The organism is Photobacterium proteolyticum (assembly GCF_001939735.1).
In the GTDB taxonomy this organism is placed as follows: domain Bacteria; phylum Pseudomonadota; class Gammaproteobacteria; order Enterobacterales; family Vibrionaceae; genus Photobacterium; species Photobacterium proteolyticum.
On the sequence record NZ_MJIL01000052.1, the window covers coordinates 1 to 57671 of the forward strand.

General features: G+C 49.8%; 46 protein-coding genes, 2 tRNA genes and 1 pseudogene (1 of these 49 running past the window's edge). 22 read left to right on the forward strand and 27 right to left on the reverse strand.

Features of this window, described 5'->3' with window-relative positions; genetic code table 11:
• The 3 genes from BIT28_RS06555 to BIT28_RS06565 form a co-directional block, all read left to right on the forward strand.
• Positions 1-2632, forward strand: a 2632-nt coding sequence (locus BIT28_RS06555) for an Ig-like domain-containing protein (protein WP_175577497.1), incomplete at its 5' end; no start/stop codon positions are given.
• A 126-nt stretch (positions 2633-2758) separates the two neighbouring features.
• Positions 2759-2849 (forward strand) — tRNA-Ser (locus tag BIT28_RS06560).
• A 41-nt stretch (positions 2850-2890) separates the two neighbouring features.
• Positions 2891-2967, forward strand: a tRNA-Asp gene (locus BIT28_RS06565).
• A 368-nt stretch (positions 2968-3335) separates the two neighbouring features.
• Here the strand turns inward: BIT28_RS06565 and BIT28_RS06570 are convergent.
• The gene (locus BIT28_RS06570) at positions 3336-4241 is read right to left on the reverse strand and encodes a DMT family transporter (RefSeq protein WP_075762842.1); all 906 of its coding nucleotides are present in this window, start codon (positions 4239-4241) and stop codon (positions 3336-3338) included.
• 233 nt (positions 4242-4474) lie between these two features.
• On the opposite strand from BIT28_RS06570, the gene BIT28_RS06575 reads away from it, so the two are divergent.
• From BIT28_RS06575 to BIT28_RS06585, 3 genes are all read left to right on the forward strand, one after another.
• The gene (locus BIT28_RS06575) at positions 4475-5194 is read left to right on the forward strand and encodes a winged helix-turn-helix domain-containing protein (protein WP_075762843.1); all 720 of its coding nucleotides are present in this window, start codon (positions 4475-4477) and stop codon (positions 5192-5194) included.
• 30 nt (positions 5195-5224) lie between these two features.
• Positions 5225-8086, forward strand: a complete 2862-nt coding sequence (locus BIT28_RS06580; protein ID WP_075762844.1) for a PD40 domain-containing protein — start codon at positions 5225-5227, stop codon at positions 8084-8086.
• A gap of 145 nt (positions 8087-8231) precedes the next feature.
• The gene (locus BIT28_RS06585; RefSeq protein ID WP_075762845.1) at positions 8232-9392 is read left to right on the forward strand and encodes a glycosyltransferase; all 1161 of its coding nucleotides are present in this window, start codon (positions 8232-8234) and stop codon (positions 9390-9392) included.
• Positions 9393-9483: 91 nt separating this feature from the next.
• Here the strand turns inward: BIT28_RS06585 and BIT28_RS06590 are convergent, their stop codons facing one another.
• From BIT28_RS06590 to BIT28_RS06615, 6 genes are all read right to left on the reverse strand, one after another.
• On the reverse strand, positions 9484-10950 hold the full coding sequence (locus BIT28_RS06590) for an efflux transporter outer membrane subunit (protein WP_075762846.1): 1467 nt from the start codon (positions 10948-10950) through the stop codon (positions 9484-9486).
• Complete coding sequence (locus BIT28_RS06595; RefSeq protein WP_075762847.1) at positions 10937-13999, reverse strand: efflux RND transporter permease subunit; 3063 nt, start codon at positions 13997-13999, stop codon at positions 10937-10939. The genes BIT28_RS06590 and BIT28_RS06595 overlap by 14 nt, the downstream gene beginning before the upstream one ends.
• Positions 14000-14010: 11 nt before the next feature.
• Entirely contained in the window at positions 14011-15096 is a 1086-nt protein-coding gene (locus tag BIT28_RS06600) for an efflux RND transporter periplasmic adaptor subunit (RefSeq protein ID WP_075762848.1), read from the reverse strand.
• Positions 15097-15259: 163 nt separating this feature from the next.
• Positions 15260-16141 carry a LysR family transcriptional regulator gene (locus BIT28_RS06605; protein ID WP_075762849.1) on the reverse strand — a complete coding sequence of 294 codons (882 nt, stop codon included), beginning with the start codon at positions 16139-16141 and terminating at the stop codon, positions 15260-15262.
• Positions 16142-16251: 110 nt separating this feature from the next.
• Positions 16252-16890, reverse strand: a complete 639-nt coding sequence (locus BIT28_RS06610; protein ID WP_075762850.1) for a GNAT family N-acetyltransferase — start codon at positions 16888-16890, stop codon at positions 16252-16254.
• Between the two features lie 78 nt (positions 16891-16968).
• The gene (locus BIT28_RS06615; protein ID WP_075762851.1) at positions 16969-17814 is read right to left on the reverse strand and encodes a helix-turn-helix domain-containing protein; all 846 of its coding nucleotides are present in this window, start codon (positions 17812-17814) and stop codon (positions 16969-16971) included.
• 245 nt (positions 17815-18059) lie between these two features.
• On the opposite strand from BIT28_RS06615, the gene BIT28_RS06620 reads away from it, so the two are divergent.
• Positions 18060-18287 carry a hypothetical protein gene (locus tag BIT28_RS06620; protein WP_075762852.1) on the forward strand — a complete coding sequence of 76 codons (228 nt, stop codon included), beginning with the start codon at positions 18060-18062 and terminating at the stop codon, positions 18285-18287.
• A gap of 77 nt (positions 18288-18364) precedes the next feature.
• On the opposite strand, the gene BIT28_RS06625 is transcribed toward BIT28_RS06620, so the two are convergent.
• From BIT28_RS06625 to BIT28_RS06685, 12 genes are all read right to left on the reverse strand, one after another.
• On the reverse strand, positions 18365-19000 hold the full coding sequence (locus BIT28_RS06625) for a hypothetical protein (RefSeq protein ID WP_075762853.1): 636 nt from the start codon (positions 18998-19000) through the stop codon (positions 18365-18367).
• 258 nt (positions 19001-19258) lie between these two features.
• Complete coding sequence (locus tag BIT28_RS06635) at positions 19259-19756, reverse strand: copper chaperone PCu(A)C (protein ID WP_075762855.1); 498 nt, start codon at positions 19754-19756, stop codon at positions 19259-19261.
• Positions 19757-19885: 129 nt separating this feature from the next.
• Entirely contained in the window at positions 19886-20335 is a 450-nt protein-coding gene (locus BIT28_RS06640; RefSeq protein ID WP_083651758.1) for a DUF2946 family protein, read from the reverse strand.
• Between the two features lie 416 nt (positions 20336-20751).
• Positions 20752-21264: a hypothetical protein gene (locus BIT28_RS06645; protein WP_245823663.1), complete on the reverse strand. Its 513-nt coding sequence runs from the start codon at positions 21262-21264 to the stop codon at positions 20752-20754.
• Between the two features lie 234 nt (positions 21265-21498).
• Entirely contained in the window at positions 21499-21846 is a 348-nt protein-coding gene (locus BIT28_RS06650) for a DMT family transporter (protein WP_075762857.1), read from the reverse strand.
• 171 nt (positions 21847-22017) lie between these two features.
• Positions 22018-22671: an NAD-dependent epimerase/dehydratase family protein gene (locus BIT28_RS06655; protein ID WP_075762858.1), complete on the reverse strand. Its 654-nt coding sequence runs from the start codon at positions 22669-22671 to the stop codon at positions 22018-22020.
• Between the two features lie 3 nt (positions 22672-22674).
• Positions 22675-23853, reverse strand: a complete 1179-nt coding sequence (locus BIT28_RS06660) for an alpha/beta hydrolase (protein ID WP_075762859.1) — start codon at positions 23851-23853, stop codon at positions 22675-22677.
• Positions 23854-23888: 35 nt separating this feature from the next.
• On the reverse strand, positions 23889-24755 hold the full coding sequence (locus BIT28_RS06665; RefSeq protein ID WP_075762860.1) for a helix-turn-helix domain-containing protein: 867 nt from the start codon (positions 24753-24755) through the stop codon (positions 23889-23891).
• A 79-nt stretch (positions 24756-24834) separates the two neighbouring features.
• Complete coding sequence (locus BIT28_RS06670) at positions 24835-25740, reverse strand: oxidoreductase (RefSeq protein ID WP_075762861.1); 906 nt, start codon at positions 25738-25740, stop codon at positions 24835-24837.
• A gap of 225 nt (positions 25741-25965) precedes the next feature.
• The gene (locus BIT28_RS06675; RefSeq protein ID WP_075762862.1) at positions 25966-26829 is read right to left on the reverse strand and encodes a glycosyl hydrolase family 18 protein; all 864 of its coding nucleotides are present in this window, start codon (positions 26827-26829) and stop codon (positions 25966-25968) included.
• 325 nt (positions 26830-27154) lie between these two features.
• Positions 27155-27853, reverse strand: coding sequence for a response regulator (locus BIT28_RS06680; protein ID WP_075762863.1), 699 nt, complete (start codon positions 27851-27853; stop codon positions 27155-27157).
• A 2-nt stretch (positions 27854-27855) separates the two neighbouring features.
• On the reverse strand, positions 27856-29505 hold the full coding sequence (locus BIT28_RS06685; RefSeq protein ID WP_075762864.1) for an ATP-binding protein: 1650 nt from the start codon (positions 29503-29505) through the stop codon (positions 27856-27858).
• Positions 29506-29702: 197 nt separating this feature from the next.
• Here BIT28_RS06685 and BIT28_RS06690 point away from each other — a divergent pair, with 197 nt between their 5' ends.
• The 5 genes from BIT28_RS06690 (at position 29703) to BIT28_RS06710 (ending at position 34958) form a co-directional block, all read left to right on the forward strand.
• Positions 29703-30686 carry a tripartite tricarboxylate transporter substrate binding protein gene (locus tag BIT28_RS06690; protein WP_075762865.1) on the forward strand — a complete coding sequence of 328 codons (984 nt, stop codon included), beginning with the start codon at positions 29703-29705 and terminating at the stop codon, positions 30684-30686.
• 88 nt (positions 30687-30774) lie between these two features.
• Positions 30775-31248 carry a tripartite tricarboxylate transporter TctB family protein gene (locus BIT28_RS06695; RefSeq protein WP_075762866.1) on the forward strand — a complete coding sequence of 158 codons (474 nt, stop codon included), beginning with the start codon at positions 30775-30777 and terminating at the stop codon, positions 31246-31248.
• A 4-nt stretch (positions 31249-31252) separates the two neighbouring features.
• A complete protein-coding gene (locus BIT28_RS06700) occupies positions 31253-32809 on the forward strand; it encodes a tripartite tricarboxylate transporter permease (protein WP_075762867.1) in 1557 nt (518 codons plus the stop codon).
• A gap of 116 nt (positions 32810-32925) precedes the next feature.
• Entirely contained in the window at positions 32926-34128 is a 1203-nt protein-coding gene (locus BIT28_RS06705; protein WP_075762868.1) for a CaiB/BaiF CoA transferase family protein, read from the forward strand.
• Entirely contained in the window at positions 34125-34958 is an 834-nt protein-coding gene (locus BIT28_RS06710) for a citryl-CoA lyase (RefSeq protein WP_075762869.1), read from the forward strand. The genes BIT28_RS06705 and BIT28_RS06710 overlap by 4 nt, the downstream gene beginning before the upstream one ends.
• A gap of 33 nt (positions 34959-34991) precedes the next feature.
• On the opposite strand, the gene BIT28_RS06715 is transcribed toward BIT28_RS06710, so the two are convergent.
• Both BIT28_RS06715 and BIT28_RS06720 read right to left on the reverse strand, forming a co-directional pair.
• Positions 34992-36200 (reverse strand): OmpP1/FadL family transporter, encoded by a 1209-nt coding sequence (locus BIT28_RS06715; protein ID WP_075762870.1) that lies wholly within the window; start codon positions 36198-36200, stop codon positions 34992-34994.
• A gap of 1 nt (position 36201) precedes the next feature.
• A complete protein-coding gene (locus tag BIT28_RS06720; protein WP_075762871.1) occupies positions 36202-37362 on the reverse strand; it encodes a DUF3179 domain-containing (seleno)protein in 1161 nt (386 codons plus the stop codon).
• 231 nt (positions 37363-37593) lie between these two features.
• Here BIT28_RS06720 and BIT28_RS06725 point away from each other — a divergent pair.
• Both BIT28_RS06725 and BIT28_RS06730 read left to right on the forward strand, forming a co-directional pair.
• Positions 37594-38604 (forward strand): annotated as a pseudogene (locus BIT28_RS06725) (DUF2860 domain-containing protein).
• A 182-nt stretch (positions 38605-38786) separates the two neighbouring features.
• Positions 38787-39818 carry a S66 family peptidase gene (locus tag BIT28_RS06730; RefSeq protein WP_075762872.1) on the forward strand — a complete coding sequence of 344 codons (1032 nt, stop codon included), beginning with the start codon at positions 38787-38789 and terminating at the stop codon, positions 39816-39818.
• Between the two features lie 24 nt (positions 39819-39842).
• Here BIT28_RS06730 and BIT28_RS06735 read toward each other — a convergent pair whose 3' ends face one another.
• Positions 39843-40271 carry a MarR family winged helix-turn-helix transcriptional regulator gene (locus tag BIT28_RS06735; RefSeq protein WP_075762873.1) on the reverse strand — a complete coding sequence of 143 codons (429 nt, stop codon included), beginning with the start codon at positions 40269-40271 and terminating at the stop codon, positions 39843-39845.
• A 10-nt stretch (positions 40272-40281) separates the two neighbouring features.
• A complete protein-coding gene (locus BIT28_RS06740; protein ID WP_075762874.1) occupies positions 40282-40905 on the reverse strand; it encodes a cytochrome b/b6 domain-containing protein in 624 nt (207 codons plus the stop codon).
• Positions 40906-41041: 136 nt separating this feature from the next.
• Between BIT28_RS06740 and BIT28_RS06745 the strand changes: the two genes are divergently transcribed.
• Positions 41042-41473, forward strand: coding sequence for a c-type cytochrome (locus BIT28_RS06745; protein ID WP_075762875.1), 432 nt, complete (start codon positions 41042-41044; stop codon positions 41471-41473).
• 67 nt (positions 41474-41540) lie between these two features.
• Positions 41541-42209, forward strand: a complete 669-nt coding sequence (locus BIT28_RS06750; protein WP_075762876.1) for a hypothetical protein — start codon at positions 41541-41543, stop codon at positions 42207-42209.
• 92 nt (positions 42210-42301) lie between these two features.
• Here the strand turns inward: BIT28_RS06750 and BIT28_RS06755 are convergent, their stop codons facing one another.
• Both BIT28_RS06755 and BIT28_RS06760 read right to left on the reverse strand, forming a co-directional pair.
• Complete coding sequence (locus BIT28_RS06755) at positions 42302-43939, reverse strand: tetratricopeptide repeat protein (RefSeq protein WP_075762877.1); 1638 nt, start codon at positions 43937-43939, stop codon at positions 42302-42304.
• Between the two features lie 168 nt (positions 43940-44107).
• Entirely contained in the window at positions 44108-45433 is a 1326-nt protein-coding gene (locus BIT28_RS06760) for an FAD-dependent oxidoreductase (protein WP_075762878.1), read from the reverse strand.
• 147 nt (positions 45434-45580) lie between these two features.
• Here BIT28_RS06760 and BIT28_RS06765 point away from each other — a divergent pair, with 147 nt between their 5' ends.
• Both BIT28_RS06765 and BIT28_RS06770 read left to right on the forward strand, forming a co-directional pair.
• Positions 45581-46528 (forward strand): LysR family transcriptional regulator, encoded by a 948-nt coding sequence (locus BIT28_RS06765; protein WP_075762879.1) that lies wholly within the window; start codon positions 45581-45583, stop codon positions 46526-46528.
• A 239-nt stretch (positions 46529-46767) separates the two neighbouring features.
• Positions 46768-47973, forward strand: coding sequence for a NupC/NupG family nucleoside CNT transporter (locus tag BIT28_RS06770; protein ID WP_075762880.1), 1206 nt, complete (start codon positions 46768-46770; stop codon positions 47971-47973).
• Positions 47974-48061: 88 nt separating this feature from the next.
• Here the strand turns inward: BIT28_RS06770 and BIT28_RS06775 are convergent, their stop codons facing one another.
• On the reverse strand, positions 48062-49426 hold the full coding sequence (locus BIT28_RS06775) for an MATE family efflux transporter (protein WP_075762890.1): 1365 nt from the start codon (positions 49424-49426) through the stop codon (positions 48062-48064).
• 166 nt (positions 49427-49592) lie between these two features.
• Here BIT28_RS06775 and BIT28_RS06780 point away from each other — a divergent pair, with 166 nt between their 5' ends.
• Together BIT28_RS06780 and BIT28_RS06785 are read left to right on the forward strand one after the other, a co-directional pair.
• On the forward strand, positions 49593-50477 hold the full coding sequence (locus BIT28_RS06780) for a LysR family transcriptional regulator (RefSeq protein ID WP_075762881.1): 885 nt from the start codon (positions 49593-49595) through the stop codon (positions 50475-50477).
• Positions 50478-50585: 108 nt separating this feature from the next.
• Complete coding sequence (locus tag BIT28_RS06785; protein ID WP_075762882.1) at positions 50586-52517, forward strand: alkaline phosphatase D family protein; 1932 nt, start codon at positions 50586-50588, stop codon at positions 52515-52517.
• Positions 52518-52583: 66 nt separating this feature from the next.
• Here BIT28_RS06785 and BIT28_RS06790 read toward each other — a convergent pair whose 3' ends face one another.
• A complete protein-coding gene (locus BIT28_RS06790; RefSeq protein ID WP_075762883.1) occupies positions 52584-53573 on the reverse strand; it encodes a phospholipase A in 990 nt (329 codons plus the stop codon).
• A gap of 218 nt (positions 53574-53791) precedes the next feature.
• Between BIT28_RS06790 and BIT28_RS06795 the strand changes: the two genes are divergently transcribed.
• Positions 53792-56029: a patatin-like phospholipase family protein gene (locus tag BIT28_RS06795; protein WP_139310448.1), complete on the forward strand. Its 2238-nt coding sequence runs from the start codon at positions 53792-53794 to the stop codon at positions 56027-56029.
• 231 nt (positions 56030-56260) lie between these two features.
• On the forward strand, positions 56261-57671 hold the 5' portion of the coding sequence (locus BIT28_RS06800; protein ID WP_075762885.1) for a long-chain-fatty-acid--CoA ligase. It continues 143 nt past the right edge of the window; the window shows 1411 of its 1554 coding nt (coding positions 1-1411); it begins with the start codon at positions 56261-56263; its stop codon lies off the right edge, out of view.

Consider the following 57671-nt stretch of genomic DNA (forward strand, 5'->3'; position numbering starts at 1 on the left):
GGTTGCCTTTGACAGTACGGGTAAACCACTGCCTGTTTCGCTGGTCGATAACACGACGTTCTTCCGTCCAGGCGTGAATACCGTGTACTGGCAGACGGAAGACTCACAAGGCAATGTGGCCGAAGCGAGTCAGACGGTAACGGTTCATCCGTTGGTGAGTATCGAGAAAGATGGGGAAACGTCAGAAGGCACTTCTTCCCATACAGTGAAAGTCTACCTTAACGGCTTGGCTCCGTCGTATCCGGTGACGATTCCGTATACGGTGTCCGGCACCAGTGATAGCGCTGATCATGATTTGGTGGATGGCGAGGTGGTGATCACCGAAGGTACCGTCGGGGAGATCACTTTTGATGTGAACTCTGATGAGGTAGCTGAAGGCGCTGAAACCCTTACCATTGCATTGGATTCATCTCTGAATCTGGGCAGTAAGAACCAGTATACGCTGAGCATCTATGAGCAGAATGTGGCGCCGAAAGTGAGCGTAACCGTGAAGCAGAGTGATGAGCAACGTAGCAAGGTGGAAAATAGCGATCAGGCAGTGACGGTTACCGCTACGGTAGCAGATCCGAATGTCGGAGATACCCATACCTATGCCTGGGTAGCTGATGATGACAACCTGGCAGCAGCTATTGCAGGTCAGACGCAGGAAGCTAGCTTGATTTTCTTGCCATCCGAGTTGAGCTCGGCGATTTATCACTTGCAGCTGACGGTGACCGATAACGGCTCCTTGTCGGTGAAAGAGGATGTCTACCTTGAGGTTGTAGAAGCTCTGGCGGTACTGGGTGATGCAGATAGTGATGGTGACTTGATCCCGGATAACCAGGAGGGCCATACCGATAGTGATAACGACGGTATTCCGGACTACCAGGATGCGATCAGTGACTGTAACGTTATCCAGGAAGCGGTCTCTGATCCGTCGAGTTATCTGGTCGAAGGCGAGCCGGGTGTCTGCCTGCGCAAAGGGGTGACAGTCGCCGGCAATGAAACCGGCGGGACCCAATTGCTCGATACTGAGGTGACCACTCAATTGGGTGAGGACGGAGCCGCGGATAATATCGGCGGGATCTTTGACTTCGTTGCGACAGGCCTGCCGCAAGTGGGACAAAGCTATCGCGTGGTCTTCCCACAGCGTCGTCCGATCCCGGCCAATGCCGTGTACCGTAAGTACAAGGATGGCTTGGGCTGGGTCGACTTTGTGGAAGATGCCGATAACTCACTGGCCTCGGCACAAGGTGAAGCCGGTTATTGTCCTCCTCCGGGAGATGCGAGTTGGACGCAGGGGCTGATAGAAGGGTACTGGTGTGTGCAGCTGACGATTCAGGATGGTGGTCCGAACGATGATGATGGTGTCGCCAACGGCAGCGTGGTGGATCCGGGCGGTGTCGCCGCGAAAGCGACCAGTAACACGATACCGAAAGCACTGGGGGATACTGTCTCCGTTAGCCGTAATGGCCATATTATGATTGATGCTCTTGCCAATGACAGTGATGCCGATGGCCATACGCTGACCATTGCCAATGCCACGGCGGACTTCGGCTCTGTAGCTGTGGTCAATAACTGGCTGAGTTATACCGCTAAGGATCAGTTCTATGGCGTGGCGACGATTAACTACAGCGTGACGGATAATAATGGCGGAACTGACTTTGCGGATGTCACGGTGAAAGTCGTAAACAGCCAGACACCGGTGGCGGTGGATGATGAAGTGGAAACTGATGATCGGACATCCTTGGTTATTCGGGTACTGAGTAATGACAGTGATCCGGATGCTGACACATTGACTATTGTTTCCGCGGTGGCACAAAACGGGGTTGTATCGATTAACAGCGATCAGACCTTGGCGTACACACCGAAAGTCGGATTTGAAGGTGTGGACACCATCACCTATGTGATCCGCGACTCGAATGGCTTGGAGGATACGGGCTTGGTGAAAGTCACAACAAAACTGACCCAGTCAGTAACCGTTGAAAATGAAGCGGGCGGTAGCCTTGGCGGGCTGACTCTGGCCTTGCTGGCGCTGTTTGGTCTCACTCGACGCGTTGGCAAGCGTGGATGGTTGATGCTGTTGGCGTTGCTGAGTTTTAACAGTCAGGCCAGCTGGTTTGTCGAATCCGATCTGGGTATGAGCAATGTCCATGAACGTTCCGGGCTTGAAGCGGGAACTGTTGTTGACAGTGATGATACTGATTTCTACTGGACCGTTGGCGTCGGATATGAGTTCGACTCGGACTGGGCGCTGACAGCACGTTATATCGATCAGGGGCAGGGCAGTGCCACGATCCGCAATAATACGGCTACGCCGGAGGAGTACCACCAAAGTGTGGCAAAGTTCTCCCCTGTGCTGGCAAGCGGAATCGGGCTTGATGTGCGTTACTCGCTCTGGCAGTCAGAGTCAGTCTATCTGAATGTGAGTGCCGGAGGCATGTACTGGGAGGTGGACTTTGATAGCTTCTATCAAGGAAATACTATCAGCAGCAGTGACGATGGTATCGATCCGTACCTGGGATTAGAGCTTGGTTATGAGATCAATGATAACTGGGCTGTTGGCCTGGGTGTGACCCGGTACTTTATTGATGCCAACGATGTCGACGGCTTTGCCTTGAGGTTGAAGTATCGCTTTAGCGAAGAGGAGTAACGCGTTGTATTGGTGGTATTAAGAGCGGGGTTGGGTGTGATAGTTTAAGCTTTAAGCGATTGTTTGAAATGTTTAAAATAACGCTTTACAAGCTTGGCGATGGCCCGTATTATTCGCCGCACTTACGGAGAGATGGCTGAGTGGTTGAAAGCACCGGTCTTGAAAACCGGCATACGTTTGTAGCGTATCTAGGGTTCAAATCCCTATCTCTCCGCCACATTCTAGAAACTGGGCAATAGTCGGGTTTCGTACAGAATTGGAGCGGTAGTTCAGTTGGTTAGAATACCGGCCTGTCACGCCGGGGGTCGCGGGTTCGAGTCCCGTCCGCTCCGCCACTGATTTAAGCCTGATGCGAAAGCGTCAGGCTTTTTTCGTTTAACGCTCCCGAAAATGCTGCGCATTTTTTCGCGCAACTAGGCGTCCCCGCCGGAATGCCGGACCATCGAGCCCCCGTCCGCTCCGCCACTACACTGAAGCCTCGTCAGAAATGACGAGGCTTTTTTGTATGCGTTGNGGCTTTTTTCGTTTAACGCTCCCGAAAATGCTGCGCATTTTTTCGCGCAACTAGGCGTCCCCGCCGGAATGCCGGACCATCGAGCCCCCGTCCGCTCCGCCACTACACTGAAGCCTCGTCAGAAATGACGAGGCTTTTTTGTATGCGTTGAGTTAGGGTTCGCCCTACGGTCGAAATTCATTAAATACTTTAACTTGCTTCGATTGGTTTTGATTGTGGCTTTTGTATCGCGATAGCCTGCATAACGCCAGAGGCCATGATTACCATACAACCTGCCAGTTGGAGTGGGCTGAGAGCTTGGCCGAAGAGCAGCCAGGCCAGCGAAACGACAGCAATGGGCTCGAGATAAGACAGGGTGCCGAAAGTGGCTGAAGGTAGTTCTCGAAGAGCGATGACGGCAAACAGGATGGCCAGGAAGCCGGGGATCAGCCCCGCTATTGCCAGCCAGGCCCACTGAGTCAGTGCTATCGATTCATCTTGCGCCAGCATAAACGGCAATATGCAGGCGGCACCGACCATCAGTTGATACCAGCTGCGGGTAAAGACATGAACGTGCGGCGGAATAGAGCGATTGATCAAGATAAAGCCGCTATAACACACCATTGCAAGAACGGCGTACAGCATACCGAGTGCATCTTGCGAGCCTGTCCCGAACTCAAGCTTAAATTCCATCATCATGGCAAAGCCCAATAAGGCAAGCAGGATCAGACCAACAGACTGCATATTTAACTTTTCTGAAAACAAAAAATGGGCCGAGACCGAAGCGACGACGGGAGCCAGGTAAATCGTCATGATAGCATTGGCCATGCTGGTATAGCTCATGGCCTGAATGTAAAAAACGATGAAGCCGGCAAGTAAGCCACCGTTGATTATGACTTGCCAGGAAGGCCAGCAGTTAAGGAGCGCGAGTTTTTTATCAATCGCTAAATAGCCCAGCATGATGAGTCCGCCGAGAAAGAGACGAAAGAAGGTCACTGTTTCTGAGCTGAGGTTCGCATAAACGGCAATGGTACCGATAGTGCCCATAAATACGGCTGACAAAGCAGCTAGCACTAGATAGGGGGCTGTGTTGTTAGTCGATTTATCAAAGCTCATTCTGCATCCTTCTCCTGCAATGGTGTTATACCCAAGTCATTATTCTTGCGCGTCTGGTGCTGCTTGGGGATATGTCCTGTTCAGATGGCTATCATACGGTCAATTATTAAAATTGCTATTGAAGCGCACGTCTAGTTACTGTTTTTTGCTCTTACGATTTACAACTCAATGATTTTAAGTAAGATATGCATTAATATTGAACATTGTACAATTGATGCCAGATGTAAGATCGAATGATGAAAATAGTATTAGTGGAAGATGACTTCAGCTTTAGGACCCAGCAAGAAAGCTACTTCACTCAGCACGGGTACGAAGTGGTTCCTTCGACCGAGTCATCGGCAGCCGAGTTAGTCAAAGCATTGCAACCAGAGATTGTTATCATTGGTCTTGCCAACCCCGGATGTGACAGTTTGGGCCTATGTCGTCAGATCAGGCCGCATGTATCGAGTAAAATTTTGTTGTTAACCCCTTTTGAAGATGACATCGAACATGTGGCAGCCCTGGAAATCGGTGCTGATGACTTTATTCAAAAGCCAGTGTCACTTCGGGTTCTGCTGGCCCGGATCCGGGCCCTGCTACGCCGTAAGCAGTTTGATAAACCAGAGAAAAGCGCAACGGGGCGAAAGAAAGTTGACATTTGTAATGATCAGCTTGTTTGTGGATCTCTGAAGCTAAACAATGCACGCAAATGTTGTATGTTGGGAACCGAGATGGTGGCATTGACCGGATCTGAGTTTGATTTGCTGTGGTTGTTGGCCTCGCGATCAGATGAGGTGTTATCTCGCGATTTTTTGGTCAAGACGATTCGGGGCATAGATTACGACGGTGTAGATCGCACCATTGATAACAAGATAGTGACCTTGCGCAAAAAGCTTGGTGATACGCCGTCGTTCCCAAGGAAAATCATCACCGTCAGAAGCAAAGGGTACTTATTTACGCCAGACAGTTGGTAGTGTGCCGAAAAACAATCAAGGTTGAAGAAGATGTTAGGGAAAATATTGAAACGCACGCTATTAGGGATAATGGTTAGCGCGGGCCTGTCGATGACAGCTGTCGCGGCACCCGTCGGGTGGGATGAAGCTGGAAAAGAGTGGTTAAGCCAGCAATCTGCGCATTTTTCGGTGCATTTTGTTGAAGGTCATGAACAAAGCGCCGCCAGAGTACTCGATATTGCCGAGCGGGTGCGCCGTGAGCAATTGCCATTTTTTCAGTCAGCACCGCAAACCAGAACTGAAATTGTATTGGTTGATGATTTCGATTTTTCTAATGGCTGGGCTACCCCGTTACCTTTTGCCCAGATCCGTTTGTTTATGAGCCCGCCTGAGGACGGCGGTGATCTGGCGACCAGTGATGACTGGCTCCATCTGTTGATCCGCCATGAATACGCTCACATTATGCATATGGAGCTAGCCACTGGGGCACCTAAGGTGCTGCAGAATGTATTCGGGCGCCAGGCTTTTTTCTTTCCCCATGCCTTAACCCCTTCTTTGTTGCTAGAAGGCCTGGCGGTGTATTTGGAAACCAATGAGGAGTTGGGTTACGGACGGCTTCAGAGCAGCCAATATGCCATGAAGATGCGTATGGAGGTGGCCAGCGGTGAACTTAAAGATTTGGAACAGGTTGCGGTGGCTAACAGAGAGTGGCCGCTGGGATACCAATATCTTTATGGTGCTTACTTTATTCAATACCTGTCAGAGACTTATGGCGAACAGAAGGTTCAGGCCTTTCTGACAGGCTATAGTCGCCGGATCATCCCGTATTTCTTGCTCAACCGCACGGCCAGACAGTCATTTGGCAAAGACTTTAACGCGTTATGGCTAGATTTTCAGGCCTACCTGGAGAAGGAGTTTGCCCCTCAACTGGCCCAGCTAAAGCAGCATTCCGTGTCTGGTAAAGAAGTTGGTAAAGAAACAGGTAAGGAGCTGCAGCCAACGCCGTATCTTCAGGTGGTGGCACATAGCCAAAGCGGCCTGCTGGTCAATCACAACAATGGGGAGGACCGTCCGGAGATAGCAACGCTTGATCCGGAAAATGGTGAGTGGACATCGTTAACGGCCAGCAAGGATATTACCGCAATGTCATCGCATCCTCAGTCTGGGCTGGCTGCTTCACGTCTTGTTCATTATGCCGATGGCAGAAGCTACAACGATTTGTTCCTATATCGTGATGGCCAGTGGCAGCAACTGACCGAGCGCCAGCGTTTTCGTCATGTACGCTGGATGCCTGATGGCAAACAGCTTATCGCCAGTCGTAAGGTAGCGGGTGTCAGCGAACTATGGTTGGTGGATGCCCAGTCTATTGATCAGGCCCAGGCGCCAGTTCGTATTTGGCGCGGTGATTCGGAAACGGTGCTAGGGACTTTCGACATCTCGCCGACAGGCAATGATCTGGTGGCGGCGGTGAAACGACCTCGGCAAGGCTGGAACCTAGAGATGCTGAGCCTTGATAGCAAGACATGGCAACCGATAACAGATACCAAAGCGGCTGAAAGCAGTCCGAGCTATCTCCCTGATGGCCGTATTCTGTATAGCGCCGATTATGAAGGTGTGTTTGATGTTTATGTGCTTGATCAAAGCCGTGGTGAAGTTGAACAGTGGACGCGTGAGCTCGGCGGTGCGCTACGGCCTGTCTGGCAGCCTGGCACCGGGCTGGTTTATCAGGCCTATGAGATAGAAGGATACCAGTTGCGTTATTTGCCGACCCCTCGCGTACTCTCGACTCAGCCTATTGAAACTCTGCAGGGCCGCTATGACTACCCGCCGGTCGTTGAGCAGGTGGTCGAAAAGAGCGAGCCTGAAGCCTATAGCCCATGGTCAACACTCAGACCACATAATTGGTTGCCGCTTGTATACATAGATGACGCCAGAACCCAGATTGGCGCACTGACCTTTGGCTCAGATGCCCTGGGACGCCATAACTACCAGCTGGCGGCAACATGGGATTTCGATAACGAGCTGGTTGATGCCAATCTTGTGTATCAGTATGACAACCGCTGGATGGCCGTATTAAGCAGTAGTCATGATTACGACAAGATGACCTTTGAGGGCCGCAGTGACTACCGGATTACCCGTGATGACTATTTTGTGTTGCAACGTAATCACATCGTAACGGCTTTTGAAGATCAGCTCAGCCTGCATGCCGGCGGGGTGCTTGATAAAGAGAGCCTTGTATCCCAACCTGACTTTGCCAGCATGATTGCGTTCAGGGAAACCAACGAAACGCTGGCGGGGCTGGCAGTAACATTTGATAACCGCGAAGCATACCTCAATGTTCCGGGTATCGGCTGGGGGCATTACCTGGATGTGGTGGCTGAAACTAACGCCTTGTTTGACAGCGACTATGATGGTCAGAAGTATCAGGCCCAATGGAAGGGAACCTGGGACCTGCCGGGAAGAACGACCCTGACGGCAAGGTTGGGGGGCGGCTATGCTGACGATGATGCCAAGCGTTTCCGTCTTGGCGGGAAAGACTTATTCGAGGAATCCCGCCTGTTTGGCCGCGATACGCAAGCATTGCGGGGGTACGATGATTCCGTCCAGCGAGGTCAACGCTATGCGACTCAAAGGTTGGAGCTGGAAACCTGGCTTGGACGAATTGAGCGTAACTGGTCGTTGTATCCGGTGGGTGTCGGTGATGTGTCAGGCTCGGTTTTTGTCGATTCTGGGGCTGCCTGGGATTCCGGGGACGATCACAAGCAGCTAACCGGTGTCGGCGCGCAAATTACGATTGAGGTTGAGCTAGGCTACAACCTGACATTGCCGATGACGCTGGGTTATGCCCATGGACTTGATAGCAATCTGGGTAAAGACGAAGTGTATTTCACGGTATCAGGCAGCTTGTGGTAAACGTCTAATTTCAGAGAATGGCTCGCTACAAGTCATTGGCATAAGCCTAATATCACTATACTGATAACAGTTTCCATTGCGTGAGCCGTAGAATGAAAACGGTCTGTCAGGTTTGTGACATTGGGTTAGTCCAAGGTTGCCGAGGATGAAAATCCTGTATCTGAGCTATTTCTCGCCACCGCATTTGCATGCCAGTGCAAATCGAAGCTTGTGTTTTGCTCAATATCTCGCCCGGGCGGGTTGTGAGATCCAGCTGGTGAGAGAGCAAGACACACTACGATATGGGAAAAGGGAAAAGCAGAACTGTTGGCAGCATGACACTCTGATTACTAACCAGGCCGTGGCTTCATGGAACATTGAGTGGTTATGGCGTCGGGAGCAGGATATGCGCTGGGGCTGGATCATTCCGAGCTTATTGCAATGCTGCCGGCAAATTATATCTAATCGGCCAGATGTCATTATGGTGAGTTGTCCGCCGTTTAGCAGTGCAATGGTTGGTTACTATCTGTCGCGATGGTTCGACTTGCCACTGGTGCTGGATTTTCGAGATGGCTGGTCGCGTGCCAGTTATTTTGCCAAAGGATGCATATCGCGCTGGGAAAAGTCTGCATTGAGGCAGGCAACCAGGCTGGTTGTCACCTCGCAATCAGACTGGATCGCCTATCAACGTCTGGCCGGGAAAGACAAGGTTGTCTGGATACCTCATAGTTATGATTTTACTCTTGATCATGCTTCCGAAAAACATGCGTCGTTTACTCTCGGTTACTGCGGAACCTGGGATAGCTTCCGTCGCTCGGCAAAAGGGATTTTGAGCCAGCTGGCTAAGGTTTCGTTTCCAGTTCGGTTTATCAATATTGGTCATTACCAGCCGGGATTTTCCAGACTGGTCGACGATTATGGCCTTACTGAATCAGTAGTCATGACTGGACCGGTAGATAAAGAGCAGGTCAGAGGGGCGCTGAGTCAGTGTGATGCCTTGTTTATTCAAAATGGCCCGCCGGATCGCGGTAAGAAAGATACTCACCTGGCTGCCAAGGCGATAGATTATGTTGCCAGTGGTAGGCCAATACTGGCCGAACTGCCAGAGGGAGAAACACTGAGCTTTCTGCGACGATATGCCGGACAACTCTATGAAGTGAGTACCGGGGATCCGGCAGCCTATCAGCAGCAGCTACATGCAATGTACCAACAATGGCAGCAACACCCGCAACAGGTGTATCGCTCCAGTGACGAGTTCTATCAGGCTTTTGATGCCCGGGTACTAGCCAGCCGGTTATACAGGATTTTAGATGAAGCACGAGCATAAAAAATACGGCCATTCAGCCAACAGAGAGTGTGGGAGTCTTTCTGCTGTTAGCGGCTGAAGGCCGTATGGAGTAATGTGATGTGGCTGAAAGTTACTGCAGTTCCCAGTCGCCTCCCAATGCCTTGCTCAGACCGGTAGCCAGATTGGCGGTCTGCAGTTTCGCAGCAATGACCCGATCAGCCATCATATGCTGCTGGCGTTGGGCATCCAGTACCGTCAGGTAGTCAACCAAACCGGCAGCATACAGCGACTTGGCTTTCTTGACGGCTTTATCCGTTTCGGCTTTGGATTCCAGAACCAAGGCCTGGTATTGCTGGCTGTTACCGTAGCCGTATAGCAGGGTTTCTACCTCGCCAATGGCCCCGTTTACGGTATGTTGATAAGACAGGGCACTGCTTTTAAAGCGCGCCTCCTGAATGTCGATGAGGGCCTCGTTGCGACCGCCGTCAAACAGGTTCCAGCTCACGCCGATATTGGCAATCCAGGCTGCCGAATCACTGCTGAACAGGTCGTCAAAATCCTTGGCTAGCACGCCCGGAGCACCGGTGAGGTAGAATTTCGGATACTGGTTGGCGATGGCCGCACCGAGCTCGGCGTTGACTGCAGCCATTTCCCGTTCGGCTATGCGAATATCAGGTCTGCGCTGGAGCAAATCGGAAGGCAGGCCGGTTGGAATGATCCCGCTAAGCTCAGGAACTGGCTGAGAAGCTGAAAGCAACTGGCTTTGGCTGAGACGGGCCTTCATCCCTGCAGGTGTTTCGCCCAATAAGATAGCCAACCTTTGCTGGTGGACACTCTCGGCGGTTTGCAACTGGGGGATCACAGACTTTGTTGCTGCCAGCATCGCTTTGGCCCGGGCAAGATCCAGCTCGGAGCCGTAACCGCTTCTGAGCATCTTCTCGATCAGCGTAAGCGTTTCTTCCTGATCGCGTACCATGCCTGCGGCAATTGCCTTTCGTGCCTGAGCACCGCGCATCTGCAGGTAGTTATGGATCACGTCTGAGGTGATCATCGTCGTCAATCCCTCGCGGAATATATCAGCCTGTTCTTTGCGGATAGCGGCCGCCTGGGCCTGTTTGTCGATGCGACCGAACAGATCCATTTCCCAGGCGATGGTAGCACCGGCATGAAAGGCTTCCTGGCTGGAGTCGATCAGCGCAGTGCCAAGCGGGTTGTTGGTTGATACGACCGGCCCGAGCAGGGGATCATTCTCACTCAATCCAAATGATGAGTAACCGGCGCCCAGGCTGATTGTCGGTACCTTGAATGACTCCACTACATTTTGGTAGGCCTGAGCCGCTTTAATACGCTCGGCAGCAATTTGCAGCGGAATGTTCTGATGCTGGGCATCGGCGACCAGCTGGTTCAGCATGGTGTCATTGAACTGATACCACCAAGGGCTGGTATTTGCCAATACCGCCTGCTGGCTGGTGCCGGCCGTTTGCTGGTACAGGTACTCAGTGTCTAGTGTCTGCTTCGGCGGCTGGTAGTCCGGCCCGGCGGCACAGCCTGATAGTATAAGAGCAGCAGCGATGAGGGAGAGTTTATGCAGTTTCATTGCTTAGCTCCTTAATGTGTTGGGTGGACTCAGAACGGTAGAACAGCCGATACAGCGCCGGCATGACAAACAGTGACAGCACAGTTGCTGCCGCCAGGCCGCCGATGATGGTGGCTGCCATCTGGTCGAACAAACGGTCGGAAAGCAGCGGGATCATCCCCAGTGCCGTGGTCAGCGCTCCCATTGAAATGGCCATGGTACGGTTGAGGGTGGCCTGGGTGATCGCTTCCTCCAGCGGTCGGCCATTGGCACGCTCCAGCTCTATCTGATCCATCAGGACGATACCGTTTTTGATGATCATGCCTGACAACGCAATCGCACCGATCAGGGCCATGAAGCCGAATGGTTTGTCAACCAGTAGCAGGAACCAGCTGGCACCGGTAGCAGCCAGTGGGACGGTCGTCATAATAATGATCGGCTGTTTGAACCCGTTGAATAGGGCAACCAGAATGATCACCATGATCAGAACAGCTTTCGGTAGCTGCATGAAGGTGTCGACGACCGAGCGATGTTCGTCGTAGTATTCGCCGCCCCATTCGAACTGGTAACCATATGGCAGCTCGATGGCTTCGATTGCCTCGGCAACCTGCAGGCGTACTTCTGAGGCCGTCTCACCATGGACATCGGCCTGAACCGTAATCGCTGGCAGGCGGTTACGACGCCAGATCATGCTTTCTTCGGTTTTCAGCTCGAAGCCATCGACAACCTGACCGAGCGGAACACTGTGCAGTCCAAGCAAGGAACGTACAGGCAGGGTCTCCAGAGAATCAATATCTGCCGCTGCGCTACGCAGTTTTATCGGGATCAGCTCGTCACCCTGATGAAGCTGGCTTAGCGTAACGCCATCGGTAGCGCGCTTGATGGCCAGGGCAACATCGGTACGGTTGATACCGGCACGGCGAGCCTGCTCCTGGTTCATAACAGGAACCAGTACCTTGCTCTGCTGGCGCCAGTCATCACGGATGTACTTGGTATGCGGGTTAGCAGCCAGTACCTCCTGCGCTTGCTGTGATAGCTGGTGCAGCACATCAGGATCCGGTCCGATGAAGCGCGCCTCGATGCTGTACTTATCCTTGGTGGCCAGCTTCAACGGACGGAAGCGTGGTTCGGCATGCGGAAACTCAGTCTTCAGCCACTGGTCGCCACGTTCGACCAGATCGACAATTGAGTCATAGTCCCGGGTGTTGATCAGAATTTGTCCGTAGCTAGCATCAAAAGGCTCCGGCTCGACAGTCACCGAGAAGCGCGGGGCGCTGGCACCGACAAAGGTCGAGATGTTCGAGACTTCTGGCTGTGTCAGTAGCCATTTTTCAATTTTCTTCATGTCTTCGGAGGTTTGCTCAATCTGGGCACCGTTTGGCAGCCAGTAGTCAAGGAAGACCATGGCCCGGTCTGAGCTTGGCATAAAGTTGACCGATATTTTGGGCACAACAAAGGCAGTAATAGCCAGCAGTGGGATCAGAAGGGTGAGAGTTTTGAGCGGATTACTCACTGTAAAACTTACTGCACGGAAGTAAAGCGATGGTTTAGTGTCTGTTTCAGCACCTGTGTTTGATTGTTTCGGTTTGATCCAAAGCCAGCACATCAGCGGGGTGATGGTCATGGCGACGAGCCACGAAAGCAATAGTGACGAACACATAACCCAGAAGACTGAAATGGCAAATTCAGCGGAGTCTGTTTGTGAGAACAGTACCGGGGTTGCCCCCATGATAGCGATTACGGTCGCACCCAGCAGCGGAATGGCGGTTTCCTGAATGGTATCCCGGCAGGCATTAAAGCGTTCAATGCCCTTGTTCAGCTTGGCAATGATCATGTCGGTCACTACGATGGCGTTATCAACCAGCATACCTAGCGCCAGGATGAAGGTGCCCAGTGAGACACGCTGAAGATCGATGGCGGTAAGCTTCATGTAGATCAGCGTCAGCAGGATGGTCAGCAACAGGCTGCTACCGACAATCAGAGCGCTTTTGAACCCCATGAACAACCATAGGATCACGACCACAATTGCGACACTTTCGAGCAGGTTGGTGACGAAGTTGTTGATGGATTTCTCGACTTCCTCCGGCTGAAAGGCAATGTTGCTGATGTCAACGCCGATAGGCAACTCTTGCTGGTAGTCGGCGATAATCGCGTTAAGCGAGTCGCCCAGTGATACAACGTTGATGCCATTAACCGGGCTAACTGCCAAAGTTATGGCATCCAGTCCGTTGAAGCGGCTTTCAGAGAGCGCCGGAGTTTGGTAGCCCATTGAAATTTCGGCAATATCACCCAGTCGGATAAGACCGCTGCCAAGATTGCCGACACCACCTTTGATGGTCAGGTTACGAATATCATCCAATGACGTAAACGCGCTGCCCTGATCAATACGGATCCGCTCTATACCGGCCTTGAAGCTGCCTGCATCATAGGTCATGTTCTGGCTGGCCAGTTGGTTGAGTACTTGCGCCGAGGACAGGCCGTATTCAGCTAGTCGCTCGTCCGGCAAATCAATATTGACGACCTGATTGCGTACGCCGTGAAGCTCAATTTTCTTGATCCCTTCAACGGTTTTCAGTCGTCTTTGCAGCTCTTTGGCATAAAGGCGAAGTTGGCTGGGCTCGATACCGTCACCAGAGACGGCAAACAGCATGCCGTAGACTTCAGAAAACTCATCCTGAATGATACTGATCTGGGCCGTCGCCGGCAGGGTTAGCTTGCTATCTGCCACTTTGCGGCGTAGCAAATCCCACTGCTGGGGGAGCTCTTTAGAGTTGGTGGCTTCCTGCAGATCGACGAAAATCATCGAACTGCCCGGACGGGAGAGCGAACGCAGTTTCCACAGCGACCCCATTTCCTGCAGCTTGGTTTCAATTTTGTCGGTTACCTGTTCTTCAACCTCGGCAGCCGAAGCTCCCGGGTACAAGGTTACGATAACAGCACTTTTTACCGTGAACGACGGATCTTCAAGCTTACCCAGCTTGAAGTAGGAGAGGGTACCGGCAATGATGCACAGCACGCAGAAGAACGAGACGAAGGTCCGTTGCTTGATAGCAAATTCAGCTAGATTCATTGTCACGACCTCTATTGAACCGCGGAAACGATTTGGGTCGAACCGACTAACTGGTTGGGTTCGAGGTAATGGGCACCGGCCGTAACCAGCTTGTCTCCGGGCTGAACACTGCCGGTAATACAGGCTTGATCGCGGTGAGCAGACTGGATATCGACAGGGCTAAGAACCGCTTTGCCATTTTTCACCACGAACACGCCGGTGCCATTATCGGAGCTGATAACGGCAGAATAAGGCACGCAGTAATTGTCCTTGGTTTGTTCATAGGTAATGTTCAGCTCTATTGCCTTTCCGGGCAGTAGGCTGATGTTATCGCCCTCAAGTACATAGGTGAGGGTGTAAGTTTGCTTGATTGGATCAGGTAAAGTACTGGTTTCTGTTAGCCGGGCGGGTATCGTTTGCTCAGCACCATACCAGCTTACCGTGGCTGTGGTGGCGTGACTGACCTGCGAGGCCAGGCTCTCCGGAACATCAATTACAGCCTGTAGTTGTTCTGGTTGATGTAGCGTGAACATCGGAATACCGGGGGCTGCCTGCTCAAACTGCTCGTTGAATCGCTTGCCGATAATGCCGTCAAAAGGGGCTTTGAGCTCGGTATAACTCAGGGCATCCCTGGCTTTTTGCAGGTTCTGCTGCACCACTTTTACCATTGCGTTACTGCGCTTGTATCCGCTTTGCGCCCGGTCAAGGTTGACTGCAGCGATGGCGTTGTCGCCAGTGGCCTGCTTTACCCGCTTGAGCTCAATGGCTGCCAGTGCCTGGGCAGCCTTGGCTTCTTCCAGGCGAGCTTCCAGTTCCATGACTGTTACCTGATAGTCATGAGGATCCAGTCGGGCGATAACCTGCCCTTTGGAAACAGCGTCACCGGTACCGACCAGCACTTGCTCAATCGTACCGGGAACCTTGAAGGCCAGGTTGGCACTGTCTACAGCTTCAAGCACACCGGAGAAGCGTTTGATCCCCTGTTGGCTGTTTGCTCCCAGTTCGATAACTTGCACCGGGCGAGGAGATTTGTCGGCCATTTCGGCCGGGGCTTCTGTGCAGCCGGTTAGCACCAGAGCGGCTAACGGGGCCAGAATAAAGAGTGATGAATGTTTCATAATTGACTCCCACTGTCATTTGGGAGCCATTGTAGGGATTAGTGTGCTAGCGATATGCATGCAACTGTGCGAAATACTGTCACGAAAATCGTGACAATAAGTCACTATATTTGCAGCTGGTCGCAATAGTTAGGCAAGGATTAGGTTATTAGTTGTGACAAACCTATAAGATCTTGGGGATCTCGTTAAGCAAATGATCGATGAGCAGTCGGGTCGCCCGGCTAACGCCGTGGCGGTCCGGGTAGAGCAACCACAACTCTTCAAGTTTAGATTGATAGTCAGGCAATACCCGAACAAGCTCACCGCTTTCCAATGCGCTGACAGCCAGTAGCAAGGGTAAAAAGCCCAGCCCCTGACCTGCGATCATAGAGCGACGGATAAAGTTGGTGCTGTTGCTACTGAGTTTAGGGAATACCTTGATGTTGCTATCGGTAAAATGCCAGGTATCTTCAAGGCTGCCGTCTGGCCAGCGATAACAGATACAGCGATGATTGGCGATATCATCAACACTTTCCGGCATACCGTGCTGGGCGATATAGCTCGGGCTGGCGAGCAGAAAGCGGCTGAGGGCAGTAATTCGCCGGGCGATATAGCTTGAGTCCTGAAGCTGGCCGATATGAAAGGCCAGATCTAACCCTTGCTCATAGATGTCATGGTAGCTATTGCTGCTGAAACGTACATCCAGCTCAATATCAGGATATTGTTGCTGAAAGGCTGCCAGGATCGGCTGGATGGCTTCGTCACTGTCGGGCAGGATCCCCATCTTTACCTTGCCGACAGGCTTATCATCCAGCTTGTCAATGGCTTCCTGGGCCCGCTCGATCCCTTCTACGACTTTCAGTAATTCCTGATAGTACACTTCCCCATGCTGGGTGAGGCGTAGCTTACGGGTAGTGCGGAAAAACAGTTGGGCATTCAGGTGCTTTTCAAGTTCGCCGATCCGTCTGCTCACATTGGCCCGGGGAAGATCCAACGCATTTGCCGCTGCGGTGAAGCTGCCAAGTTGGACGACGGATGTGAAGAGTTTTAGATCGTCGAGACGCATAACAAGATTGCCTAACAGAATAAGAAACTTGAGCTAGTGTGGCGCAACCAGAAGCAGCAATCAATGTTTGAATATGCTGCTTGTGGCAATATTTAGCTCCTGCCTGTGTATTATTTAGGGCCTTGTTCAGAGCCTTGTTCAGGGCAGTTTTCAGGGCGTTGCTCTGTAAATTGCTCAAGGGTCATGCCAAACCACAGCCGGTCGTCAAACCCGTTCTCAAGGCGGTAGTAGTCTTGCTGGCGTCCTTCCAGAATGAAGCCTGTTTTTTCAAGTACCCGTGCCGAACCAATGTTACCGGCGTAGCAGTCTGCGCAGACTTTATGTGCCCCGAGCTGCTCAAAGGCCAGCGCGGTTGCAAACTGACAACCGAGCGTGCCAACCCCCTGTCCCCATGCGTGCTCTGGTAGCTGGTGACCTACCTCGAAATTGCCTGCCAGCATCATAACCGGGGTTATACCGAGCATTCCCATGTAAGTTCCTTCGGCATCCCGAATGACCAATGTCGGACTGTCTGGCCATTCTTTATTCGCAATGGCTTGCCGGGTGTTTTCAATAATCGGTGTGAAAAACGCCTCATAGACTTCAATCGGAGAGGGGGCAAAATACAGGTACTGGTTTACAGCCGGGTTTCCTAGCATTTTAACGATATCGTCAAAATCACTCTGTTGAATCAGCCGAACCGACAATGTGTTGTTAAGCGGGCATGAATGACCTTGCTTAAGTGATTGGTATTTATCTTTATTTTGCATCTTTAAGTGCTTTCTTTGCTGTTGATAGCAGTATCTTAGCGCTGGTCCGGCAGCAATGATTGAACAAAAACGACAATTTTAAGATGATTCAAAGTCACCATAGATATCGATGATGAGGTTCCTCGTATTGAGGTAACTGCCGGGTGTTTCACCGATTGACTTTTTGAGCATTCGGATCAGATGCGGCTGATCACTGAAACCAAACTGCGCGGCGATACTGGCCCAATCCAGTTGTTCTTCGGGCTGCTGATAGATAAAAAGCAATAACTTGTCGAGTCGCAGCATCAGTTCGTATTGCTTTAAGGTAAGCCCGGTGACTTTGGTAAATGATCGCTCCAGGGTTCTTCTTGAACACGCCAACTTATGCTCGATGCCATGGGCTGGTTGGTGTGCCATGATTTGCCGGGCCTGGTTTACGAGCAGGCTGTGGCGATCTTCGCTTGTCTGCCCGATGATGGCAGCAATACGGTTATCTAATGCTTCTATAACTCGGCGTTGTTCTGTTTTAAACGGCAAAAGCGCTTCGAGATCTTTGGGTTGCAGCAGCGAATGAATGGCAGGTAAATCATTGCATGTCTGGTTTATTGTTGTTTTACCGTCTAGGCCAAAGAGCTGGTATTGTGCGCCGGGAAGGAATTTTACCCCAAGCCTCAGCACCTGCTTGTCATCCAGCAGTGTCAGGGCCCGTGTCGACGGCATAATGATATGCGAACCGGTTAGCTGCACAAGCTTGCTTCGATCTTTATCTGCATACTGATAACGATGAATGGCCTCAGGCGGTGTTATTACCAGGTGACAGCTTGGATTAGGGATCAGGACAGGGGATGGCCTTTCCGTCTCTCCATAGTTGATTTCGAGTAACCAGTAACATTCTACGAACTGGGCGACGGTTGGATCTAAAGGAGCCTGTTTCCAAGTATTCATTATTGCACTAGTGCTAAAGAGATTAATTCATTCTAACAGCCAAGATTGATGATTGGAGGTGATTTCTGTGTGTTAGTCAGAATAACTTAACTTTGGCGATATTTGTAAGCTTAGTTGGCAGGCTTCGCTAACTGGGTAAATGCAAGCAATAAAAACAAGTGTAAGTGCTTGATTTTATTTGTCATCATCTTGGTGTAAAGTTTGCTAATCATTGATGTAATAGAAAACTATCAGAGGGCAAGGAAATGGAATTTACCGGTGTTGCAATTGTGGCGATTGTTTTTACCTCTATTGGTCTACAACGTTACTTCAAGCATAGAACTGAGATGAAAAAACTCGAAAGCGAAGGCAGTAGCAGTGAGGTTCAGCAGTTGCGCGATGAACTGCATACCTTGCAGCAGCGTGTTGGTGTACTTGAGAAAATAGTGACAGATAAAGGCTATCAGTTAAAAGAAGAGATCAAGAGCTTATAACTGCTTTCAAAAGCCCAAGTTAAGTGATGACACGACTAGCAGATGGCCAGTCGTGTCCAGTTGACGCCGGTACCACGTTAGCTTCCAATTCTCGGAACCACTGACGTCACGTAATCTTTGCTTGAGAAACGGGTTGTGTAAGCCACAACAAGCTGGCTGGAGATATTAAGCCCGACATTTGGTGTAACCCCGCTCTCACCTAATGATCCGCTTACACTTAGCCCAATGGTTGGAGATACCGTGGTACTGGATACTGAAACATCAGCCGTCTCATTTTGGGGCGAACAGTCATCGCCAAAGATTGGGGTGCCACCTGCCTGATAAATGCCGTAACTGAAATTAACCGGATAGGTCTGGGTAAATCTTGCCCGCAGAGGAGAGTCATAGGTCTGTCTTACGCCCGATTTGCCCGGAACGAAGCCATTGGCTAAAGTGATCATCCGGGCTGCTTTCTTGCCGTTGTTTTTATTGTGGAACAATTTAACCCGGAGTTTCATCTGGATCTTGCTGCCACGGAAAGCATAGGGTTGGTGATAGAGCTGATCGTTATTTTCCAGAACGACCTGGTAGCTTTTTTTGCTGTATCCCTCAAGGCGAATATCGTCAATGATAGTTTGTTCAATAATCGTATTGAGCTCGTCAGCAATAACAGGTGCTGTAGAAAATAGCACCGAACCGACAACGAATAATGGTGCTTTTACTGCTTTTTTCATAAAGGCCTTATTGTAATAGTTCGTATTATTAATTGTTATGTTGCGAGCAAAAACTTACATTCACTACATGAGAGATGAAATAAAATTCAATAAAATCAATGCTATAAATGCATTTTTGAGTTTAAGGGGGATTTTCCTGTATTTAGGTATACCAGAGCAGTGTAGAGCCGGCATTGTTGAGAAAATAATGATGTTCAAAAAAAGCCGCTTGGAATCTCAAGCGGCTTTTTGTTGGCTAATCTCTAAAATTCATTCTGATTAGTGGTGGGCATGCGCACTTTTCATATCGTCTTCTTGCTGGCCAGCAGGCTTATAGGTTGCTTCTTCGACGGCAACGTCGACTATAATGGTACCCGCCTTGGCAAAGTGAAGCGTAAGCGGGAAGCGGTCGCCAAGAGCTGGTACTTTTTGCAAATCGAAGAACATAATGTGGTAGCTACCAGGTTTTAGGGTACGTGTGCCATTGGCTGGAATATCAATTTTCTCAACTTCACGCATTTTCATCATGCCATCTTCATGGATATGAGCGTGGAGTTCTGTTTTGCCAGCAATAGGCGATTCGGCATGAAGCAGGGTATCGCCTTCATCACCATGGTTCATGATATTGAAGAAAGCAGCTGCCACAGCTGACGTTGGTGGAACCTGTTTCGACCAAGGGTGGTCAATATGCAGGTTACCGCCTTTGTAGTCGTGCGCATTGGCAAAGCCGCTCAATAGTAATGCGCTACCCAAAATGATGTTGATGATTTTTTTCATGACTTTCTCCGTGATCATTATTATGTCGAGGCATTGTTCCAATTCATTTGCCGTCGGACATTTTATTCATTTTTCGATTGCCGGGTGGTGGATCGGCAAAACGGTTTAACGGCATCTGTTGGCCGTATGCTAATTAAACGAGCCAAGGCTGGGCGGAGAATGTTTGGGTGCGTACATGAAGTAAATACGTTGCGAGAATGATTTACGGTTGTGTAATCGGAATTTCTGATGCAAAGAGAGCAATGCAAGCAGAAAAAACAGCGCTGCGGCAGGAAAAGTGCCGATTGACTGATGGTGTTTTAGGAGCGGACAGTGGAATTTGATATCACTATGTTCAGCCTGACTATCATGCTGCGACAAAGTCGAGTTTTGTTGCTTGAGTGAATCAACACTAATCCATTTGAGTCCTTCACTGGTGCAGATCAGCACTTTCTCGCCAGTTAGCCAGTTCCCGTTTCCCTGATAGTGGGACGGGTTCAGAATGATAACCGAAGAGAGAAAATTCATAAGCAGGATTGCAAAGATGGTAATGCTAATTACCCATCTGTCACTTTGATGCTTCCTGCTGCTGATATTCATTGGGTCTTTATCTACCGCCTAAAAGAGTACCGCATAATATCAAACTTAGTACAACTCTGTAACTATTCATGTAAATGGTTTGTTTCCAGCATGAGAGGTCGGTACTGAAAAGATGTATGAAGATAGCATTATATAAGCTACTGAGTATTAAGCATTACTACTAAGGTTTGTATTTTGAGCATATACTGAACAAATATGCTTGCGACGAATTAATATGAAGAAAACGGCTGTTTGTAATGGTTTGCTTTCATTATTGTTAAGGGGTTTGATGCTGATTTCTTTGTGAGGGCTTAAAGCTGGCTGTTTATATTTCGCTTTACCAGTTGTGATGACAAAAAGTTAAAGTAAAAAAGCGTTATACCGCCCTGAGCCTTAGACGATATAACGCAAGAAGTGTTACTGGAGAGTGGAACGAGTTATGACTTGGTGAATCGGTAAGTCTGGATTTTTTCTTCTTTGCCATTTACTTGGGCATAGGTATCAAGTATCCAGACATTCTGACCAGCAAAGGCTAATTCAAGACGGATAGTTGATGAGTCGACACCTTTGATGACACTGACATCATTTGATGTCGGATAATAGTTGTAGCGGTTCATGGCGGCCTGGTATTCGCCCGCAAACTGAACCGGAACACTGCTGATATTGCTGTTTACCGCTAGCGTGTAGCCCGCTTCAGGGGTGTAGGCAAAATTGGCCGTTAATTGAAGAGGCTGTTTATTGCTGTCGATAGCAAGATCTTGAATTTGGATCTGGGCTTCGGTGGTTTTTGCCAGTGAGCCATTGGCTTTTGCTGTCGCCGTTACTGGCTGATCTGTTGCGCCGCTCCAGATACTGACATTCCAATCACCGGTAAAGTTATTTAGCTGCTCCCAGTTTTGCGCTTTGCCCTGTGGAGGCGCCGCCAGCAGCCCCTTGTTTGGTCGATGCATTAGGATCATCTTCACCTGGATTAACACAGCCAGTGAGTAATGCGAGCCCTAAAACGGAAGCGATAGAAGTCTGTATGCAAGTATTCATTGCCGTGCCCTTTTATCAAACTGAGTAGGTGTTGTTCTTTTATGGGGCCAAGATTAGCAATCGTTTTCTGAACAGATCCTGTACAAATTGAACGGTGTTTTTAATGTAAGCAAGTATGTCAAATCGTTAGGAAACAGGCATAGGTTTTAATGGCTGTGGGAAGCACCAGATAAGTTAATGATGGCGATGCCAACTGCAATAATAGCCATCCCCAACCATACTTTTGCATCGAGATGCTCTTTGTAAATCAGGTTGGACATGGCAGTCACAACGACAATGGCCAGTCCAGCCCAGGAAGCATGGACAATACCGACAGGTAAGTTTTTCATGGCCTGGCCGAGAAAGAGGAAGGCGACCAGGTGCCCCAGAATAACAATGGCACTGGGTAATAGATTGGTGAAACCATTGGTTGCTTTTAATGCGACATGTGAAGTGGCTTCTGCCATTACGCCACATAGTAAGAATATCCAGCCCACGTAAAACCTTTGGAAAATAAATGATTGATAGGACGTATTTTATTTATTTCTCATTCAATGATAATGGTGGTAAATGGCAAATTACTTTTACCTAAAGGTAATAATTAAGCAGCCAGCGTGGAACCTATCCTGGCTGGACTGCAGCTTTACTTAAGACAACGTACTGAAGATCAACACATACTGCTTCGCTTAGAATTTCGTAATGTCTTTGGCTTCAAGCACAGGGCGGTCGTAACCATGCCGGGCAACTTGAATCATGGCATTGCCCAGTTGGGTTGTCGTGGTGGCATAGTTGGGAAACACTTTTATCAGTAACGGGCTTATTACCTTTAGCACTGAATACATGGCGTTATAGATCGCCGTTCTTGAGCGGATCCCCCTTAGGGGCTGAATGAACGCCGGGCGGAACATGTAGCTGCCTTTGAAAGGAAGTGCCTGCAGCGCGGCTTCGGCTTCTCCCTTCACTTTTGACCACATGGTTTTACTGTTGATATCTGTACCTGAGCCGCTGACAAAACAGAATGTCATTGCCTGGTTCGGTTCGAGAACAGCATGTGCAAAGGCCAGGGTCAGATCATATGTGGCAGCCCGGTAATCCTGCTCGCTCATGCCAACCGATGAGACCCCCAGGCAAAACAGGGTTGCATCGTAGCCTGCAAGTTGGTCGGCAACATTGGCTATCTTCATAAAGCCGTCGATAAGCAACTCCCGCAGCTTGGGATGGCGAATGTCACAAGGGCGTCTGCTAACCACGAGTACATCACTGACATCGTTGGAGTCCAGAGCTTCCAGCAATGCTCCCTTGCCGACCATACCCGTTGCGCCGGTAATAATTAGTTTCATTTATTAACCTTCTTTCGATGCTGAAGACTGAATCAGTCGGGAAATGTTGTTTTCTAGCTCGTTGTAGTAAGGGTTCCATGTCAGTCGTGCATGGATTTTTCCACTTTCTGTGTAGCCCCATGCTGAAAACCATACAGGCTCGCCCTGGTTGCAGCGGTCGGTATCATCACGGCTAAAGCTGTTTTCACACATGATCTTCTCTGCCTTGTCCCCATAGTAGGGGTTAGACGGGGCGAAAATCGGACTCATGTGAGAACCGGTGCTGATCTTGTATTGGTCAAGGTGCATGCTTTTCTGAACGAGCCGGCGATTTGGTTGCTGTTGCTCTCCATACCAGATCAACTGATTGGAAGTGTTCTCAAACCGGGTCTCAAACAGATTTTTGACTACATCGGGGTCGATGATGCTATCGGCCTCGCTGATCGCAATCAGCGTCGGTATCGTCAGTGTATGCTGCTTGAGCTTGTTTCTGAGCACCGTTGCACTGTCCGAATAGGCGATAGCGCCGTTAAGTGGTGCCGAGTTATAGCGGGCAAGGTTGTTTTCTTCCGTCTGGTAGCCATCCCAGAATGCTGCCACAAGCGGGGTTAGCTTCTCCAGATAGGGAGTCTGGGTCTGAAAGCCCGGCGAGAACAACAGCAGCCCGTCGATATCGCCCTGATCAATGGCATGGATGGTGACGAGATTAGCTCCGGTTGAAAAGCCACCGAGCCAGACTTCATCATATTCTTGCTTTAGCTGGTTGGCATAGTGATCGACCATCGTCTGCCAATCCTGATAGCTTGGCAGCATCAAGTCCTGCGGTTTACTGCCATGGCCTGGCAGCAACAATGTCTGAACATAGAAACCCTGCTTAGCCATGGTATTGGCAAGATCGGAAAAGCTGTAGGGAGAGTCACCCAGGCCGTGAACAAACAGAACGGCCTTGTTGGTAGGCTGCTCGGGTGTCAGTTCAAACGGCATATTCATTGTCAGCTCTTTATCGTGGTTGCTGGTGATGAACTGGCGGTTTTGCCGCAGCCAGTTTTCCGTTTCTTCCAGATATTGGTCAAAACTGGGCTGGATATAGTTGTAATAGTCGCCAGATAAATTCAGCGGTGTCGAGCGTGACAGATGTGAGGTGCAACCGGCTATGACCATCATCGACAGTACGATGGCCATAAGAGACGCATATTTTTTCATGCTGGATAACCTGTGTTTGCAGCGAAATAACAGTGTTAGTTAAGAACCCTGAACTGGGACGGACTGACGCCGGTATTTTTCTTGAACAACTTGGTAAAGTGCGCCGGATAGTCAAAGCCCAGCCCGTAGGCAATCTGGCTTATTGGCTGGTTGGTGCCCAGCAACTGGGTTTTTGCGCGATCAATAATGAAAAAGTGAATATGATCCCGGGCACTTCTGCCGGTTTCTTTTTTCAACAAGTCGCTCAGGTAATTGGGCGATATACCAAGCTGCTGGCCGCAGTAGGCGACAGTCGGAATACCCGATTCCAGGGCCTTATCCTGGTTGTAATACTGGATTAACAGGTGCTCGAAGGCTGAGACAATGTCCTCGCTGGCATTCGTTCGGGTATAAAACTGACGATCGTAATAGCGGGTACAATAATCCAGAAGTAGCTCAATATTGCCGGCAATAAGGTGCTGAGTATGTCTGTCAATGTTTTGGTTGATCTCTTTTCTTATTTTATCGGCCAGCTCATTGAGGGTTTGCTTCTCGTCCTCTGAGAGGTGCAGTGCTTCGTTGACATCGTAGGAGAAGAAGGAGTATTGGCCGATTTTTCTTCCCAGCTGTGACTTACGGATCAAGTCGGGATGAAAAATCAGCGTCCAACCGGCGTAGCTGCCGCTATCCCCGGTACTTTCTGCCTCTGCAGGTGTCATGACCTGACCCGGAGACATGAACACCATGGTGCCTTCTTCAAAGTCATAGGAACTTCTGCCGTATGACATCTTGCCCGTCACGCCTTCTTTCATCGAAATGATGTACAGATCCGAGCTGTAGCAGGCATCGCTCAGGTCCATATTCAGACAGTCGTTATTGAAGACTGAAACCAGTGGGTGCCTGGGTTTCCCGATCCCTAGCATCTGGTGGGTGTCTCGGACACACTTTTAATGTTGATGATACTGTTCATAGGCTTCTTTCACTATACGCTGTTATGTCACATCATATTGAAAATTCAATGCCGGTCATTCTTTCTGACTGCCGCCACAGCTCGCTGGCCTGCAGGGTGTCATGGGCTTTCTTGTTGGACTTTACAGTGACAGGATAGCCGCGTGTCTCGAACAATGCAGCAGGGCCGAAATAGTCGCCGGGTTTAACACTATCATCGAAGCCTGCACGTAATGTCGGTAATGCCCCCATACTGGTATCTTGCGCAAAGAAATGGTTGAGGAACATAAACAGCCCTGTGTGGCGCTGTAGTTCTGTGGCCGTCCATCCCGGGTGTGCTGCCGTAACAATCGGTGCATCTTTAATGCCTTCAAGCTTACGGCTCAGCTCGTAGGCAAAGTAGAGGTTGGCCAGCTTGCTGTCGCCATAGGCTTTGTTAGTATTATACGCTCTGTTATCCCAGTTGATATCCGACAGGTCAATGTTGCCAAATCGGTGGGCGATACTTGAAAGCACTACGATTCTCGCGTTTTTGGTGTTCATCAGCAGCGGTATCAGGCGGCCTGTTAACGCGAAGTGGCCGAGGTGGTTGGTGCCCATCTGGACTTCAAACCCATCTGACGTTTTGGAATACGGACACATCATGATCCCGGCATTGTTGATAAGAACATCTAGCTGCTTATAGTCACGCAGGATTGAATCAGAGAACGTTTTAATTGAATCAAGGCTGGTAAGATCAAGCTCGCGTACCGAGATATCTGCCTTTGGGTGCTGCTTGAGGATTTCATCGACGACCTTTTGCCCTTTCACCATGTTGCGTGCAGCAATGATGACAGAGGCATTTTTTCCGGCCAGCGTCAGCGCGGTTTCTTTGCCGATTCCGCTGGTGGCTCCGGTAATAATGACCAGCCGACCTTGCTGATCTTGAATATTCTGGGTGCTCCAGTTTGACGCTGCCATAATTTCACCTCTGTACTAGGATTGAACTTGTTTGATAGCGCCATTATAGGGAGCGGGGCTTTTATCGACTTATACCTATCACAGAGATGCTTATACATTTTACTGGTGAGGGTTTAACTGTTTGATTTTTAGCGGAATATAGTGAAAATCAGGATAGGGGAGACCTATCCTGATGACTATTCTTGCTTGGTTTTTCGATAGTTTGTAAGGGCGTTTATTAATTTGTTATGAACCTAGCAGTCCCTTTAGGGCATTGACAAACGGGTAGTCATTTTGCGCATCGAGGTTAATACTCCATACCATGGCTCCGCCAAATTGCGGGTTGGCATAAATTGTTTCGTATTGGTCGTGAATAAGCTGGTAAATGTTGTCAGGGACGTCAGAAACGGTAAAGATACTGGTGCCTGCTGCCTGCCTGTCGGCAGGCTCCCCAATCACAACCTTGGTACTGTTAGGAATCGTATTGGTCAGGTTAATAAAGCTATTGGAGATAAATTCGACATCTGTTTCCTTAGTATTGTTTATAACAGGCCAGGGGTTGTTATAGGCCTGAATGAACAGGTAATCGAAGCGGTGGTTGTTGACGGCCTGATCATACATACGGCAATTGCCGCTTGAAACCAGAATAAGATCCGTTTCGTGTGCGCCCTGGTTAAGCTGCGGGGCAGCGGTAATGATCAATGCGGGCTCAATACTTTTAAGCGTCTGGCACAATTCGTCGAGGTAAGCGCCGTCGCCCTCTATTTCAAGATCGAAGTCGATTCCGGTAAAGCCATATTCATTGAGGAAGCTGACGATATTGCCTGCCAGTTCGCTTATGGGGGCTCCTCCCGGGTTATAGGTATTGTTGGCGCCACCGACGGATAACAGAATTTGCTTTGCGCCTTTTTCCTTGGCGTTACTGATGTCCTGTTTCAGTAGTTCCGGGGTGTGTGCTGCTGCAAAAAAGCCATCGTAAATATTGACGGTCGAACCGTCTATTTCTCCGAATGCCAACACAATCGCATTGTAGCCACTTTCTGCTGCCTGAGTAAAAGTGACATTAGAAGACCAGCTCTGAAGGTAGCCAACCATGAGTGAGTTATTCATTATTTGTCCTTTTTATGTGTATCAACCTAACCAACCCGGTGCTCGCTGAGTGATTCGACTCAGGGCTCCGATACATTTTGTAATGAGGGTGCATAAAAAGTTGCCGAGTCAATTGCTTTTCTAATTGCTAAATTTCATTGCTGAATAAGAAGCGCTCACAACTTTATCTATCAAGCTAGTAAAGTTTGTGGGGCGCTTCCAAATGGCTGGGTGGGGTGAGACCAGTTTGCAATTGGTTGCATTTGTGGTTGTGACTTGGCTAAAAATATTCCAGCAGTGAATAATCGGATTCTGTATCAATGTCGGCTTGGGAATGGCTCAGAAATCAGCATTGTTTGCGGTATTTTCGTTCGGGTCTGCCGACTGTGCCGTAGGAAACCTCGGCACAGAGTTCGTCGGTGCTGACCATATATTCGAGATAGCGACGGGCGGTGGTCCGGCTGGCTCCTATTTCCTGGCCTACCTGTTCGGCATTGAGGGTGGTGGCTGGCGAAACTAGCACCGCTCTGATCTTATTCAGGGTGATGGCATCAATTCCTTTTGGCAGACGGCTAGGAGGGGCTTGGGGCGTTGCGGGCTTGGAGGCCGAGGAGGTGAACAGGCCATCGAGATCACTTTGTTCCAGAGAGCCTATTTCTGCGAGCTTGCCGAGGTGTGTGCTGTAGTTGCCCAGAGATGCCTGCAGGCGCTCAAAGACCAATGGCTTGAGAATGTAGTCGAAGATGCCGCTGTGCATGGCAGTGCGCAGGGTGTCGACCTCCTTGGCTGCGGTCACCAGTATGACATCGGTGCTGCTGCCGCTGGCTCGTAATTCGCGGAGCAGTTCCAAACCGGTTCCTGTCGGAAACTGGTTATCAAGCAACAGCAACTGAGGCTTGAGGACCTCGACCAGATCACGGGCCTCATCCAGTCCGTGAGCAATGCCGATAATTTCGAATCCCTCGATTTTTTCAACAAATCGCCGTTGGATCTCGGCAATTTGCTGGTCATCTTCAGCAATAACGACGGTGATCGGTGCTCCCATTATCAATCCTCTTTTTCATGTTCAGTTGCCGGTTTTCGAAATGCTTTTGGCAAGTAGACGGTAAATCGGCTGCCGTCTGTTTCAGCTGGCTCGACTGTGATCATACCGCCCAGGTGATCGACGAGGTTTCTCACCAGATCGAGGCCAATCCCGTGGCCTTGCGTACTTTTGGTGGTATAACCGCGGGTAAATATTTTGTCAGCCTCGTCAGCCGTCAGTCCTGCTCCCTGATCATTGACTTCGAAAATCAGCTCTTTGCCAAAATCAGACAGGCTCAGGCTGACGGTGCCGCCCTTGCCATGGTGCGCCAGCGTTGCCTCAAGGGCGTTGTCTATCAGGTTGCCTAAAATACTGACCAACTGCTCGCGGGGTAATTGCTTGGGCAGGGCCGACATCTGGCTGTCTTCATCAATATATAGCTCAAGTCCCAGCTCTTTGGCCCGGTTGTATTTGCCGAGCAGGCAACCGGCAAGAATACTGTCTGACGTTACGTTCATTAGATGTTGAATAAAGGCCTGATGGCTGGAGGTTTCCTGGCCGATCACTGCCAGCGCTTCGTCTTTGGCATCTATCTGGATCAGTCCGGCAATCGTGTGAAGTTTGTTATTGTACTCGTGTGACTGGCTGCGCAGGCTCTCGGCATATTGCTGAATACGGGTGAGCTTGCGGCTGACCATATCTAGCTCATTCTTAAGGCGAAAGCTCGATACGACGCCGGTCACCACGCCATCCTGCAGCAGGGGGATCCTGTTGGCGATAAGGTTGTGGTCATGAAGCCACACTTCCTGATCGAACTGCGGCTCACCGTTTTCCAGCACATCCAGCATGCCGCTGTCCGGCAGTACATCCTGGATATGGCGGCCGATATAGTATTGGTCATCGGGAAGCTTCAGCGTTTTGATGGCGGCATGGTTAAAGGTGGTGATACGGCCATCGTGGTTAATGGCAACAATGCCTTCCCGTACGGTTTCCAGGGTGGCATTTCGCTCGCGGAACAGGCGACCGATTTGCTCCGGTTCGAGGTTGAAAATGGCTTTCTTAAAGTGGTTGGCGAACAAAATGGCCATAACCACACTAAACAAGAAAGCAATGGTGATAGCAACGAGCATAGAGACTCTGTGGTGGCCGACAATGGTATCGACGGTATCCAGCATATAGCCGACAGAAACGATCCCGATGATAGTCTTTCCATCCTGCTCGAATATCGGGGCTTTTCCCCTCATAGACCAGCCGATACTGCCTTTGGCCTTCGATACGTATGCCTTGCCGTGGACAAGTGCTGGTTCGTTGGTATCGCCGTCATCGTCAGCCATTGATTTGCCGATACGAGCCGGAGAAGGGTGAGCAAGGCGAATACCGTCTTTATCGCCGAAGACGACAAATCTTGCCTCAGTCGACTTCGCAAGTCGGAGACTTAGCGGTTGCAAAAATGTTGTGTTCTTTTCGGTGACGGCCCGAATCACATCCGGTGATGATGCAATTGACTGCGCGACACGCATTGCCTGCTGGCCAATTTGCTCATCCAGAACGTTATCGAGGTAGCGAATGGTGAAATGTCCCAGCACACCGGTCTGAAGTATTGCGATTATGCCTAGAATCAACACCATACGTGTTTTTAGCCGAAGATGGCGTAATGACAGAAACTGCGTCATGGTAACTGGTGATATCCTTCCACCCATATTCCTTGTTACAGACAGTGTACCTTTCTTGGCACCCGGGTGCTGTGAACATTATGAACAAAATTGCCAATAAGGACCTTATTCACATTAATTTTACAATCTTTTAATAAGTCGGGGGCGGGCATAACGTTAATGGTGAAGGAACAAATCACTATTAATGAGGAACCATTATGCTAACTCAGTTTATTACCCGTAAGCGTGTATCCGTATTAGCTGCTGTCATTGCGTCGGCAATGAGTGTTGGTACAGCACAGGCAGACGTAGATTCGATTCACTTCCTGGTACCAGGTGGTGCCGGCGGTGGCTGGGATAGTACCGCTCGCGGGACCGGCGAAGCGCTGGCAAAGTCAGAGCTGGTAGATAAGGTCTCATACGAAAATATGTCTGGCGGTGGTGGCGGTAAGGCTATTGCTTACCTGATCAAGACTGCCGAGCAGTCGCAAGATACCCTGATGGTGAACTCGACACCGATTGTGATCCGCTCTCTCTCTAAAGTTTTCCCGCAATCGTTCCGAGATCTTACGCCAATTGCTGCCACTATCGGCGATTACGCTGCGTTCGTGGTGCCTAAAGACTCAAAATACCAGTCCTTTACCCAGTTGGCTGAAGACTACAAAAAGAACCCGCGTTCGGTGTCGGTAGCGGGTGGCTCATCGCGTGGTGGTATGGACCACTTGGTTGCCGCGCTGGCCTTCAAGGCAGCTGGTGGTGAGCCGCGCAAGGTGAAATACCTCGCCTATGATGCCGGTGGCAAGGCCATGGCCGGCTTGCTGTCTGGCGAAACGCAGGTGCTGTCGACGGGGCTTAGCGAAGCACTGAGTCTGGCAGAAGCCGGTGAAGTGCGGATCCTGGCGATGACGGGCGAAGAGCGCTCCAAAGTTGCGCCGGATGTGCCGACACTGAAGGAGCTGGGTTATAACACCTCATTCGTTAACTGGCGCGGCTTCTTTGGCTCGCCGGAACTCAGTGACAAGCAGGCAGCCGAATATGCTCAGGTGTTAGAAAAAATGTATGGCACCGACGAGTGGGTTTCGGTACGTGACCGCTATGGCTGGACCGAAATCTTCAAGCCTCGCGAAGAATTTGAAGCCTTCCTGGAGCAGCAGGAAAAAGAAATCGGTGGCCTGATGAAAGAGCTAGGCTTCCTAAACTAATTGCCGTAGCGCAGTGAGGCATCTGCCCCTGCGCTTTTTTTTCTTCCTAACTTCTCCATTTCTATCTGTTCACTGTGAGGGATCACCTATGACAGTAACCAAAGATCATATTGGTGGTTTGGTATTTCTATGCTTTTCCGTTGCATACGGCTTTTATGCCAATCAAATTGCCTTGTTTCCCGGCGATGAATACGAACCGTTTCATGCCAAAACCCTACCGACGGCGCTGGCTGTGCTAGGCATCTTGTTCTCTATTCTGCAGCTGGCGACGGCAAGCAAAGATAGCAAGGATCGACTGAGTCTGTTCGGGTATGACTTCGTGCTGGTCGCCAAGTTACTGGTGTTGATGGTGCTGTTTGCGATCTCTCTGGAATGGCTGGGCTTTATGATATCGACAGCCTTGTTTCTGGGGGGCGGTTACTGGCTGTTAGGCGAGCGGCGGCCCAAGACTCTGTTTCTGGCTTCTGTTCCCTTTGCCGTGGGTTTTTGGTTTGTCCTAACTCAGCTGCTCGATATTTACCTGGCGCCCGGGCGCTTCTTTAACACTTTCATCGGAGGGTAAGACAATGTTTGATGGAATGATGTCAGGGCTAACAACTGCCGTTATGCCCTTCAACCTGCTGATGGTGATCGTCGGATGTTTTGCCGGAACCTTCATCGGTATGTTGCCTGGGTTGGGGCCGATATCGGCGATTGCGCTGATGATCCCGATCACCTACGGGCTTGACCCTTCTTCCGGCATTATTTTGATGGCCGGGGTATATTACGGTGCGATTTTTGGTGGCTCGACTTCGTCGATCCTGATCAATGCGCCGGGCTGTGCCAGTACCGTGGTTACCGCGTTTGACGGTTATCCGCTGGCGCAGAAGAAGCAGGCCGGTAAGGCATTGGCTCTGGCAGCTTATTCGTCGTTTACCGGCGGGACAATTGGCGCACTGGTTCTGCTTTTTGCCGCACCGGCACTGGCCAAGGTGTCGCTGAGTTTCCAGTCGAGTGACTATTTTGCCTTGATGATATTGGGTCTTACGGCGGTGGCAGCCTTCTCCGGCAAGGGACAGGTACTGAAAGCGCTGATGATGACAGTATTCGGCCTGATGATTGCCACCGTCGGGATCGATGTGATGTCCGGCATCCCGCGTTTTACCTTTGATAATGTGGATTTGATTGACGGCATCAGCTTCTTGTTGCTGGCTATGGCGACCTTTGCCCTGACTGAAGTGGTGATGACGGTGCTTCGTGGCGAGCACAAGCAGGAAGAGCCGCAGATGGACATGGACTCTCTTGGCAGCATGAAGCTGAGCAAAGAGGAAGTGAAGCATGTGGCGCCGACGGTTGGGCGTTCGTCTTTCTTCGGTTTTCTGGTTGGTGTGCTGCCAGGGGCCGGGGCGACTATCGCATCATTCTTAAGCTATGGCATGGAGCGTAATCTGGCCTCGAAGGAAGAAAAGGCCAAGTTCGGCAAAGGGGCCTTGCGCGGTCTGGCAGCGCCTGAGTCGGCGAACAATGCAGCCTCGACCGGTTCATTCGTGCCATTGCTGACGTTGGGTATTCCGGGCTCGGGGACAACGGCCATCATGCTTGGCGCCCTGATCGCCTATGGTATCCAGCCGGGACCACGCTTGTTTGTCGACAATCCTGATGTGTTCTGGTCGGTGATTATTTCGATGTATTTCGGCAACATTGTGCTGTTGATCCTTAATTTGCCGTTAATTCCGTACATCTCGCGTTTGCTGGTGATCCCTCGGCCTATTTTGATCCCGTTGATCTTGTTCTTCTCGATAACGGGAGTGTATCTGGTGAGCTTCAACACCTTTGATATTCAGATGATGGTGATTATTACCGTTATTGCCACCTTCCTTAAGCTGTTGCACTTCCCGATGGCACCAATGCTACTGGGCTTTATTCTTGGCGATATTCTGGAGAAGAACCTGAGTCGTTCGCTCACTCTCTCAGATGGCAGCTATGCCTTCCTATGGGAGCGCCCGCTAACGCTGACCATCATGATCTGTGCAGTGCTGGCACTTTTGATGCCTTTGGTCTCGATGTGGCGGGAAAAACGTCGGCAGGTTAATACGGCAGATGCCACCGAAGCTGCCGATGAGGGAATGGAGATCAGCAAGTAATTTGGCTCCTATCCTTCACGCTTAGTTCTAACGTCTACTTATTCACAGTGATAACACCCGGCCGGCTGGCTATCAGCAGGCCCGGTGTTAGCTGTTTGAAATTCAGGAGAGCAGGGATGCTAACACCCCTCAAACAATATCGTGTACTCGATTTAACCAATGTATTGGCCGGGCCATTTTGTGGCCATCAACTGGCCCATATGGGAGCCGAGGTGATTAAGGTCGAGGTTCCCGGTAGCGGGGATCTGGCGCGCCAACTGGGTGCTGAGCCTTCTCTCAACAGGGGTAAGATGGGGATTTCCTTTCTGGCCCAGAATGTCGGCAAGCAGTCACTGACCCTTAACCTTAAATCTGACCAAGGCAAGGCGTTGCTAAAAAGGCTTGTCAGGGATGCCGATGTGCTCATCGAGAACTTCAGGCCTGGCGTGATGGACCGGCTTGGGCTGGGCTATGAGGTTCTCAGAGAGGAAAACCCCAAACTGGTGTATTGCGCGATTTCAGGTTACGGCGCTGACGGGCCGATGAAGCATCTGCCTGCCTATGATCAGATCATCCAGGGGATGTCGGGAGTCATGAGTATAACCGGTGACCCGGCCAATGCCCCTTATCGGGTGGGTTATCCCATCGCCGATACGATTGGCGGAATGACGGCGGCTTTTTCGGTTTGTGCCGCGCTGGCCGGACGGGAGAGCTCGGGAGAAGGGTGTTTTATAGATGTATCGATGCTTGAGTCAACCCTGGCCACCATGGGATGGGCGGTCTCTAATTACCTGGTTGCAGACCGGGCACCGGAGCCGATGGGTAACAACAACGTCACTTCCAGCCCGTCCGGTACTTTCCGAACCGGAGAAGGCTTGCTGAATCTGGCTGCCAATAAACAAGAGCAGTTCGAGACCGTCTGTCGGCTGATAGGACAGCCGGAGCTGATAACGGATTCGCGCTTTGTTGAACGGCAGGCACGGCTGGATCACCGTCTGGCATTGACCGAAATCATCGAGGAAGCTTTTGCCAAAGACTCGGCGGCAAGTTGGGAACATAAGCTGAATCAGGCAGGGGTGCCTGCAGGTAGAGTATTGAGTGTGCCGCAGGCTCTGGACTTGCCTCAGGTCACCGGAAGAGATTTTACCGGTTGTTTTCATGATGTACCCGGTGTGAACAAGGATGTGCGCTATGTCCGGACCGGTTTCAAGGTGAATGGTGAGCGTCCTGCTGTTTCACTGCCGCCTCCGCGTCTTGGGGAGCATACCGAACAGTGTCTGAGGGCGCTTGGCCTGAGCCAAGAGGAAATTGAGCAATACAGGGAGGAGGGAGTGTTATGAGTATTGAGCGTCCGGCGGCGGGATTGGGCCGCGAAGTCAGCGATTGGTGGAAAACCGACATCATTGATATGTCGCCCGGTGTGATCCGTTATCACGGATACCCGATTGAACAATTGATCGGAAAGACCAGCTTTGCCCAAATGATTTGGTTGATGGTACGGGGCGAACGGCCATCATCCGAGCAGGCGGCATTGCTTGATGCAGCCTTGATGGCAGCGGTCGATCATGGCCCACAGGCCCCCAGTATTGCCATTGCCCGAATGGCCGCGACTTGCGGTGTTGATCTCAATAATGCGATGGCATCGGCGGTGAATGTGCTGGGGGATGTGCATGGTGGCGCTGGTGAGCAGGCCGTCGGCTTGTATTCTGCTATCTCAGAGCGCTGCCACTCGGGAGTTGTGTTAGAGCAGGCCGTTGAACAGGAGCTGATCCAGTTTACTGAGCTACATGGCAAATTTATTCCCGGCTTTGGCCATCGTTTTCACCCGATTGATCCCCGGGCTCCGGCATTGCTGGAGCTAGTCACTCACGCTGCCGAGGCGGGAGCTGTATCGGGCCAGTATGCTGAAATAGCCCTGGCAATAGAGCACTATCTGGCAGAAAAGAAAGGCAAGCGTATCCCGATGAACATCGATGGAGCAACGGCAGTAATCTATGCCGAATTGGGTTTTCCGGCACCATTGGCTCGCGGCTTGTTTTGCTTATCCCGTTCTGTGGGGATCCTGGCTCATGCGTGGGAGCAGACAGGACAGGGAGGAAGAAACAAAGGGCCGATCCCGCGGCACCTGTTATGGAGTTATGACGGGCATCCGCCAAGAGATGTGGAGTAGCTAATAGTGTATGTGGGGGGAAGTTGGAGGTTATTACTTCCAGTGATAGCTGACTTCTAGCCCTATTGCATAGTGATCTTTATATTCACCGGCGATGCGACCGCGAACGGGGTCGTCGCCGGTATCGATAGGCGCGTTGCCGCTATCGAACAGGTTGAGGTTCACATCAACTCTATCGCCGTTGCTGCGCTGATGCTGAATGCCTGCGCCGATACCGTAAATGCGATCCAGAGCAAAGGAAAAGCTTCGGTTTTCATCTGATATGGCCTGTTGAGCATAGAGCGCGCCGACCCTGCCGGTTAGTGTTGGTGAGACAGGAAAAGCCAGGCCGGCAGAGAAGGCCCAAAAGTCTTCGTATAGATCATCAGGCGCATCAATATCATTGCCAACAATGCTGATCTCTGTCACGCCAAACTCGGAGAAGTCGATCCACACGGCATCAAAGGTAAGTTCCCACTCGTTGTCGAGTTGGTGATAAATGCCGAACTGAAACTGTTGCGGGACCTTGCTGGCGATTTCAAGATCGCTGATGGCCGCTTTTAGCTGTTCCAGTTCTTCCGGTGCTATACCTGTGCTGTTAATGTCGATATCGGGATTAGTGCTGGCTTCGGACTCACTGCGATAGTTAATACCTATTCGGGTGCTCGGTGAGAGTTCTATGAGGCTACTGACAACAACAGCGATACCAAGGCCATCGGATTCGACGTCTAGCGATCCGTCAGACAAGTTGGGATCGCTATTTGCCACCGCTGTTGAGATTTCAGTTGTCGTGTAATTGAAGCCTAACCCGGCACCGAGCGACAACCTGTCATTTACCCTATAGGCAACGCTGGGGGTTGCGCTAACGAGTATGAGGCTGGATTCTGTACTGTAATAGCGTCCGGCCCAGTCCCCGTCGCTGTTGGAGCCAAAACCGGTAGGGATCGTCAAGGAAAAGCCTGCCCGCCAGTCATCGTTGATCACACGGACATAATACATCGCCGGAATAAGGATAGGATCACCGCTGTCAGGAGCACCGCCGCTGACGGTCGTGACACTCTGATCAATCTCGAACTCCCCTAAATATTTGATCAAGTGACCCGAAAGCGATAATTCGTTGCTCTGCAGCCGGGTCATCCCTGCCGGGTTATTATAAGCCGTTTCGGCACTGTCAGCCGCTGCAAACAGGCGACTGAAAACCGGTGCCGTGGCGTGGCTGCTGGCAGATGCGGCCAATAATAAGAACAAGATAGCTTTTTGCATTTTAGTTGAACACCTGAGTATCCGGATACCAGTGTGACCAGACCATCCAGAAAACCCCATTGTGCAGAGGTAGTTGGCTGAGTTTTCCGTTATCAGTTTCGCCTCGGAAATTAATAGATTCGAATTCGGCCTTTGTACCGTTAAGAACCCCGTCAAAAAGATTAACGATGTCGTGTGCCTCATCGTAAACCAGCACTAGCGGGTGCCCGTTTAGCTCAAATTGGTAGATCGGGTTATTTTGAGCAAAAGTGCGGGTAAAGGCAGTCTGAATATCGCCAAAATCAAACCCCCAGACCTGCTCTTTGGACGGCAAACGGTCATCATTCATATCCAGCGTTGGGAAAATCGCCCCATGTTCATTGCTAAATTGTTTCTCCATCGGGCCTTCAAATAAGGCAAGTAATAGGGAGTCAAGCACTCGGTTAAACTCGTAAATAAACACTGTGGCTTGAGGGTATAGCTCTTTAAAGCTTTTCCAGGTCGTCATTGTATTGGGGTGAGACACAACCTCGGCCTCGGAAAACTCCGGTGCACGTGTTATTTGCTGAATAAGCTCACCGGAATTGCGATCAACCATAACCAGATTGTTGTGAGTCTGGATCAGGATACCTAAATCGGACTGGCCAAAACCTATGTCCTGTTCAATAACGACTGGCAGATTACTGAGGGCGCAGAATGTCATGACGACATCCTTGCCACCAATGTTATCGCCAGCGATATGGGGTACTTCAAGATGTGATCGCGGGTAGCCCCGTACCTCGCCGTTAATTTCAACGGCGTAGATAACATCATTGCCAGTTAAGATTTGATCTGCCTCGGTGATTGAGACGTAATTGGCGTCGTACTGATATGACGGAAAGAATGCGGAAAGCAGAAAGTTGGCGGCAATAATACAGATAATCACCCCAATACTGGCAAGGCCCATCCAGAATCGAGACCAGACTTCAAGGATGACATGTAAATACCAAAGGTAGGCAAGTAAGAAAATATTCAGCCCGATGAAGAACCACCGGTATTGAAAGTAGGTCACTACCCAGCTGCGTGGCAGGTTCAGGCTTTGTCCGGGCTCAGTCATCAAGACGGCCGAAAAGATAGAGAAAGCGGCGGTGATTGCGGCAACCACCAAGAATAACAGCTTCTGGGGTAATGTGGCTTGGCTCATATTACTCTACTCGCTCATCAGGTTAGTATAATGGGTCGCAAAGCTGCTTAAGCTTAGCAGGTCTCTCCGGGTTGATGATTCGCAGCTTTGAGTGTCATATACCCAAGCATCTTGAGGTAGCTTGGGTATATAGGGCGGTTAGTTATTTTCGCAAAAGTAATATTCGAATGGTTTTACAGAAGGGGAACGCTCGCCTAAATTTTGAACAAATGATCGTCTGGGAATTTGTCAATGCGATACGTCAGCCTGCTTGCTCTCGGCACTGTGGTGCTCCCTTCTGCCTTTGCCATAGAGCCTATCCCCAAAGAAAGCGGAGTCAGTGGCTTTGTGAATCTTGGCGCAGGGATAACCAGCGTTGAGTCCAACTCTTTGGCCAAATTCGGCAGTGTCAATATTGGTAATGCAACGATAGATTCGCTTGACCAGACGGCAGATACCAGGACCGTCGGTATTCCGGTGATTGGTTTGGAGCTGGCCTATACCTTTGCCGATACCCGTACCCAGATATTCTTAGGTAATCAGTTGGAAGATTATATCCGGTTTGATTTTTCAGCCCGTGCAGGTATTCGCCAGGAGATAGGAAAAGCAGGCATTATCGGTGCCAGCTTTCTGCAAACACCCCTTCCAACAGAAGTGTGGGATGACCCGTTTCTGACCGGTAGCGATCGTTCTAAAACCGACCGTACCAGTGACGGCTATCGGCTGATCTGGGATAACATTTACGGTACGGGGCTGGAGCTCCGCTACTCTGCCCGTGAAGTCGATATCGACAGGGAGCGCAGCGGGGAATCTCTTGGGTTATCAGACTCTGAGCTAGCCTTATTGAACCGTAATGGCGACAGTAGCCGTTTCACCGCGCAATACACTGTGTCGTACGACAGAATGAAACATATCGTGACACCGGCCGTTGCCTATTTTGAGCAAGACAGTGACGGTAATGCTATGGCTTATGACGGTATGTCTTTCAGCGTAAACTACATCTATAGAATGGATAATCGCTGGCGGTTTGTTACTAATGCATCCTTTGGCTTTATAGAATTTAACGAGGAAAATCCGGTTTTTGATACCAAAGCTGATGGCGACCGGTTCGGTGCCAGTTTTACTGCCTTCTATGCCCAACCTTTCGGCTGGAAGGGGTGACTGGCCAATGCCGGGGTAGTCTGGTTCGAAGAAGATAGCGATGTTAACTTTTATGATTCCTCAGTCAGTTTGTTTAATGCCGGATTGCTTTACCGTTTTTAATTAACCGAGTTCAACGGGGGTGTTTATTTTTCAGAAAAGTAAATATCTCCGTAATATACTATTGCGCTGCGTTGGCTGTTATCTATACCAATAAATTATAAGGTTTTTATTGCTTTTCTCTATTGAACGCTTGGATTCCATATGCTTAATTGTTCTTATTGGAAACGAGAGGTGAGCGAAGCATGAAATATCCAGCACCACTAAAGAAAGGCAGTAAGATAGCGATAACCGCTTTCTCAACGGGAATCGCTAAAGAGCATGAAGCCAGGTATCAATGTGTACTGGCCTATTTTAAGTCGCAAGGCTTCAATGTCGTTGAAGGTGAGTGTTTAAGAGGACAGCAAAAACATGTTAGTGCACCTGCGCAGCAGCGTGCCGATGAGTTGATGTCATTTCTTTTAAATGACGACATTGACGCCATAGTTCCGCCTTGGGGCGGAGAGTTGGCGATGGAGCTGTTGCCGATGCTCGACTTCGATGCCCTGACAAAGGCAAAGCCTAAGTGGGTGCTGGGTTTTTCAGATGTGAGTACCATAACGGCCGTTCTATCCAGTAAGTTAGGTTGGGCTTCAGCACATTGCTCAAACCTGATGGACTTAACAAGCAATGCCACTGAATCACTGACTGCTGGCACGTTGGCTTGTCTATCAACGCCGTATGGTGAACATTTTTCGCAATCCGCGTCAGCCAAGCACACCCGGTCATGGCCAAATATTGCTGAGGATCCAGAAGCGGTGCTGCAGCCGGAGATACCCACCCAATGGAGATGGCTGGTTAAGCCTGAAAAGGGGGACACTATTGAGGGCCGGTTGATTGGTGGCTGTTGGGACACTTTGTTTCATCTGTTCGGTACTGATTACTTGGATCTTGATAGCTTGTCGCGTCAGCATCCTGAAGGGCTGGTGCTATTTTTGGAAAATGTCGAAATGTCACCGGTCGATTTAGTCAGAACGATACTGAATATGAAATTCCGCGGTGTCTTTTCCTGCATTAACGGGTTGCTGCTGGGCAGGTGCGCGGTTGTCGATTCAGACAATGAGGACGATCTGACTTACTACGAGGTATTGGAAAGGCACCTTGTTGGTTTAGGGATCCCCGTGATGATTGATTCGGATATCGGTCATGTGCCACCAAACCTGACGTTGATAAATGGCGCTTTGGCCACCGTGGAATTACACGATGGCGGGCGTATTCATCAACAGCTTATTGCCTAATATACTCGAAGACTCGTTAGCTTATTAGATTTTGGCGACCATTTTGCTTAGTAGTTCAATCATCAGCTCTTGTTCTTCTGGTTTCAGGGCACAGAGTAACTCTTGAGTGACTGCCACAGGGATAGGAAGCAGGGTTTTCCTCAGTTTGTGTCCTTCTTCTGTCAGGAAGATGCGAAATGAACGGCGGCTATTAGGATCGGCTCGTCTTTCTACTAGTCCCAGTTTTTCAAGTTTGTCGAGTGTTCGGGTTGTTGTGGAATTCTCAACCTTAGATTTAGCCGCAATATCTCGCTGTGTGACACCTTCCTCTTCCCATAAGCACATCATAGTTGGCCATAGCGCGATGCTAAGACCATGCTTTTTCAATTCGATATCGAACTTTTTTGCCGTACGATGCGCAACGACATTTATCATCCAGCCAAAGCTTCTTTGCCTGTCAAACTTAACGGCCATGGTGTTTCTCTTAAGCTATTGCAACGATTGCCACTGTCACTAATATGGCGGTAGCAAAGACGGTGATAGCTCGACGTTGAGAGACAAAATACAATTCGCCAGTTTCAGTCACCTTGCTCTGAACACCTGTTAGCATCGCCATTACCAGTGGCTTAGAGCGTAGCTTGTACACAACAATCGCGCCCACGTGGGTCAAAATCAGCAACGGCAGAACTCGTGCCAGGATATAGTGCATACTTTCGAGTGCAGAGAATACCGTATCGGTTAGCCCATACTCCATGTATGGCATATTGTCGAGCAGCCCTGCCAGCGCGAGACCTGAAAAACATTGGAGAAACAGCATAAATATCATTGTTACTACCATCCAGCCACCTGCTGGATTATGACCCGGCTGTGCCGGCTCTTTTCCTGCCAAGTATCGAAGTACTGTAATCGGGCTGCGTATAAACTGACTAAAACGACTGGTCTGGCTGCCAACGAATCCCCATAGAATCCGCCAGAGAATGAGCGTAAACAACGCCAGACCTAGCTGAACATGAGGCCCATTACCGGAAAAGCCTGAGGCAATAAGAGCAATAAAGAGTACTGCCTGAAACCAGTGGTATAACCGTGTTGCCAGATCCCAAACTTTCATAACTATCTCCCGAGTGATGTTCCTTACATAAGATGGAAGATAATTTACATAACAATAGTTGTGTGCGCAACAGTTGTTGTGTAAATTGTCGGCAAGAAAAGTAACTAGTCAGAACTCAACGTTAGGAGATCAGGTAATGAAAAAGACAATATTGAGCTGTCTTGTGCTTCTGCCACTGGTAGCGAAAGCCCATGACTTTAATGCTGAGATTCAGCAACGTCAGGAAGCATTTTCGACAATCGAAACCATATCGGAACAAGCTGAAAGCACGATTGATGGAGTAGATACCGATTGGAAAGAGCTGTCTGAGCTAAGCAACAAGCTTTCGCAACACAGTTCGGCTTTGTTCACTCTGTTTCCTGAAGGAAGCCAGAAAGACAGCAAAGCAAAAGAAAGTGTGTGGAAAAAGTCTGAGAAATTTAACGCTTTATTAAGTCAGATGGATTCAGGTTTCGAACAGTTGAACAGAGCCAGTCGCGAACAGAATGTTGATTTGGCTGAAGCTGGCTTGGAGTCTGCTCAGGACACCTGCCGTAGCTGCCATCGTTCTTATCGTTCACGGTGGTAGGCCGGGGGGGGAGTACCCTTGGTCCGAAATTTAATAAGTAATATAACGAACTTCAAAAGGTAATATAATGAAAAATAAATATAATGTGCTTCTTGCTGGTATCGCTTTTCTTTCCTCAGGTACTCTATTTGCTGCTGATTTCGGTGTTGAACTGGAATGGAATACCGACAATGTGCAAGAAGTGATGGACACGATGTCGGAGCAAAGAACCGCTTTTGGCAAACTTGTTGAAAGTGGCGAGATCAAAGATATGTTTGTTGCCGACAGTAATATTGATGGCAAACCGATTAAGTTACTTCGATTTGTTATTGAAGCAGACAGTCAGCAAGAAGTGACCGAGAAGTTAGCCAACTTACCGCTATTTCAAAAAGAGCTGATTAGAATCAAAAATGTGCGTCCATTAGGTTCAAAATGGTTGGATAATACCCCGGTATATAACAATTACGGTGTTATCTTTAGCTGGAAAAATCAGATTGAACCGCTTGAAATTGACCGGGTACTGGGCATTGATCTGCAGCGTGTTATTAGCCTCAACCAGGCTGGGTTAGTGACATCTTCTTATATTGATACTCAGACATTGGATAATGGCACAGTGAGGCCGGTGTATTCAGTTTCCTTCCTGGCAAAAAACGCTCAGCATGCACGTGAGTTAAGTAAGCAATTCGAGGCGGTAAATCTTGGCTATGCAACGGTTGAAGTTCAATACCTTGGCCATAAGCTGGAGCTTGCCAGGTAAACAGTATTAGCTAGGGCTGCACGTTTCACAAGGAGTTAGCCATTGCTGGCTAACTTCTGTCGCTGGAGGGTGAACACGTTATTATTGTGGGGTTACTTGCTCGCCAAGAAGGTGGTTGCCTGCTGGAGTTGCGGCCGGTCAGCTTCTTCGACTTCCGCCACATCGACCAGCATTTGATAATACTGTTTGGCCTTGTCTTTATTTCCGGCGAGCTCTGCTGATTTTGCCGCACCATACAGGCTGTTGAAGCGATTTTTACTGCGCTTCAGGGCGGTCTCATACTCACCAATGGCTTGTGGGTACTTTTTCATTGCAAACAACATATCGCCAAGCAATTCTCTGGCAGGTAGGACTTCTCCCGGTGTCACAGGGTGTTTTTCTGTGGTGGCCTCCAGGTCGGCGGCACTCTGCATTGTCAGCAGGGCTTGGTTATGCTGGCCCTGGTAATATTGTAGCCAGGCCAGGGCAGACAGGCGTTGGATTTCAACTTGCTTAGCCCAGTAGGCAGAACTTTTCTCTGTTTGTGTCTTTAGATCACCTAGCCGGGCAATCGCTTTTTCAGCCTTTGGTACATCACCGGTTTGAGCGGCACCAAGTGCGATGGCAAAGTGCGTCACCGCCTCCATGGCCGGAAACTTATCCCACGGATAGCTGGCAGGTTGCCTAGGCTCCAGCTTGGCCGCTTCTTCCCATTGCTGTCGTTCCAGGGCATAGCGTGCCGGAACCGCCGCTAATGTATAGGCGGAGGCAACATGTGGCTGAAGCGGGTCACTCAGTGCAAGCGTTTCTTCAACCACGGCCAGGGCTTTTTTGTCTTGTGCTTTCTGAAGATAGGAGTAGGCCATATAGTCCAGTGCATGAAGGTAGTGCAGGGAGATTTTGTCTCCTGCCGGGTTCAGTTTGGCGGCGGCTGCAGAGCGGATGTTCATGGCTATAGATTCATCCCACAGGCCTAGCCGGGTAAAAATATGGGTAGGCATATGGAGCGCATGGGGAATTGACGGTGCTATTTCGCCGTAGCTTCGCGCTACATCTAAGGCTTTCTCGGCCAGTTCCGGGTAGTCATAGGCATGGATAATATAGTGATGAGCGCCGGGGTGTTTCGGGTTTTTAGTCAGAATGGTTGCAGCGGTCTCTCCTGCTTTTCTCTGTTTTATATAGCTCTTATCGGCTGGAGATGCGGTACCGAGTAGTGATAACGCATAGAAGGCTGTTGCTTCTGGATCAGAAGGAAACGCGTCATGTACCTTAGCCCAGCCTTGCTCGAAGGCTATCAGGTTATCCGTTTCTTTTTCTTTTCGCCCTTGGGCGTAGTAGCTATTAATGGCCTGGATATAAGCAACCTCTCGCCGGGTTTTTGTCCCTTTGACTTTGGCTTTTTCTACCATGGCCAGGCCTTTGGCAAAGTTTTCTTCGTTAGGTGGATCTGACCACAGCGGGTGGACGATAGACATCGCGACTCCCCAGTAGGCCATGGCACAGTCAGGATCTTTTTCAATAACAGCCTCAAAGGTTGATCGGGCCTTGACGTAAGTCATGTGGTGGAGCAAGGCCAGTCCCTGATCCAGCATCGGTTGGTTTTCTTCATTGCATGAAGTTGGGAAGTCTACTTTGCCTAGTCTGCCTGGGTCGGTGTCTTGGGTCGCGGCATGAACGCTCTGGCTAAGTAAAGTCGGACAGTAAAAGATGGCCGCCACCAATAGCCAGCCATGCCTACTATTCGTTTTCATATTCTTTCTCCAAAAATATGGTTTAGCGATAGGCTTTTTTGCTTAATTAATATGTGGCTTACTCCCGACCACCATTACGCTTGGTTAAATCCAGCCGCTGTGGTCGAGTTATTGAGGAAAGTATAGGTAAGAATCTTAGGTGGCGGCCCATCAAAGTGGCTTTAACGGCTAAGCCTTATTAATATGTTTGGCGAGCCTTTTCGCCAGGCAAATTAAAGTATAGGTTGGCGGGAGCCCCCATGATTCAGGGATCACTGAGGCATCACAGACATACAGGCCTTGGATATCTGTTTGCAGGTTGCTATCGACTATATCGCCGATCCGGGCGCTGCCACCCTGGTGGGCTGCAAAATGATGGGTGCGATAAGTCTGGTCGGCACCAGCCTCGCGCAATATGCCTTCAGCAATGATGGCACCAGATTCCAGTCGTTCTTTGTCACTTGATTGAAGGCGCTTGTTCACCCAACTTGAACCTATTTTTCCACTTAGTTCATCTTTTACTTTTACCATCAGCGATAAGGTGTTGTTGGCAGACAGCATATGGTTGAGCTTACCTACTTGAGCGGTAAACAAGTGGAAGAACGGCTTGGGGAGGCTGAGATCGGACAGCATTATGCCGTCATCGGGCAAGTGCAGCCCGGCAGCCATTGGGATCTCACCATCGGGATAGCTCTTTGAAACTCTTCCCATCACAGCAATGACCGGGTCAATAAAAAAGGCCTGCCCGGCATTGGTAATACCGGTCGTCTGTAGAATTTGCGCTGAGCCGATACCACCTGCGGCCAGAATAATGTTGTTGCTCCGTACTGACCGAAGCTGCCCTTTATGCTTGAACTGGACGCCGACAGCGCGGTTGTTTTCAGTGAGCACCTGGGTGACTTTGGCTCCGGTGAGCAACTGGGCACCTTGTTTGGTGGCATCGTCCAAATACAGGCGGGCATTCCACTTGGCATCATGCGGGCAGCCGTACGAACACAGGTGACAGGCGGATCGGCATTTATCAATATCGATGAACTTATCAAGTTTCTGCCAGTTGAGTCCGAGCTGTTTGGCTCCTTGTTTGATGCGGTGGGCCTTGGGGCCGATAAGATTGTCCGGGAGAGTTGAGATTGGCAGAGTACGCTCCACCTCTGCGATCTCAGCGGATAAGTCGATACCGTAGCGCAGGAACATCTCGGTTGGAGGAGCCATGGCGGTTGCGTAGTTAATCGCCGAGCTGCCACCAGCGGTGATCCCACGAATTAATAATGATAGATCTGGGGTAATGTAGGCACTTTTGCCGGGGATCGCGGCTATTCCTGCCATTTGGATAAAAGAGCCAGTCAATGGCGCGTTGTTGCCCCATTCGAGAACCAATACCCGTTGACCTTGATTTGCCAGTTCCCAGGCAATGGTTGCACCGCCGGGGCCACTGCCGACAACTATGGCGTCAAATACAGTGTCATAAATGGTATCAGGCGAGGCATTACACAGGTCTATTGGTTTCGCGGGCATGGTTTGACAACCTTACTAGTCGATATCGAAATGCTAGTGACACTATACGTGACATTCCGTTCGGATCCATTACACTTAGCGCCCTTTTTCTGGCATAGCGGCCAACAAACAGAGTAATCGTTCATAGTTCAAGTGAGGATCGGTAACGTGATTCAGGATCGTGCTGGCCAGATGGTCATCTTTCATACCTTGGTAAAAGCTGGCAGTTTTACGATGGCTGCCAGGCAACTCTGTGTTTCGACGTCTCATGTCAGCAAGCAGCTAGGCGCTCTTGAGGGCGAACTTAACGTGAAGCTTGTACAGCGGACCACGCGAAGTTTTACCCTGACCGAAGCCGGGCAGCGTTTTGCAAGCTACTGCGAGCAGGTCGTCCATGCTGTTCAGGATGCCGATGCCATTATGGATGATGTCCGTGATGAAGTGGCTGGTGTGTTGCGCCTTGGATTGTCACAGTCTTTTGGGACCATGCATATTATCCCGGCAATAGAGCAGCTGCGGCAGCAATACCCGGAATTGCAGGTTGAAGTGAGCCTGTTTGATCACAAGGCCAATATGCTCGAAGACGGTATTGATCTCTGGATCACCAATTATGAGCATATCCCCGAGGGGTACGTGGCCCAGAGGCTGGCCGACACACGCTTTGTAGTGGTGGCTTCGCCTGACTACCTGGTTCATCATCCCGTGCCGCATCATCCTAATGACCTGGTCAATCACAACTGTCTGACCTATCAAAGTCGTCAACGTAATTACAGCACCTGGTCGTTCACCAGCCAGCAAGAAGCACTTTGTGTAACGGTGTCGGGTAACTATCGGGTGGATCTGGCGGAAGCGGTACGTGATGCGGCAATCTCAGGGTGGGGCATTGCCTATTTGGCAAGCTACCTGCTCACTGGCGAGTTTCGCGACGGTAAATTAATCCAGTTGATGCCGGACTGGCAAGCCAACCAGAGCATGCCGTTTTATGCGGTGTATCCGAGCCGTAAACACCTGCCGCGTAAAATATCGGCGGTGATTGCGTTTTTTAAAGAGTATATCGGTGAAACGCCTTATTGGGACAAGGCTCTAGCACCGTTGGTCAAACTGTCGGGGAAGTAAAACTGCCCGAAAATTATCCAGAGTTGCCAGTGTTGGCTTTTGTGATCGCCAAAATATCTTTTCCATATGGCAACAATAGCGATTAGATGATATTTAACTTCAATTAATACAATGAGATAAATATATTGGTAGTGTTGGGCTTAATTTGTGCCACAAGCTGTTAACAAGCGGATATTGCATCAAGAGTCCCGTTGCCTAGAATGCGCGCCTCAACTTAATTTGGTTACAAAGGTTCACGCATGACGTCGTTGTTAGGTATTGTCACGATACTGCTCTTTGCATGGCTATTGTCAAAAGATCGCCGCAATATTCCCCTAAAAACTGTTTCACTGGCATTAGGGCTACAGGTGGCGTTTGCGCTGTTGGTGCTCTATGTGCCGGCTGGCAAAGAGGCATTGAATACAGTTACCGGTACTGTCTCCAGTGTGATTAATTACGGTCAGGAAGGGATCAGCTTTCTGTTTGGCGGCCTGGCCACCGGTAGCGTCGGTTTTGTCTTTGCCATCAATGTACTTGGCATTATTATTTTCTTTTCTGCACTTATTTCAGCCCTTTATCATATCGGGCTGATGCCAAAGGTGATCAACCTGATTGGTGGTTCTTTGCAAAAACTGCTGGGCACCGGTCGCGCAGAGTCGCTATCGGCCACTGCCAATATTTTTGTCGGTATGATTGAAGCGCCGCTGGTGGTGAAGCCGTATTTGAAGAACATGAGCGACTCGCAGTTTTTTGCTGTAATGACCTGCGGGCTAGCCTCGGTTGCCGGCGGTACACTGGTGGGATACGCCTCTTTGGGGGTGGAGCTGCACTTTCTGATTGCTGCCGCCTTTATGTCAGCGCCGGCGGGTTTGCTGATGGCAAAGATACTCTATCCGCCAAGTAATACCACGCTAGATCAGGATGAGATCACCTCGGTTGAGCTTCCTCGTGCGACAAATGTAGTGGAAGCCCTTGCGGACGGTGCGATGTCCGGCCTGAGAATTGCGGTTGCTATAGGGGCGACTCTGTTGGCTTTTGTCAGCGTTATTGCGCTGTTGAACGGTATGTTGGGTTATATCGGCGAGCTTGTGGGTATTGCGCTCAGCTTTGAATTGATCCTAGGCTATGTGTTCGCGCCTGTAGCCTGGTTGATTGGAGTGCCTTGGTATGAGGCAGTTACTGCCGGTTCGTTGATAGGCAACAAGATTGTAGTGAATGAATTTGTCGCCTTTATCGAGCTGATTAAGGTACAAGATCAGCTTAGTGCGCACTCTATGGCAATAGTGACCTTCGCCCTGTGCGGCTTTGCCAATATTTCGACCATGGCAATTCTCATTGGTGGGTTGGGCAGCCTAGTGCCGGAGCGTCGTACTTTTATCTCTCAGAATGGGTTTCGTGCTATTGCTGCCGGTGTGCTGGCTAACTTGATGAGCGCGGCTATTGCAGGCGTGATCCTGTCACTTTAAGTGCATTGTCGCCGATTCGGGGCGAAACAGAAAGGGAGTCCTTATTTGGGGCTCCCTTTGTTGTGTTACAGATATAGAGATATTGGCTCTAGTTACATTCAGCGAGCTTGAGGTTTGGTGTCACCTTGTCCTTTCCCCGAATATCCTGCCAAACCATAGGCGCAACTATCGCAAACAAGACAACATTCGATACTGGAACAGAAAGCCATACCCCGTCGACACCCAGCCACTGTGGCAACAGATACAGGAATGGCAGCTGAATGAGCATGTTGCCAGCAGAAATCGCCAGTGCCTTTCCGCCTTGACTGACAGCCATGAAATACACCGATGACAGGGCAATAAAGCCATCCAGAAACATTGAGAACAGGTGTAACCGCAGGCCGTTTGTTGTTTCACTGACCAATACTGGATCGTCATTGGTAAACAGGCCGATCATGGCCTCGGGAAACAGGTTTAGTAGTATTACGGCGCTAATACCGGTGAGCAGTACCACTTTGATGGCCAAGGCAAGCGTTGCTTTTATCTTATTCATTTGTCCTGAGCCAAAGTAATAGCTCACCGGAGGTTGCATCCCACCAGCAACCCCTTCGGCTAACAGGTAGTACATGGTCATCAGGTAACCGACGATAGCAAACGCACCAACGTGTACCGAGCTGCCATATTCCATGAACAGCCGATTATGCAAAGCAATAACGAAGCTGAAATAGGCGTACATGAACAGGCTTGAGGTGCCTAATCCTATGGACTTAGCAGCCAGCCTCGGGCTGAATCGTAGCTTTCCCAAGCTTAGCCTTAGCTGGGAAAATGGTGAAAAATAATAGCCGATAGCGACAACAAAGACGGTAACTTGCGAGAAAATGGTAGCGATGGCTGCGCCTTCCAGCCCCCAGCCAAACCGACCAATGAATAGGTAATCGAGCGCAATATTAATCAGGGCACCGATGACCATCAAAATGGTCGAAAAGTTCGGGCTGTCATCATTGCGGATCAGCATTGGCATTGCGCCTGCCGCAATCGTAAATATCGCTCCCCATGAGAAGATATCGATATACTCAGTGCCAAGCCTCAGGGTTTCTCCGACGGCCCCCTGGGCGATAAGCATCGCTGGCCCAAATGCCGAGACCAACGCCATCATGAGCACACCGGCCATAAGAATGAGGCCAAGGCCTGTAGTCAATGTCCTGCGCGCTTTGTCTGTTGCCCCTTCGCCGCGGTAGATAGAGATCAGGCTGCCCGAGCCCATTCCTACCAACAGGCCAAGACCGACAATCACACCAATAATAGGCCACGCCATATTAATCCCGGCCAGGCCCTCAAAGCCAATATAGTGACCTACAAAAATACCGTCGATGACCTGATAGAGGCCATTGACCAACATGGCAACGACTGACGGGATCGCGTAGCGCCAAAACGTGCGGTTTACTGAATTATCTGTGGTTACTGTCTCTTGCATAGCCATTATTCATTTTCCGATGTTATAGAGGGAATTATGCGTGAAATGCAGATTGATGAAAGTTGGTATCCATCCGGTTTTCGGATACATTGGCGAGATGCGAGATGCGAGATGCGAGATGCGAGATGCGAGATGCGAGATGCGAGATGCGAGATAAGGACATGAAATGAATTGGACGCTTGATCAGTTAGAAGCCTTTGTTATGGCCGTCAATCATGGGTCGTTCTCAGCGGCGGCAAGAAAAATAGGCAAGGCCCAGTCTCGGGTGAGTACGGCGATCACCAATTTGGAAGCCGACCTCGGGTTCGAACTGTTTGATCGCAGTGCTCGCCTGCCGGTGCTAACGCCTGAAGGCAAAGAGATGTACATTGAGGCACAGGCCGTACTAGCGCAGTGTCAGCGAATGCAATCGCGGGCGATGACAGTCTCGACCGGTGAGGAAATTTCGCTTACCGTCGCCATGGACGAAGCCGTGCCTATTTTGTCTTTTGAGAACTTTTTCCTGCAAATTGCTGCGAAGTATCCGCTCTTGAAGCTCACTATCATCAATGGCTCGCAGGACGATATTGCACGCTGGGTAAGTGAGAAAAGAGCCGATATTGGTATTTTGTTTCACATTAAAAGCTTGCCTGACAACCTGGAATTTATGCCTATCAGCCAGTTCTACCAGTCCCTGATTGTTTCCTCCGAGCATCCGTTAGCAACGGTTTCGGCGCCACGTGTGAGTGAGCTTAATCGTTATCGCCAACTGGTGATCCGCGAGCGGATGGGGGAGGCCTCGGCCAAGCCGATTTCATCCAATCATTGGTACGTTGATAGCTATTACTATATTACGGCTCTGGTCACTCGGGGAGTTGGCTGGGCTTTGGTTCCGGAGCATCTGGCGAAAGAAGAGTGGTATGTCGACGAGCTGGTTGAGTTATCTACCGAGCATATCGCTGATTCGCTGCTGGTTGAGATGGGAGTCGTCAAGCGGCGCGATAAAGGAAGTGGCAAAATCATGACCTGGATGTATGACGAGCTAAGTTCAATGTTCAAGGAAAACACCTAGTGCGAGCAAGAATCTATGCATAACTTTACGTTTTGCTAGCAAATTTTAAGGCAAAATCGAGGTATGATTAAGGCATTCGAGCCATCAATAGGGTGTTTAGTGCAAAACATGTGTTCCCGAACTGCATCTTCCTCAGAAAACCTGCCCTTGTTGCTGGCAGGCCCTATCTTGCGTAAATGCACGGCGAAAGAGCTAACGTTGTGGCTTGTCACATCCGAGCCCTTGGCCGCAACGTTCTCCCTTTTCCATCCTGCCGATGATGAACCTTTCTTTTCTGAGCAGATCACGACCGCGGAGCAAATCCAGGTAGGTCAGTCCGCCTGGGTGACAATGGCCAGCATCAAAGGCCATTTTCCTGTCGCTACCGTGTTGGAATATCAGCTGGTTACTCAACGAGGAGACATTACCGAACTGGTCCCTACTTTGTTGTATCCCGGTGAAAAGCGGTTGTCGTTCAGCATTAAGCAGAATGCTGATTACGTACTGCATGGTTCTTGCCGAAATCCGCATTATCCGAGCAAGGATAGCCTGGTTGCCGCGGATGATAAGCTGGCTTTGCAACCGGTTCAGGATCGTCCGGCGTTGCTGATGATGAGTGGTGATCAGATCTATGCCGATCATGTTGCCGGACCTACACTGGACGCTATTCAGCAGGTTATCGGATTACTGGGACTGCCTGATGAAACTTTCGCCCAGGGGCCGGTAGCCAACACCCAGTCACTTTATCAGCATGGCTATAACTTCTATGGCCGTGAAAAGATCTTGCCGCACTATGTGGAAAGCGGCAACTGGCTGTCGGATAACGGATTGCGAAAATGGCTGCCAAATCGGGGAAGGCCGGTCTTTAGCTCCCGGGAATGTGAAAATCACCTGATGAGCTTCAGTGAGTTCTTTGCCATGTATCTGTTGGTGTGGTCGCCGCAGTTGTGGCAGCTTGTCGACGGTGAGCGGCTGGAAAAGTGCGGCTTCATGTCTGGTCAGCGTACGCTTGAGTCTAAATGGCAGCAGCTATGGCATCAAGAAAAGCGGAACATCGATGAATTTGTTGCAGGATTGCCGCAGGTTCAGCGCTTAATGGCGCATATACCGACTTATATGATTTTTGATGATCACGATATTACTGACGACTGGAACCTGACAGTTGGCTGGGAAAAAGCGGCATACGGTAACTTATTGTCCCGCCGCATCATTGGCAATGGCCTGATCAGCTATTGGCTGTGCCAGGGATGGGGCAATGCGCCTGAGCATTTTGATCAGGAGTTTCTCAATCTGGCCAAGAGTTATTTCTCTGAGCCAGTTTGTGAATGTCAGGATAAGCTGATAAACCACCTGTATCGATTTGAGCAATGGCATTACACCATTGAAACAACACCAAAAATGCTGGTGCTGGATACCCGCACCCGACGCTGGCGCTCAGAGTCGAAAATGAACAAACCGTCGGGGCTGATGGACTGGGAAGCACTGACCGAGCTGCAGCAGTCGCTGCTGAATGAGCCAGCGGTGATCATCGTCTCTGCGGCACCTATGTTCGGGGTGAAGTTTATTGAAATGCTTCAGCGCGGCATGACCTGGCTTGGTCAGCCATTGCTGATTGATGCCGAAAACTGGATGGCGCATCCGGGTTCTGCCAATACCTTGCTCAGTATCTTTACCCATACCAAGACACCGACAAACTTCGTGATCTTATCTGGCGATGTCCATTACTCGTTTGCCTATGATATAAAGCTGCGCTTTCGACGCAGCAGCCCGAATATTTATCAAATCACATCAAGCGGGATTAAGAATGAATTCCCTAATGCCTTGCTGCGTTTTTGTGATGTGATGGATAGGGTACTGTATAGCCCGCACTCTCCCTTGAACTGGCTAACTAAGCGCAAACGGCTGAAAATTATAAAGCGCGATCCCGATACCGCTGGAAAACACCGCTTGGTCAACTGCAGCGCAATTGGTGAGTTGCACCTCGATAGTAACGGCAAGCCAAGCCGGGTTGAGATCCTGACTGCTGATGGTGATACGGTGTGCTTTCCGCCTGTTGATTAGCGCTATAGCGTGATGATAAGAAATATCTGCTCTTTAAGGAGGGCAGATAGTTATATCAATCTCACTCTATAACCACTCATAAATTAATATCCCCAAGCTGATTCGGTTTACATAATGGTCATAGTCAATCAAGCTTTCACCATAGCCGTTGTAATATTGCAGGTATAATTTAACGATATCGTAAACCGGGAATGCCCAGCTTAATTCGATACCGCCTTTATTATCGTCAAACTTTAGATTGTTACGTAATAAAAGGCTATACAGTGTTCCTTCATCTTTGTATGTCAGGCGATAATTTCCATAGCCCATGTAATCTTCAATGTTAGGGTTGTCATCGTCCTCGTCACTCTCAGGAATGCGATACCAGGGTTGAATGGAGAGAAGGAAATCACCGCTGGTGAGCTGGAAGTTTGCATATAGCCGATTCCAGCTTCGGGAGAGCAACTCAGAGCGCCCGTTCGACTGATGAATAAGACCAATATCCGTCATGACAAGTTTAAAACCGAAGATATCAACATTGGAGTAGTAGGAGGCAAAGATTTCTGGCGCATAGTTCGTTTCCCTGAAAGGCGCTGATTCATCAGAGTTATACAGTTGCCACCACGCCCTCTGAGTATAGCCAAACCAGATATCCCAGTTATCGCGGTAGATATCGTCCAGTAGCTTAAATTTACCGCTGATCTGAAACTTGACTTCAAACCTGTCGAGTTCAGCCCCTGGAGCAAATTCTTCGAACGCATCTTCATTAGGTTTTTTGTTATACGAAAGTGGGAGGATGTAGTTAGGATAGTGAGGAGTCAGTTGAAATATTTTCCTGTCTTTGAAATAGCTGACAATCTCGTTGCTATCCATGGTCGTGAGATTGAACGCTCTTGTTTCGCTATTAGGTGCCGCTGATTTATCAGCATTGTCTGATAGTTCGAGGCCGCCCTTTGATAGCTGGTCATAACATTCTAACCGCTGGTGATCGACCTTAATGTTCGCACAGCTTGAATGGGCTTGGAAGCTTAAGAAATACATGAATATACAGCAGGCAATGTATTTGTTTGTCATCATCAAGCTTTAAGCCTCCCTGTGCCTGTTATTAGGCGTGTTATCTTCTTAGCGTAGTGGAAGGAACGTAGGAAATAATATGAACTCAGAGGTGTTTTCCTTATTTATTAATAATAAGAAAAGCATGTTTAAAAACTAATAATAATCGTTTTGGAGAATTCTATTTGGAGCCTGTGTTATATGGTTTTATGAGGCATTGATGCGCGAGGAGGCATATTAGCGTGAAAGTAAACATGAAGTACTTTGCTGCTTTGAGACTAATATGCGTGAAAGTCGTGCTGTTAGTATCGTTGACAGTCAAGGCGACTGAGCCATCGCCAAAAATTGGGCTGGCCCTGAGTGGTGGCGGGGCAAAGGGGGCGGCGCACATTGGTGTTTTGGAAGTACTGGAAGAGAATAGAATTCCGGTGCATATGGTTACTGGTACCAGCATGGGATCCTACATTGGTGGCATGTTGGCCCTGGGGTTTAGCGCCGGTGAAATTAAGCGGCGGACATTTGATATCAATTGGCACGATGGATATTTCGATAGGCTGACAAGAAAAGAGTTACAGCTCAAAGAGAAGAAAAGAACAGATGAGTTTCTGTTATATACCGATATTGGTTTATCCCTTGATGGGGAAATAAAGCCCCTTCCCGGTCTGGTTCTGGGGCAAAAAATGGCGAGTATGCTGAGAGAGCTAACGGGTAACCCGCCGAACTTCGACAGTTTCGACCAACTTGTTATTCCTTATCGGGCCGTGGCAACGGATCTGGAAAAAATAGAACCGGTTGTTCTCGACAGCGGCAATCTTGTCCAGGCGATGCAGGCCTCGATGTCTGTCCCCGGAGCATTGAGGCCGGTACAAAAAGATGGCCGCCTGCTTGTTGATGGCGGTATTGTTAATAATATGCCGGTTGATCAGGTGAAGATGCTGGGCGCCGAGATCGTGATCGCTGTCGATTTGCGCGATGCCATGTTTAAGCTGGAGGATCTCAACTCTGCCGTGAATGTGGTGAATCAGCTGACAACTTACATGACAAATACAGGCAGTGATCAGCAGGTGGCACTGCTCAATTTGGACCGGGATGTTTATATCGTTCCCGATGTGTCTTATATGGTAGCCACTGATTTTAATTTGATGTATCAGGCCTATCGCAGCGGGCGTGAAGCGGCATTGGCCCAGCTTCCCAAATTATTGCGATATCAGATTGATGAACAACAATATGCTAGATACATGGCAGACAAACGTCGTCAGTGGCTTCCGGCAACCTATTCGTTTACTGATATCCATATTGTGAATCAAACGACATTGAGCGATACCTCGCTGTATGAGTGGTTATCGCTTGAGCCCGACCGGAATTACAGTGTCAAGGAGCTGGAGCAGGCAATAGACAGGCTCTATGCCAAGGGCATCTTTGAAAAAATCACCTATGAGGTAGAGGAAGACGGTAAACATCTGTCGATCATTGTGGTTGAAAAAGCGTGGGGGCCAGGTTATCTCAATCTCAAGTTATCGATAGAAAGAGACAACGAGCAACGGCCTAATTACGCCGTGGGCGCGGAATACCTATTGACCAATGTGACCCGAACCGGGGGAGAGTGGAAGTCTAAAATATTGCTAGGTGTTCAGGACAAACTGACAACGGGGCTGTATTTGCCTCTGGATTATCAGCAGCAGTACTTTGCGGAGTTTGGGATAGGCTGGCAGCAGGAAATCAGAGAGTTTAACAATGTCGCTCGGTTCGATGCCGACCAAGATGAAGTGAAGTACAAATCGCTACAGCTCTTTTCCCAGCTAGGCTGGAATATCGAACGGGATAGTCGACTGTTGATGGGGATAGATGGTGGCTACAGCGACACACAGGGCGAATTTTCGGCGGTGCCAAAGCAGGAAGTGACCAGCCTGAGCGGTTATGGCGAGTATAACTACGATAGCCTGGATAATTTTTTCTTTCCAAGCACTGGGACACTGCTGGACGTACAATTGGGTTACCGGTATTCGGATGCAGAGATCGAAAACGGAGATATATCCGAGTCGGTGCCGTATCTGGACTCTCAAATGATTCAACCGCTGACATGGGATGAGCACTCTGTCGTTGCCTTGGTTAGGGCGTCAGGCTCTGAATCAAATGCCTTTTATCCGGTATCACCGCAAAGTCTCGGTGGCCTGTTTAATCTATCCGGGTTCAATCGTTTCCACTTAACTGGCAATTACAGTGCGTTTGGGTCGTTAATCTATCGCTATCATGTTGATGATGTGAACTTCAAACTGTTCTCGGCGCCTTTATACCTGGGTGGTTCAATCGAGCGGGGCGGTGTATGGCTCGACAAGGATGACATTAGTTGGGATTCATCTATCACGGCCGGGAGTGTGTATATCGCACTCGATACTTTACTTGGCCCCGCGGTTCTGGCGTACGGAGTCGCAGAGAACGACAATGGTTCGCTGTACTTTGCATTTGGGAGTCAGCTATAGCGATGCTGAAGGGTGGATGTGATCCCTGTTTTGCTTTCTCGCAGCGACCAGGTATCAAGACTTGATAGTTGCTATTGGTGATCACATAAATTTAACATTTAAACGACTGTTTATTGACAATCGGTCGGGGCTTATCTAGTTATATCATTCTACGCTGCTCAATATTTCTCTGATTTTTAGGTATTTAGTGTCTGTATCAATGATAATCAACGAATAACAAGGTAATCATCTATGATGAGTCTAGCTGCTGCCCTGCAAAGAAATGCCAGTTGTAAACCTGATAAAGTTGCGATTATTTGTGGTGATACCCATATCACTTACGCCGAGTTTGATGTCCTGGCCAGCAAGGTGGCCAATGGCCTGATAGCCAAAGGGGTTCTGCCCGGTGACAAGGTGGCGCTCAGCTGCCCGAACCTGCCCTTCTTCCCCATTATCTATTACGGTATCCAGAAAGCCGGAGCAGTCGTGGTGCCGCTTAATGTACTGCTCAAAGAACGAGAGATTAAATACCACCTGGAAGACTCTCGGGCGAAGTTCTTTTTCTGCTTTGAGGGAACAGATGTATTGCCTATGGGAGAAGCCGGGATTGCGGCATTTAACCAGGTCGATCATTGTCTGGATATGGTCGTAATGACAGCCGATCAGAATCAGCACTCATTTAATGGCCAGCCCTCGTTTTCTGCGTTTATTAAAGAGTGTGATCCTCAATGTGATTACCTGCCTCGTCGTGCAGACGATACGGCCGTTATTCTATATACCTCCGGAACAACCGGGCTACCGAAAGGGGCCGAACTGACGCAGGGGAATATGGTTTGTAATGCCCTGGTAAGTGAAAACCTGATGGCGGCACAAGCCGACGATGTCCAACTGGTAACCCTGCCTCTGTTTCACTCATTTGGTCAGACCGTTAACATGAACGCTTCCGTCTTTGCTGGGGCGACCATGGTATTGGTGCCGAGGTTCGAGCCTGCAACGGTACTGGAAATGATTGCTGAGCATAAAGTGACGGTGTTTGCCGGGGTGCCGACTATGTATATTGCTCTCAATCACTGTCCAAACGAACTGGATGTTTCTTCGTTGCGGCTGGCAATCAGTGGTGGCTCTTCGATGCCTAAAGAAGTGATTCATGTGTTTGAAGAGAGGTTTAACGTCCCGATCCTTGAAGGCTATGGTCTGTCGGAAACCAGTCCTGTTGCCTGTTTCAATCATCTGGATCAGGAACGGATCCCGGGCTCGGTTGGTCAGCCGATTCAGGGCGTTGAAATTCGTCTTGCCGATGTCAAAGGTGAGCCCGTTGCCTGTGGGGAGGAAGGGGAGGTGATTATTCGTGGTCATAACATCATGAAGGGATACCTTAACCGACCGGAAGAAAATGAGAATGCGATCCGTGATGGCTGGTTCTTTACCGGCGATATCGGGCGATTTGATGAAAAGGGAAACCTGTACATTGTTGATCGGGTTAAAGACTTAATCATTCGTGGCGGATTTAATGTGTACCCGCGAGAAATTGAAGAAGTGTTCATGACCCATCCCGCTGTGGCCATGGTGGCAGTGATCGGCATACCTGATCAGGAATACGGTGAAGAAATCAAAGCCTATGTGGTACTGAAAGATGGGGCTGATGCGGATGAGCAGGTGCTTT

Coding starts and splice junctions, on each gene's coding strand:
- BIT28_RS06570 (WP_075762842.1), bottom strand. CDS start 4,241: ATGAGCTTTGATAAATCGACTAACAACACAGCCCCCTATCTAGTGCTA.
- BIT28_RS06575 (WP_075762843.1), top strand. CDS start 4,475: ATGATGAAAATAGTATTAGTGGAAGATGACTTCAGCTTTAGGACCCAG.
- BIT28_RS06580 (WP_075762844.1), top strand. CDS start 5,225: ATGTTAGGGAAAATATTGAAACGCACGCTATTAGGGATAATGGTTAGC.
- BIT28_RS06585 (WP_075762845.1), top strand. CDS start 8,232: ATGAAAATCCTGTATCTGAGCTATTTCTCGCCACCGCATTTGCATGCC.
- BIT28_RS06590 (WP_075762846.1), bottom strand. CDS start 10,950: ATGAAACTGCATAAACTCTCCCTCATCGCTGCTGCTCTTATACTATCA.
- BIT28_RS06595 (WP_075762847.1), bottom strand. CDS start 13,999: ATGAATCTAGCTGAATTTGCTATCAAGCAACGGACCTTCGTCTCGTTC.
- BIT28_RS06600 (WP_075762848.1), bottom strand. CDS start 15,096: ATGAAACATTCATCACTCTTTATTCTGGCCCCGTTAGCCGCTCTGGTG.
- BIT28_RS06605 (WP_075762849.1), bottom strand. CDS start 16,141: ATGCGTCTCGACGATCTAAAACTCTTCACATCCGTCGTCCAACTTGGC.
- BIT28_RS06610 (WP_075762850.1), bottom strand. CDS start 16,890: ATGCAAAATAAAGATAAATACCAATCACTTAAGCAAGGTCATTCATGC.
- BIT28_RS06615 (WP_075762851.1), bottom strand. CDS start 17,814: ATGAATACTTGGAAACAGGCTCCTTTAGATCCAACCGTCGCCCAGTTC.
- BIT28_RS06620 (WP_075762852.1), top strand. CDS start 18,060: ATGGAATTTACCGGTGTTGCAATTGTGGCGATTGTTTTTACCTCTATT.
- BIT28_RS06625 (WP_075762853.1), bottom strand. CDS start 19,000: ATGAAAAAAGCAGTAAAAGCACCATTATTCGTTGTCGGTTCGGTGCTA.
- BIT28_RS06635 (WP_075762855.1), bottom strand. CDS start 19,756: ATGAAAAAAATCATCAACATCATTTTGGGTAGCGCATTACTATTGAGC.
- BIT28_RS06640 (WP_083651758.1), bottom strand. CDS start 20,335: ATGAATATCAGCAGCAGGAAGCATCAAAGTGACAGATGGGTAATTAGC.
- BIT28_RS06645 (WP_245823663.1), bottom strand. CDS start 21,264: ATGCATCGACCAAACAAGGGGCTGCTGGCGGCGCCTCCACAGGGCAAA.
- BIT28_RS06655 (WP_075762858.1), bottom strand. CDS start 22,671: ATGAAACTAATTATTACCGGCGCAACGGGTATGGTCGGCAAGGGAGCA.
- BIT28_RS06660 (WP_075762859.1), bottom strand. CDS start 23,853: ATGAAAAAATATGCGTCTCTTATGGCCATCGTACTGTCGATGATGGTC.
- BIT28_RS06665 (WP_075762860.1), bottom strand. CDS start 24,755: ATGCTAGGGATCGGGAAACCCAGGCACCCACTGGTTTCAGTCTTCAAT.
- BIT28_RS06670 (WP_075762861.1), bottom strand. CDS start 25,740: ATGGCAGCGTCAAACTGGAGCACCCAGAATATTCAAGATCAGCAAGGT.
- BIT28_RS06675 (WP_075762862.1), bottom strand. CDS start 26,829: ATGAATAACTCACTCATGGTTGGCTACCTTCAGAGCTGGTCTTCTAAT.
- BIT28_RS06680 (WP_075762863.1), bottom strand. CDS start 27,853: ATGGGAGCACCGATCACCGTCGTTATTGCTGAAGATGACCAGCAAATT.
- BIT28_RS06685 (WP_075762864.1), bottom strand. CDS start 29,505: ATGACGCAGTTTCTGTCATTACGCCATCTTCGGCTAAAAACACGTATG.
- BIT28_RS06690 (WP_075762865.1), top strand. CDS start 29,703: ATGCTAACTCAGTTTATTACCCGTAAGCGTGTATCCGTATTAGCTGCT.
- BIT28_RS06695 (WP_075762866.1), top strand. CDS start 30,775: ATGACAGTAACCAAAGATCATATTGGTGGTTTGGTATTTCTATGCTTT.
- BIT28_RS06700 (WP_075762867.1), top strand. CDS start 31,253: ATGTTTGATGGAATGATGTCAGGGCTAACAACTGCCGTTATGCCCTTC.
- BIT28_RS06705 (WP_075762868.1), top strand. CDS start 32,926: ATGCTAACACCCCTCAAACAATATCGTGTACTCGATTTAACCAATGTA.
- BIT28_RS06710 (WP_075762869.1), top strand. CDS start 34,125: ATGAGTATTGAGCGTCCGGCGGCGGGATTGGGCCGCGAAGTCAGCGAT.
- BIT28_RS06715 (WP_075762870.1), bottom strand. CDS start 36,200: ATGCAAAAAGCTATCTTGTTCTTATTATTGGCCGCATCTGCCAGCAGC.
- BIT28_RS06720 (WP_075762871.1), bottom strand. CDS start 37,362: ATGAGCCAAGCCACATTACCCCAGAAGCTGTTATTCTTGGTGGTTGCC.
- BIT28_RS06730 (WP_075762872.1), top strand. CDS start 38,787: ATGAAATATCCAGCACCACTAAAGAAAGGCAGTAAGATAGCGATAACC.
- BIT28_RS06735 (WP_075762873.1), bottom strand. CDS start 40,271: ATGGCCGTTAAGTTTGACAGGCAAAGAAGCTTTGGCTGGATGATAAAT.
- BIT28_RS06740 (WP_075762874.1), bottom strand. CDS start 40,905: ATGAAAGTTTGGGATCTGGCAACACGGTTATACCACTGGTTTCAGGCA.
- BIT28_RS06745 (WP_075762875.1), top strand. CDS start 41,042: ATGAAAAAGACAATATTGAGCTGTCTTGTGCTTCTGCCACTGGTAGCG.
- BIT28_RS06750 (WP_075762876.1), top strand. CDS start 41,541: ATGAAAAATAAATATAATGTGCTTCTTGCTGGTATCGCTTTTCTTTCC.
- BIT28_RS06755 (WP_075762877.1), bottom strand. CDS start 43,939: ATGAAAACGAATAGTAGGCATGGCTGGCTATTGGTGGCGGCCATCTTT.
- BIT28_RS06760 (WP_075762878.1), bottom strand. CDS start 45,433: ATGCCCGCGAAACCAATAGACCTGTGTAATGCCTCGCCTGATACCATT.
- BIT28_RS06770 (WP_075762880.1), top strand. CDS start 46,768: ATGACGTCGTTGTTAGGTATTGTCACGATACTGCTCTTTGCATGGCTA.
- BIT28_RS06775 (WP_075762890.1), bottom strand. CDS start 49,426: ATGCAAGAGACAGTAACCACAGATAATTCAGTAAACCGCACGTTTTGG.
- BIT28_RS06780 (WP_075762881.1), top strand. CDS start 49,593: ATGAATTGGACGCTTGATCAGTTAGAAGCCTTTGTTATGGCCGTCAAT.
- BIT28_RS06785 (WP_075762882.1), top strand. CDS start 50,586: ATGTGTTCCCGAACTGCATCTTCCTCAGAAAACCTGCCCTTGTTGCTG.
- BIT28_RS06790 (WP_075762883.1), bottom strand. CDS start 53,573: ATGATGACAAACAAATACATTGCCTGCTGTATATTCATGTATTTCTTA.